At 43.7% G+C, this 57671-nt stretch carries 57 protein-coding genes (1 of these 57 running past the window's edge); 42 read left to right on the top strand and 15 right to left on the bottom strand.

The features are described 5' to 3' along the window. Positions 1–492, bottom strand: partial view of a type IX secretion system periplasmic lipoprotein PorW/SprE gene (gene porW, locus ACYVAA_RS00285; protein WP_460537986.1) — the 5' portion only. Its footprint begins 2145 nt before the window's first position; the window shows 492 of its 2637 coding nt (coding positions 1–492); its start codon is at positions 490–492; its stop codon lies beyond the left edge, outside the window. A 118-nt stretch (positions 493–610) separates the two neighbouring features. Here porW and ACYVAA_RS00280 point away from each other — a divergent pair, with 118 nt between their 5' ends. The 9 genes from ACYVAA_RS00280 to atpG all read left to right on the top strand — a co-directional run bounded on the left by ACYVAA_RS00280 (position 611) and on the right by atpG (position 7604). Beyond that, positions 611–1495 carry a M23 family metallopeptidase gene (locus tag ACYVAA_RS00280; RefSeq protein WP_460537985.1) on the top strand — a complete coding sequence of 295 codons (885 nt, stop codon included), beginning with the start codon at positions 611–613 and terminating at the stop codon, positions 1493–1495. A 2-nt stretch (positions 1496–1497) separates the two neighbouring features. Further along, a complete protein-coding gene (locus ACYVAA_RS00275; RefSeq protein WP_460537984.1) occupies positions 1498–1959 on the top strand; it encodes a bactofilin family protein in 462 nt (153 codons plus the stop codon). Next, entirely contained in the window at positions 1907–2149 is a 243-nt protein-coding gene (locus tag ACYVAA_RS00270) for an AtpZ/AtpI family protein (RefSeq protein WP_460537983.1), read from the top strand. The genes ACYVAA_RS00275 and ACYVAA_RS00270 overlap by 53 nt, the downstream gene beginning before the upstream one ends. Before the next feature lie 459 nt (positions 2150–2608). Further along, positions 2609–3631 (top strand): F0F1 ATP synthase subunit A, encoded by a 1023-nt coding sequence (gene atpB, locus ACYVAA_RS00265; RefSeq protein WP_460537982.1) that lies wholly within the window; start codon positions 2609–2611, stop codon positions 3629–3631. Between the two features lie 34 nt (positions 3632–3665). After that, a complete protein-coding gene (gene atpE / locus ACYVAA_RS00260) occupies positions 3666–3923 on the top strand; it encodes an ATP synthase F0 subunit C (RefSeq protein ID WP_015264455.1) in 258 nt (85 codons plus the stop codon). 81 nt (positions 3924–4004) lie between these two features. Next, on the top strand, positions 4005–4499 hold the full coding sequence (locus ACYVAA_RS00255; protein ID WP_460537981.1) for an ATP synthase subunit B family protein: 495 nt from the start codon (positions 4005–4007) through the stop codon (positions 4497–4499). Positions 4500–4508: 9 nt separating this feature from the next. Further along, positions 4509–5069: a F0F1 ATP synthase subunit delta gene (gene atpH, locus ACYVAA_RS00250; protein ID WP_460537980.1), complete on the top strand. Its 561-nt coding sequence runs from the start codon at positions 4509–4511 to the stop codon at positions 5067–5069. Positions 5070–5101: 32 nt separating this feature from the next. Further along, positions 5102–6679 carry a F0F1 ATP synthase subunit alpha gene (gene atpA, locus ACYVAA_RS00245; protein WP_460537979.1) on the top strand — a complete coding sequence of 526 codons (1578 nt, stop codon included), beginning with the start codon at positions 5102–5104 and terminating at the stop codon, positions 6677–6679. 49 nt (positions 6680–6728) lie between these two features. Continuing rightward, positions 6729–7604, top strand: coding sequence for a F0F1 ATP synthase subunit gamma (gene atpG, locus ACYVAA_RS00240; RefSeq protein WP_460537978.1), 876 nt, complete (start codon positions 6729–6731; stop codon positions 7602–7604). 64 nt (positions 7605–7668) lie between these two features. Here the strand turns inward: atpG and lipA are convergent, their stop codons facing one another. Both lipA and ACYVAA_RS00230 read right to left on the bottom strand, forming a co-directional pair. Continuing rightward, positions 7669–8547 carry a lipoyl synthase gene (gene lipA / locus ACYVAA_RS00235; RefSeq protein ID WP_460537977.1) on the bottom strand — a complete coding sequence of 293 codons (879 nt, stop codon included), beginning with the start codon at positions 8545–8547 and terminating at the stop codon, positions 7669–7671. A gap of 59 nt (positions 8548–8606) precedes the next feature. Then, a complete protein-coding gene (locus ACYVAA_RS00230; protein WP_460537976.1) occupies positions 8607–9338 on the bottom strand; it encodes a hypothetical protein in 732 nt (243 codons plus the stop codon). 68 nt (positions 9339–9406) lie between these two features. Here ACYVAA_RS00230 and ACYVAA_RS00225 point away from each other — a divergent pair, with 68 nt between their 5' ends. The 5 genes from ACYVAA_RS00225 (at position 9407) to sdaAA (ending at position 13827) form a co-directional block, all read left to right on the top strand. Then, positions 9407–9811 (top strand): OsmC family protein, encoded by a 405-nt coding sequence (locus ACYVAA_RS00225; RefSeq protein WP_460537975.1) that lies wholly within the window; start codon positions 9407–9409, stop codon positions 9809–9811. Positions 9812–9897: 86 nt separating this feature from the next. Next, positions 9898–10446 carry an RNA polymerase sigma factor gene (locus ACYVAA_RS00220; protein WP_460537974.1) on the top strand — a complete coding sequence of 183 codons (549 nt, stop codon included), beginning with the start codon at positions 9898–9900 and terminating at the stop codon, positions 10444–10446. Then, positions 10427–11791, top strand: coding sequence for a porin family protein (locus ACYVAA_RS00215; protein ID WP_460537973.1), 1365 nt, complete (start codon positions 10427–10429; stop codon positions 11789–11791). The genes ACYVAA_RS00220 and ACYVAA_RS00215 overlap by 20 nt, the downstream gene beginning before the upstream one ends. A gap of 19 nt (positions 11792–11810) precedes the next feature. Further along, the gene (locus ACYVAA_RS00210) at positions 11811–12770 is read left to right on the top strand and encodes an FKBP-type peptidyl-prolyl cis-trans isomerase (RefSeq protein ID WP_460537972.1); all 960 of its coding nucleotides are present in this window, start codon (positions 11811–11813) and stop codon (positions 12768–12770) included. 148 nt (positions 12771–12918) lie between these two features. Beyond that, positions 12919–13827: an L-serine ammonia-lyase, iron-sulfur-dependent, subunit alpha gene (gene sdaAA / locus ACYVAA_RS00205; protein ID WP_460537971.1), complete on the top strand. Its 909-nt coding sequence runs from the start codon at positions 12919–12921 to the stop codon at positions 13825–13827. Here the strand turns inward: sdaAA and ACYVAA_RS00200 are convergent. From ACYVAA_RS00200 to ACYVAA_RS00185, 4 genes are all read right to left on the bottom strand, one after another. Further along, a complete protein-coding gene (locus tag ACYVAA_RS00200; protein ID WP_460537970.1) occupies positions 13816–14277 on the bottom strand; it encodes a hypothetical protein in 462 nt (153 codons plus the stop codon). The genes sdaAA and ACYVAA_RS00200 overlap by 12 nt on opposite strands. Continuing rightward, positions 14277–15206 (bottom strand): sodium:calcium antiporter, encoded by a 930-nt coding sequence (locus ACYVAA_RS00195; protein WP_460537969.1) that lies wholly within the window; start codon positions 15204–15206, stop codon positions 14277–14279. Before ACYVAA_RS00195 ends, ACYVAA_RS00200 begins: the two co-directional genes overlap by 1 nt. Before the next feature lie 5 nt (positions 15207–15211). Next, positions 15212–15859, bottom strand: coding sequence for a uracil phosphoribosyltransferase (upp, locus tag ACYVAA_RS00190; RefSeq protein WP_460537968.1), 648 nt, complete (start codon positions 15857–15859; stop codon positions 15212–15214). 70 nt (positions 15860–15929) lie between these two features. Further along, positions 15930–17204 carry an OmpA family protein gene (locus ACYVAA_RS00185; protein ID WP_460537967.1) on the bottom strand — a complete coding sequence of 425 codons (1275 nt, stop codon included), beginning with the start codon at positions 17202–17204 and terminating at the stop codon, positions 15930–15932. A 182-nt stretch (positions 17205–17386) separates the two neighbouring features. Between ACYVAA_RS00185 and ACYVAA_RS00180 the strand changes: the two genes are divergently transcribed. From ACYVAA_RS00180 to ACYVAA_RS00140, 9 genes are all read left to right on the top strand, one after another. Then, positions 17387–18295, top strand: coding sequence for a M20/M25/M40 family metallo-hydrolase (locus ACYVAA_RS00180; protein ID WP_460537966.1), 909 nt, complete (start codon positions 17387–17389; stop codon positions 18293–18295). A gap of 82 nt (positions 18296–18377) precedes the next feature. Beyond that, a complete protein-coding gene (gene hpt, locus ACYVAA_RS00175) occupies positions 18378–18905 on the top strand; it encodes a phosphoribosyltransferase (protein ID WP_460537965.1) in 528 nt (175 codons plus the stop codon). Between the two features lie 42 nt (positions 18906–18947). Next, positions 18948–19520: an adenylate kinase family protein gene (locus tag ACYVAA_RS00170; RefSeq protein WP_460537964.1), complete on the top strand. Its 573-nt coding sequence runs from the start codon at positions 18948–18950 to the stop codon at positions 19518–19520. A gap of 92 nt (positions 19521–19612) precedes the next feature. Then, positions 19613–20605: an Obg family GTPase gene (gene obgE, locus ACYVAA_RS00165; RefSeq protein ID WP_460537963.1), complete on the top strand. Its 993-nt coding sequence runs from the start codon at positions 19613–19615 to the stop codon at positions 20603–20605. 77 nt (positions 20606–20682) lie between these two features. Then, positions 20683–21297: a nucleotide exchange factor GrpE gene (locus tag ACYVAA_RS00160; RefSeq protein ID WP_460537962.1), complete on the top strand. Its 615-nt coding sequence runs from the start codon at positions 20683–20685 to the stop codon at positions 21295–21297. Positions 21298–21303: 6 nt separating this feature from the next. Next, entirely contained in the window at positions 21304–22416 is a 1113-nt protein-coding gene (dnaJ, locus tag ACYVAA_RS00155; RefSeq protein ID WP_460537961.1) for a molecular chaperone DnaJ, read from the top strand. Positions 22417–22510: 94 nt separating this feature from the next. After that, positions 22511–23404 (top strand): DUF4097 family beta strand repeat-containing protein, encoded by an 894-nt coding sequence (locus ACYVAA_RS00150; protein WP_460537959.1) that lies wholly within the window; start codon positions 22511–22513, stop codon positions 23402–23404. A gap of 68 nt (positions 23405–23472) precedes the next feature. Beyond that, positions 23473–24375: an ABC transporter ATP-binding protein gene (locus ACYVAA_RS00145; RefSeq protein WP_460537958.1), complete on the top strand. Its 903-nt coding sequence runs from the start codon at positions 23473–23475 to the stop codon at positions 24373–24375. Then, a complete protein-coding gene (locus ACYVAA_RS00140; protein ID WP_460537957.1) occupies positions 24368–25678 on the top strand; it encodes an ABC transporter permease in 1311 nt (436 codons plus the stop codon). The genes ACYVAA_RS00145 and ACYVAA_RS00140 overlap by 8 nt, the downstream gene beginning before the upstream one ends. A 170-nt stretch (positions 25679–25848) precedes the next feature. On the opposite strand, the gene ACYVAA_RS00135 is transcribed toward ACYVAA_RS00140, so the two are convergent. Further along, positions 25849–26319 carry a Dps family protein gene (locus ACYVAA_RS00135; RefSeq protein ID WP_460537956.1) on the bottom strand — a complete coding sequence of 157 codons (471 nt, stop codon included), beginning with the start codon at positions 26317–26319 and terminating at the stop codon, positions 25849–25851. Between the two features lie 157 nt (positions 26320–26476). Here ACYVAA_RS00135 and ACYVAA_RS00130 point away from each other — a divergent pair, with 157 nt between their 5' ends. From ACYVAA_RS00130 to ACYVAA_RS00120, 3 genes are all read left to right on the top strand, one after another. Further along, complete coding sequence (locus ACYVAA_RS00130; protein ID WP_460537955.1) at positions 26477–27712, top strand: sensor histidine kinase; 1236 nt, start codon at positions 26477–26479, stop codon at positions 27710–27712. Between the two features lie 105 nt (positions 27713–27817). Further along, positions 27818–29398, top strand: coding sequence for a peptide chain release factor 3 (locus ACYVAA_RS00125; RefSeq protein ID WP_460537954.1), 1581 nt, complete (start codon positions 27818–27820; stop codon positions 29396–29398). An 81-nt stretch (positions 29399–29479) separates the two neighbouring features. Beyond that, on the top strand, positions 29480–30214 hold the full coding sequence (locus ACYVAA_RS00120) for an RluA family pseudouridine synthase (protein WP_460537953.1): 735 nt from the start codon (positions 29480–29482) through the stop codon (positions 30212–30214). A 49-nt stretch (positions 30215–30263) separates the two neighbouring features. On the opposite strand, the gene ACYVAA_RS00115 is transcribed toward ACYVAA_RS00120, so the two are convergent. The 5 genes from ACYVAA_RS00115 to rocD form a co-directional block, all read right to left on the bottom strand. Beyond that, entirely contained in the window at positions 30264–30569 is a 306-nt protein-coding gene (locus tag ACYVAA_RS00115; protein WP_460537952.1) for a hypothetical protein, read from the bottom strand. A gap of 314 nt (positions 30570–30883) precedes the next feature. Next, on the bottom strand, positions 30884–32068 hold the full coding sequence (locus ACYVAA_RS00110; protein ID WP_460537951.1) for a porin: 1185 nt from the start codon (positions 32066–32068) through the stop codon (positions 30884–30886). A 123-nt stretch (positions 32069–32191) separates the two neighbouring features. Further along, a complete protein-coding gene (locus tag ACYVAA_RS00105) occupies positions 32192–33502 on the bottom strand; it encodes an ammonium transporter (protein WP_460537950.1) in 1311 nt (436 codons plus the stop codon). 514 nt (positions 33503–34016) lie between these two features. Then, entirely contained in the window at positions 34017–34985 is a 969-nt protein-coding gene (hemB, locus tag ACYVAA_RS00100) for a porphobilinogen synthase (RefSeq protein WP_460537949.1), read from the bottom strand. Between the two features lie 150 nt (positions 34986–35135). Then, complete coding sequence (gene rocD / locus ACYVAA_RS00095) at positions 35136–36377, bottom strand: ornithine aminotransferase (RefSeq protein WP_460537947.1); 1242 nt, start codon at positions 36375–36377, stop codon at positions 35136–35138. A gap of 263 nt (positions 36378–36640) precedes the next feature. Between rocD and rpmB the strand changes: the two genes are divergently transcribed. The 12 genes from rpmB (at position 36641) to ACYVAA_RS00035 (ending at position 49052) form a co-directional block, all read left to right on the top strand. Beyond that, positions 36641–36883 (top strand): 50S ribosomal protein L28, encoded by a 243-nt coding sequence (gene rpmB, locus ACYVAA_RS00090; protein ID WP_015264420.1) that lies wholly within the window; start codon positions 36641–36643, stop codon positions 36881–36883. A 30-nt stretch (positions 36884–36913) separates the two neighbouring features. Beyond that, complete coding sequence (rpmG, locus tag ACYVAA_RS00085; protein WP_018471881.1) at positions 36914–37096, top strand: 50S ribosomal protein L33; 183 nt, start codon at positions 36914–36916, stop codon at positions 37094–37096. 52 nt (positions 37097–37148) lie between these two features. Continuing rightward, positions 37149–37301, top strand: a complete 153-nt coding sequence (locus ACYVAA_RS00080; RefSeq protein ID WP_015264418.1) for a DUF4295 domain-containing protein — start codon at positions 37149–37151, stop codon at positions 37299–37301. A gap of 97 nt (positions 37302–37398) precedes the next feature. Further along, positions 37399–38358 (top strand): signal recognition particle-docking protein FtsY, encoded by a 960-nt coding sequence (ftsY, locus tag ACYVAA_RS00075; protein WP_460537946.1) that lies wholly within the window; start codon positions 37399–37401, stop codon positions 38356–38358. A 655-nt stretch (positions 38359–39013) separates the two neighbouring features. Further along, positions 39014–40177, top strand: coding sequence for a 6-bladed beta-propeller (locus tag ACYVAA_RS00070; protein ID WP_460537945.1), 1164 nt, complete (start codon positions 39014–39016; stop codon positions 40175–40177). Beyond that, positions 40174–41391, top strand: coding sequence for an NHL repeat-containing protein (locus ACYVAA_RS00065; protein WP_460537944.1), 1218 nt, complete (start codon positions 40174–40176; stop codon positions 41389–41391). The genes ACYVAA_RS00070 and ACYVAA_RS00065 overlap by 4 nt, the downstream gene beginning before the upstream one ends. Then, positions 41378–42514, top strand: coding sequence for a hypothetical protein (locus ACYVAA_RS00060; protein WP_460537943.1), 1137 nt, complete (start codon positions 41378–41380; stop codon positions 42512–42514). Before ACYVAA_RS00065 ends, ACYVAA_RS00060 begins: the two co-directional genes overlap by 14 nt. Before the next feature lie 709 nt (positions 42515–43223). Beyond that, a complete protein-coding gene (locus tag ACYVAA_RS00055) occupies positions 43224–44687 on the top strand; it encodes a Gfo/Idh/MocA family protein (protein ID WP_460537942.1) in 1464 nt (487 codons plus the stop codon). 298 nt (positions 44688–44985) lie between these two features. Then, positions 44986–46299 (top strand): MiaB/RimO family radical SAM methylthiotransferase, encoded by a 1314-nt coding sequence (gene rimO, locus ACYVAA_RS00050; RefSeq protein ID WP_460537941.1) that lies wholly within the window; start codon positions 44986–44988, stop codon positions 46297–46299. 218 nt (positions 46300–46517) lie between these two features. Continuing rightward, entirely contained in the window at positions 46518–46766 is a 249-nt protein-coding gene (locus tag ACYVAA_RS00045; RefSeq protein ID WP_460537940.1) for a hypothetical protein, read from the top strand. An 84-nt stretch (positions 46767–46850) separates the two neighbouring features. Continuing rightward, entirely contained in the window at positions 46851–48014 is a 1164-nt protein-coding gene (locus tag ACYVAA_RS00040; RefSeq protein WP_460537939.1) for a hypothetical protein, read from the top strand. Positions 48015–48047: 33 nt separating this feature from the next. Further along, positions 48048–49052, top strand: a complete 1005-nt coding sequence (locus ACYVAA_RS00035; protein ID WP_460537938.1) for an adenosine kinase — start codon at positions 48048–48050, stop codon at positions 49050–49052. Positions 49053–49102: 50 nt separating this feature from the next. Here ACYVAA_RS00035 and ACYVAA_RS00030 read toward each other — a convergent pair whose 3' ends face one another. Then, on the bottom strand, positions 49103–49789 hold the full coding sequence (locus ACYVAA_RS00030) for a LuxR C-terminal-related transcriptional regulator (RefSeq protein ID WP_460537937.1): 687 nt from the start codon (positions 49787–49789) through the stop codon (positions 49103–49105). 187 nt (positions 49790–49976) lie between these two features. Between ACYVAA_RS00030 and ACYVAA_RS00025 the strand changes: the two genes are divergently transcribed. The 4 genes from ACYVAA_RS00025 to ACYVAA_RS00010 all read left to right on the top strand — a co-directional run bounded on the left by ACYVAA_RS00025 (position 49977) and on the right by ACYVAA_RS00010 (position 55734). Then, the gene (locus ACYVAA_RS00025; protein ID WP_460537936.1) at positions 49977–52379 is read left to right on the top strand and encodes a GH92 family glycosyl hydrolase; all 2403 of its coding nucleotides are present in this window, start codon (positions 49977–49979) and stop codon (positions 52377–52379) included. 15 nt (positions 52380–52394) lie between these two features. After that, entirely contained in the window at positions 52395–53702 is a 1308-nt protein-coding gene (locus tag ACYVAA_RS00020; RefSeq protein WP_460537935.1) for a glucosidase family protein, read from the top strand. 88 nt (positions 53703–53790) lie between these two features. Next, on the top strand, positions 53791–54528 hold the full coding sequence (locus ACYVAA_RS00015; protein ID WP_460537934.1) for a GntR family transcriptional regulator: 738 nt from the start codon (positions 53791–53793) through the stop codon (positions 54526–54528). A gap of 42 nt (positions 54529–54570) precedes the next feature. Then, on the top strand, positions 54571–55734 hold the full coding sequence (locus tag ACYVAA_RS00010; RefSeq protein ID WP_460537933.1) for an MFS transporter: 1164 nt from the start codon (positions 54571–54573) through the stop codon (positions 55732–55734). 116 nt (positions 55735–55850) lie between these two features. Here ACYVAA_RS00010 and ACYVAA_RS00005 read toward each other — a convergent pair whose 3' ends face one another. After that, positions 55851–57179, bottom strand: coding sequence for an ammonium transporter (locus ACYVAA_RS00005; RefSeq protein WP_460537932.1), 1329 nt, complete (start codon positions 57177–57179; stop codon positions 55851–55853). Positions 57180–57671: the final 492 nt, after the last annotated feature.

Below are 57671 nucleotides of genomic sequence, written 5' to 3'. Positions count from 1 at the left end.
ATAAACAGCCTCGTCGAATTTTCTTTGATCAATAAAAATCCGTAAAAGTTGTACGAGTGATTTGTGCCTTACTTCATTGTCCTTACTGTTTACATTGAGGTATTTAAAGGTATTGATGGCATCATCGGTGTTGCCTTCATAGTAGTCGATCAGCCCGATTAAATAGTAGCTGTCGTCTACCCAATTACTGATTTTATGCCAGTCAATGGCCTTGGCGGCTAATTCCCTCGCTTCTTCTAAGGTCTCCTGGTTTTTGTCCACAGTAGCCGAATCAATGGGCAAATAAACAGGAAGTACCCGGGAAAAATCTTCCCGGTAGCTATTGGCAAAGTCTGTTTCGGCCTCATTGATCTTTTCTTTGGCCAAAAAATAAGCGTTAAAATGGGCAGTTACATTATGGTACAATCGGTTGGTAAAAGTGTCCTTCTGAGATGAACACCCAACGACAGACAGGAAAAATACAATACCCAGTAGATAGCAAATCTTACTCACTTTTACATTTTTATATCCGTTATAGAACCCCAAATTAGTGCTTTTGATTCAATAATGTAAACGCTACGGATTAATATTATATTTTTGTATCTTATAGTTTGGTATAAACAACAAAAACTTGAATAGGCGACAAGGGATAAAAAGATGGATAGAAGACAAATACCTCTTTGTCATCAGGAGGGAGAAGGATTTTTCTGTCATTACCTCTTTATCCATTAGCAAAGTGAAAATAGGCTTGATCCTGGTTTTTGTCCTGCTTGTTTTTTTTGCGGTGGCCATGATCATGTCCAAGACGGTTTTGGCGAGCTGGTTTGACCCTGCTTATCAAGAGTCTGAAAACATGAAGAGGATTTATGCCCTATCCGAAACGGTCGACTCCCTTTTAGTGGAAGTACAGGCTAAGGACAGGTATCTGGAAAATATACAAAAAATCATTTCTGGTGAGTATGAGGCGGGAGCTGGTGTAGGAGTCAATGATTCTTTGGTTCAGGCCAATAATGGGGGCGTGTTCTCCCCGGGTGAAGTAGATCTTTATAAGAAAGGAGAGGCCACGAAAAGTGTGATAGATGAGTTTGAGTCCATGTCTCCGGATGAAAGGAGTTTTGAAAGGATTTCTACGGCCTCATTTACGGAAACCTACTTTTTCACCCCTTTGAAAGGGGTAGTGACCAGTGGTTTTGATTTGTCCACGGATCATTACGGGGTAGATCTGGTAACCGAAGAAAACGAACCGGTGAAGTCCGTGGCGGATGGTACGGTCATATGGGCAAGCTGGACCTTAGAGACAGGGAATGTGATTGCTGTGCAGCACTCCAATGAACTGATTTCAATTTACAAGCATAATTCGGTATTGTTAAAGTCGGTGGGGGAACCCGTAAGCGGAGGGGAAGTGCTTTCTGTAGTGGGGAATACAGGTGAGCAGACCACCGGGCAGCATCTTCATTTCGAATTGTGGTACAAAGGCAATCCGCTTAATCCCCAAGAATTTATAACCTTCGATTAATTATGTTTAGCAAAGGAGAAGAAAAAAAGTCTGTTGCCGAGATGGTGAATTCCAGCAACGTGATCGCTAGAGAAACCTTCATCAAAGGGGATATCACCACATCTGGTAATATCAGGATTGAAGGAAAGGTAGAGGGGACCTTAAGTTCCCAGAATAAAATTGTTATTGGGGATTCGGCTTCTTTGGAAGGAAATATTGAAGCCAGGGAAGCGGAGATAGCCGGGAACATTAAGGGAGTGGTGCGGTGCTCGGAAATTCTTTACCTTAAGGAAAGTGCGGTGATCGATGGTGACATTTACACCAAAAAGCTGGTCATAGAAAATGGTGCAGTGCTCAATGGATTGTGCAAAATGTCCCAAACAGAGGACAGCATTGGTTCAGGTAATGAAGAACAACTAAACGCGGAAATGAATGATGGAACAAGAGAGAAAACCCCTAAAGGAAAGGAAATCGTCTCAGAGTAGTTATCCTGAATACGTGAAGTATATGGGGCTGGCTTTCCAAATGTGTGCTATTATAGGTTTGGGAACATGGTTAGGCCTCAAAGTGCAAGAAAAAAGCCAGATGAAGTTTCCCGTTTGGCTTTTGCTTTTTTGCTTTCTCTCTATTGCCCTTGCTTTCTACAGTCTTTTTAAATCCTTAAAACAGGATTAACAGACCGGGGTAAGAATAAAAAAGTTATTTTTGTACCCAATAAATAACTTATAGAAATGAAAATCTTAAAATCGCATGTTGGGTCCTTGGTAATATTGACGGGGATAGTGGTGTTGTTGGTCTTTTTGATTCAGTATCTCATGCCGGACTGGGTGCATTCCCGGGTATGGCAGGTGATCATTTTTTACTTTGGTTTAATGTTGGTAAGCGGACAGCTTATTCAATTATTGTTAAAACAGTCGAAAGATAATTCTGTCAATATAGCGTTGGGCGCTACGGTATTCCGGTTTTTGGCCAGCTTGATTTTTATTGCTATTTGCTTATTTCTCAAAATAGACAATAAGATTTTGTTTTTTGCCAATTTTTTTGTGGTCTATTTGTTGTATTTGTTGTTTGATATATACAGCTTAATAACTAACTTGCGCCCTCATTCTAAGTAGGTCTATAATATTTGAGTTGATGTTTCGTAAGTTTCTGTGCATAAGCACCTTGTTGTCAGTGTTTTTAATGACGCTTTCAACTGCGACTTTTGCCTCATCCGAGGAAGGTGAAGAGAGTAAGACGGCTTTCATCATGCACCACATTAAGGATTCGCATGAATGGCATTTCGCAACTGTGGGGCATACCCATATCACTTTGCCTTTGCCGGTAATCATTTATTCTGCCGATAGGGGGCTGGAAGTCTATTCCTCTACGGATTTTCAGGATCATGAGACGCATAAATTTGGTGTTGAGCACAACGGGTATTACATCAACGAGCATGACAAGCTTCATGCGGTAGATGAGAGTAGGTCCTATGTGGATCTCTCGATCACTAAGAACGTAGCAATGCTTATAATTGTTTTCTTTGTGATTCTTTGGGTGATACTTTCCGCCGCCAAGAATTACAAGAAAAATCCAAGCGGTGCGCCAAAAGGGGTTGCTTCAATCATCGAGCCGATTGTGCTTTTTGTTCGTGACGAAGTGGCAAAGCCGAACATTGGTCCTAAATACAAGAAATTCACTCCTTATTTGTTGACCATATTTTTCTTTATCTGGATTGGTAACTTGCTAGGATTGGTTCCTGGTGCTGCCAACCTGACTGGAAACATTGCTGTAACGATGACGCTGGCTGTGTTTACCTTTTTTGCAACCAACCTAAATGGCAACAAGGATTACTGGAAGCACGTGGTGGCTACTCCTGGAGTTCCTTTACCGTTGTTGATAGTAATCGTTCCTGTTGAAATTATCGGTTTGTTTACCAAGCCATTTGCCTTGATGGTCCGGCTTTTTGTCGCGATCACTGCGGGGCACATTGTGATCCTTAGCTTTATTGGTTTGATCTTCGTGTTTGAATCTTATGCTGTAGGGGTGGCAAGTACGGTAATGGTAGTGTTTATCAATTTGATAGAACTATTGGTAGCAACCATTCAGGCGTATGTATTTACCTTGTTCTCTGCGATGTACATTGGTTCAGCGGTAGCAGAACATCATGATCATTAAATTTCTTTGTTCAATTTATAAATAAATAACACGTATGTTAACTTCATTATTGTTGTCTGCTGGCCTAGCACTTTTGGGTGCAGGTATCGGTGCTGGTATTGTAGCGATAGGCGCAGGACTTGGTATCGGTAGAATCGGTGGTCAGGCTATGGAAGGTATTGCAAGACAACCTGAAGCAGCTGGTAAAATCCAAACTGCCATGTTGATTATTGCAGCCCTTATTGAAGTGGTTTCCCTGTTTGCAGTGGTAGTTTGTCTACTTATTGCTCTTAACGAGAACATCACTTTCTAAGAAGTGCAAAGATCAGGGGATGGACGCTAGGTTCGTCCCCTCCTTTATCATTTGAACAAAACAGATTAAAACTTTATACAGATGGATCTTATTATACCGGGTTCTGGATTAATCATTTGGCAAATTATTGGTTTCGGGATATTGTTGATTATCCTGGGTAAATTTGCCTGGAAACCAATTCTTTCTGCTCTGGACGAGCGGGAGAATGCCATTGAGGGAGCTTTGAAAGCTGCCGAAAATGCAAGAAATGAAATGGCTAACCTTAAAGCTGAAAACGAAAAGTTACTTCAGGAAGCAAGGTTGGAAAGAGATCGTATTTTGAAATCAGCCAATGAAACTTCTGTCAAGCTTATCGAAGAGGCGAAAGCAGAGGCTTCAAAAGCAGGTTCAAAGATGATTGAAGATGCGAAAGCAGTAATTGAAACAGAGAAAAAGGCAGCTTTGACTGAGGTAAAAAACCAAGTGGCTTCGTTGGCACTGGACGTTACAGAGAAATTGTTGCGTAAGAGCCTCAATACAGAAAAAGAGCAGAAGGAGTTGGTAGCAGAGTTTGTAAAAGATCTTAAGTTAAATTAATCAAAGCAAATGTCAGTAAAAAGAGTTGCTTCTCGATATGCCAAGTCTTTGTTGGAATTGGCAGTGGAAAAAGGAATACTGCAGGAAGTGCATGAGGATATGCAGCAGTTGTCTTCAGTGGTAGCGGCCAACAGGGATTTTGCCTTATTGCTAAAAAGCCCGATTTTAAAATCCGAACTTAAAGCGAAGGTGATTAAAGAGGTCTTTGCAAAAAGTGCCCAAGAGCTTACCCTGTCCTTTTTTCAAATTGTTTCCAGAAAGAAAAGAGAGGATATTTTAGCTGATATCGCAAGAGAATTCCATGCGCTTTATAATGCACATGAGGATATCCAAGTGGCAGAGGTGACCACGACTTTTGAAATCGATGACAGTATGCGTCAGACCTTTGCTGAAGCAGTAAAGGAGATTTCAGGAAGGTCAAAAGTATCCTTGATCGAGAAGATTGACAAAAATATTATCGGTGGTTATATCCTGAAGGTCAATGACCGACAGTTGGACGAATCAATGAGCAGCAAGCTAAGGGCTCTAAGGGTTCAGTTCTCCACTAACCATTACGAGAAACAAATCTAAATTAAGCAGAAACTATATAACTATATCTAAGAATGGCAGAAGTAAGACCTGATGAAGTTTCGGCGATATTGAGAGAGCAGCTCTCAGGCGCTAAAACTGAAGCTGAACTGGAAGAAGTAGGGACTGTCCTACAAGTTGGTGACGGTGTGGCCCGTATTTATGGGCTGACCAAGGCTCAAGCTGGTGAGTTGCTGGAGTTTGAAAACGGACTCAAGGCAATGGTGCTTAACCTGGAAGAAGACAATGTAGGTGCGGTACTTTTCGGTGATTCCAAGGAAGTGAAAGAAGGGGATACCGTAAAAAGAACCAAGCAGATTGCTTCGATCAAAGTAGGTGAAAGTATGCTGGGCAGGGTAGTGGATACTTTGGGACAGCCAATTGATGGTAAAGGTCCTTTGGAAGGAAATCTTTACGATATGCCTTTGGAACGTAAAGCTCCAGGTGTAATCTACCGTCAGCCAGTAAATGAGCCGCTTCAGACAGGTATCAAATCTATCGATGCCATGATTCCAATCGGAAGAGGGCAAAGAGAATTGATCATTGGTGACCGTCAGACAGGTAAAACTGCCGTGGCCATTGATACCATTCTTAACCAAAAAGAATTTTATGACAGAGGAGAAGCTGTATTCTGTATCTATGTAGCCATCGGTCAGAAAGCTTCTACAGTAGCAGGTGTTGTAGCCGCTTTGGAAAAAGGTGGAGCGCTTCCATACACTGTAGTAGTTTCAGCTTCTGCAGCTGATCCTGCTCCAATGCAGTTCTTTGCTCCGTTTACCGGTGCTGCTATCGGTGAATTTTTCAGAGACACCGGCCGTCCTGCTTTGGTGGTTTATGATGACTTATCTAAGCAAGCAGTAGCCTACCGTGAAGTTTCTCTTCTTTTGAGAAGACCTCCGGGACGTGAAGCTTATCCGGGTGACGTATTCTATCTTCACTCAAGATTATTGGAAAGAGCTGCGAAAATCAACTCTTCTGACGCTATCGCCAAGGAGATGAACGACCTTCCAGAGTCTATCCGTCCGTTGGTGAAAGGGGGAGGATCATTGACTGCACTTCCTATCATCGAAACACAAGCAGGTGACGTTTCTGCATATATCCCAACCAACGTAATTTCAATTACGGATGGCCAGATTTTCTTGGAGACCAACCTGTTCAACGCAGGTATCCGTCCGGCCATTAACGTAGGTATTTCCGTATCTCGTGTAGGAGGTAATGCACAGATCAAATCAATGAAGAAAGTATCCGGTACCTTGAAACTGGATCAGGCTCAGTTCCGTGAATTGGAAGCTTTTGCCAAGTTTGGTTCTGATTTGGATGCTACTACTAAAAGAACCATCGAAAGAGGTCGTAGAAACCAGGAAATCCTAAAACAAAACCAATACTCTCCTGTAAGAGTAGAACTTCAGGCGGCTATCATTTACGCTTCTACCAAAGGTTTGATGGATAGCGTACCTGTAGAAAAGGCCAGAGAGTTTGAAAAAGAGTATTATACGCTGTTGACTACTCAGTACCAAGATGCCCTTACTGCACTTAAGAAAGGTGACTTGGACGGAGCCGGTAAATTGTTGGAAAAAGCAGCTAAAGAACTTACACCTAAGTACGCAAAATAAATCATACATCCTCCCTCCATAAATGAGGGAGGATCTACTACTAGTAAATATGGCTAACTTAAAGGAAGTAAAAGAAAGGATTAACTCCGTAGTTTCTACACAGCAAATCACCAAAGCAATGAAAATGGTGGCTGCGGCAAAACTTAGGAGAGCCCAGGACAAAATAATCCAAATGCGTCCTTATTCTCAGAAGCTAACTGCCATTCTTAATAATGTTTCTTCTGAAAATGAGGGTAGCAGCGATCTGGTATATGCAGAAAAACGCGAAGTGAAGAATGTACTGATTGTTCCTGTGACTTCTGATAAAGGACTTTGCGGTGCTTTTAATGCCAACGTTCTTAAGGCAACTTCTGCAGCTATCAGTACCGAATACGCGGATGCGAATGTCACTGTACTTCCTTTAGGAAAGAAAGCTTACGATACCTTTAAGAAGCGTGAGTTTGCTTTGGTAGGGGATTACTACCAAGTGTTTACCGATTTATCTTTTGAAAAGGTAAGAGAAGCCGCTGAATTTGCGATGGATAGCTTTGTGGAAGGTAAGTTTGATAAAGTCGTTTTGGTATACAATGAATTCAAGAATGTTGCTACCCAGATTTTGAGAAATGAGCAGTTCCTTCCTATGGAAAAGGATGCTTCTGATCAAGAAGTAAGCACGACGAATGTAGACTATATCATGGAGCCTTCCAGGGATTATATCATTCAAGAGTTGGTGCCTACTTCCCTTAAAATTCAATTTTATAAAGCGGTTCTTGAGAGTAATGCTTCAGAGCATGGTGCACGAATGACAGCGATGGATAAAGCCACTGAAAATGCGGGAGAGCTTTTGAAAGAATTGCGTTTGATGTACAACAGAACGCGGCAGGCTGCCATTACCAATGAAATCCTTGAGATTGTTGCTGGAGCGGAAGCTCTTGGAAGTAACTAATACAATATAAAGAGTATTAACAAAAAAAACTCTCTTGGTCTTGACCAAGAGAGTTTTTTTTGTTTTAGACGTTGACGTGTCTTTCGGCATGGTAAGATGATCTTACCAATGGGCCGGATTCTACATATTTCAAACCACGTTTTAGCCCTTCTTCCCTATACAGGTCAAATAGATCAGGATGGATGAATTCAGCTACTTCTATGTGCATTTTTGTAGGCTGTAAGTACTGCCCCAAGGTTAAAATGTCACACCCGTGTTCCGCCAGATCGTCCATGGCTTTGAAAACTTCTTCTTTCTTCTCCCCCAGTCCTAACATGATGCCGGTTTTGGTCCTTTTACCGTATTCCTTGGTAAGCTTGATTTGCTCCAAAGACCTTTTGTACTTGGCCTGTGGTCTCACCCTTCTATAGAGGCTTTCTACTGTTTCCATATTGTGAGAAACGACTTCCTGCCCGCCATCGATCATGCGGTAGAGTGCATCCCAACTTGATTTTACATCCGGGATAAGGGTTTCAATGGTGGTTTCTGGAGAAAGTTTCTTGGTCTCAACTACCGTTTGATACCAGATTTCCGCACCGCGGTCTTTCAGTTCATCCCTGTTTACCGAGGTGATAACCGCATGTTTTACGCCCATCAGTTTGATGGCCTCAGCCACCCTTCTTGGCTCATCTTGATCGTATTCTGGTGGCCTTCCGGTAGCTACTGCGCAAAAAGAGCATGATCGAGTACACACGTTGCCCAAGATCATAAAAGTAGCTGTGCCTGCTCCCCAACATTCCCCCATATTGGGACAATTGCCACTTTCACAAATGGTATGGAGCTTATGCTCATCTACAAGCTTTCTTACTTTGGCGTATTCTTTCCCTACGGGAAGTTTTACCCTCAACCAATCTGGTTTTTTACGCTTTTTAGACTCCTCGGAAATTACTGGTAGTTCAATCATCTCATTATCTTAACTTAATGCGAAATTACTGTTTTAGACTGGTAAAACCAATTTGTGGGTTATTTCCTAAACCCGTAAAACAGCGTGAAGTAAACGGATTGAAAAAATTGCCGGTTTTCAGTAGTGGGCATTAATTCAATTTCTTTAGTAAAACCCTCGAGCTGGTATCCTAGTTCCACTCCCGTTACATTTGATTTGAAAATCCCGAATTCAAAAGACAGTGCGGCCTTCGCATTAGCACCAATGGCAAGTTCAGACTCACCAATCCCCTCAAATAATCGGCCTGGACCCAGAAAGAAAGAGCGTGTGGTATGAAGTTCCGGATCGTATTGTTGCCTTGTGCTTTCTGAGCGACTAGTGGCATATTCGATGTAGTAAGGGGCGATCAGGCCAAAGGTGGGCCCGATAGCTGAAAGTACAGATACCTGAACCCCTTTTTGTGGGGCTTTTTTGAACAGGATCAGCTCTCTTCCATACTGGGGTCTTATGCTGTAAAGGTAGTTGGATTTGCCAAGTATATAGCTATTCCCGAAAGCAGTTGTTTCTCGGTATTCTTTTGGGTTTTTGACATTTGCCAGTTCCAAAGAAAAGAACTGGAAGTTGGTTTCGGTGATCCTGTTGCCTATTTTAAGGTATAGACCACCTATGAGGCCACCGTTTGTGTTTTTATTGACGCCGAAAAGCACTTCTTTGTCATAATCATAATCGCCCGCTTCGCGCCCCTGCGCCAACAAAAATTGCGGAACAGCCCACAGTAATAAAATGAATAGATATTTTGTTCCTTTTGTCATATTTCCTAAGGAATTTAACGCTAATTTTACCTTATAAGTTAATAAACTTCAGCTAAAAATAAAGGTTTATGCCAACTATAAAAAGCAGCTATATTGGAAATCTTCGTACCCGTTCTGAGCATGTTCAGTCTGGTAACCAAATTATTTCTGATGCCCCTGTGGACAATAACGGAAAAGGAGAGGCCTTTTCACCTACTGATCTGGTAGCTTCTGCATTGGGAAGCTGTATGGTCACCATTATGGGGATTGTGGCCGATCGTGATGGGCTGCAGTTGGAAGGATTGACTTGGGAAGTTACCAAGGTAATGGATAGTAACCCTAGAAGGATCAAAGAGATTATGGTGGATTTTACTTGGGAGAAGCCATTTGAAGATGAAAAACTCCGGCAGAAGTTGAAAAATGCGGCATTGACCTGTCCTGTAGCTTTAAGCCTTTCGAAGGATATCAAACAGACAGTGTCATTCAATTTTTAAAAATGTCAATTTTTTTTACCCAATTGTAGCATTTTTTCAACTGCTGTCGTCTTGGAAGTGAGCATAGCATATAAAAAACCATTCAATTGGATCAATACCTAATTCGAGAAGCAAAAGAGGGTAATCCCAAAGCTTTGGAGAGGCTGTATAAGCATTTCTATGGTTATGCTATGAGCATTTCTCTGCGCTATTCCAACTCCAGAGAGGAAGCCTGTGAAATCGTCAATGACAGTTTTATGAAGGCCTTCGATAAACTGGAACAGTACGCGGATAATAATTCATTCAAAGCATGGTTTAGAAGGATCGTGATCAACACTTCTATCGATTATTACAGAAAAAATGTAAAACACTATGCTGTAATGGACATTGAAAAGGCCAGTGCCGAGACCTATGATCCGAATATAGTGGATGAACTCTCCAAAGAGGACATCCTCGTAGTGCTTAGGGATCTTCCGGAAGTAATGAGGATGATCTTTAATATGTACGAAATTGAGGGGTATAGCCACAAGGAAATCGGGGAGAGGTTGGATATTCCTGCCAGTACCAGCAGGACTTATCTGGCAAGGGCGAAACAGCGATTAAGGGACCAGATTACTGAACTAAATAGGATAAAGGATGAAGGAGCAGTTCGATAAAAGACTTGTGGAGAAGATCAAGGACTCCTTCGATCGCCACGAAGAGGCCTTTGATCCTGTTCAGTGGGAGAAGTTTTCCCAAGCATATCTGAGCAAGCCAAGGAAGCAAAGAAAAATGGCTTATTGGCCTTTCTGGATATCCGGAGTCGCAGCCTCATTATTGTTGGTGTTTTTGTTCTTCCCTTTTGAAAAGGAGATTGAACAGGGTGTGTCAACATTGAAGGGGAATATTGCGACTAAAAGCAAGTCTCTTGACCATATATCAAAACCAAGTGAAGGACTTGCAGAAAGGTACAGACCTGATGAGGCTGGAAAAAATAAGGTTGTTAGACCACTTGATGACCTTGCTGTCGATCAAGCAGTGGTAAATACCGAGACGAAATCAAGTGAGCGAGAAATGTATGAGGCGATTCAGACGGGTAAGGATACAGGTTTTGACGGAATCATCGTACTTGATGATAGAGCCCCTTCTCTAGAGCTGCCTGCCCATAACATTGTGCCCTTGAATGGGGAGTCGGCTGCTTCTGAAGGCAATGGGTTTGTAGTGCAGCGACCTTCAGAAACCATGGATGAAAATGCTGCTAAAAATTGGGTGGAAGATTGGAAAAATGGTCAAGACCCGGGGAAGAGTACTGGATCATCCGAGACCGTCGTTAAGAATGAGCGGGCAAAAAATCCATTCCGTTTAGGGGTAATGGGAGGCCCCCAGGCAGCATCAAACCCGGTTTCAGGGATGCAATTCGGAGGAGGTTTGGTATCGGAGTTTTCTCTCAGTGATAAATTAAAACTGGATATAGGGCTTACCTATGCCCAACAACGTATGGAGCCTAATAGGGAATCGAAGCTGCCGGAGGCCATGACGCTGAGGTCTGCAAATGCCATGGAGACTGCCTCTTCTTTTACCAATAATTATCTGGGGTCAGAATATACCTTCAGTTATTCTGGCTTGGATATCCCTGTGAACTTAAAGTACAAGGTGATGGATAAGTCCAATGCCAACCTTTACCTGATCACAGGGCTGTCAAGTATGGTGTATTTTGATCAGGAAGGAAGGGAGACATTTTCTGTGGAATCCAGGTTCTCTTCAGATTTTACGGGGGCTTTGCAGTTCACTGAATCCATTCAACAATATACTGAGGAATACGCCCCAGGCGAAGGAGACTCCAATGTCGATTTGGGCAAGATGCTTAACCTTTCCTTTGGGTATGAATATAACCTAAAGAACGGGACATTTATTTCTATAGAGCCGTATTATAAGCTGCCGCTGGGCGATTTGACTTTTACCAACCAGCAGTTTTCCATTGGAGGGCTTAACTTGAGAATGAATTTTCAATTCAAAAAGTAATAAACTAAATAAACCAACTATGAAGCGATTTTTAATTGCAGGTGTGGCCCTATTGGCGGCCACGACGATGACTTCTTGTCTTCAGGACAAGGAAACAGACTTCGAAAAAAGGGTAAAGCAGGATGATCAGGCTTTGTCCAATTTTATCACAGAAAACGGCATTGAAGCAACAAAGACTACGGCCGGTTACTATTATACCAAAGATGTGGAAGTGGAAGAGGGTGCCAAACTCAATGACGGAGACATTATTGGGATTTATTACGAAATAGAAACCTTGGATGGAGCTTTTATAGCTGATCATACCGCGGAAGATGGAGAGCCTATTTTGTTTGAATACGATGTGCAGGCACAAACCTTGGCCCCGATCGCGATCAACTTGGCTGTTGCTTTGGCAAATGAAGGGGAGACGCTTACGCTGTATGTGCCTTCTTACCGTGGTTATGGCGAGTACGGATATGGGCAATTGTTTGGCCCTAATACCAATTTAATCATTAAAGTAACTTTTGAGAAAATCTATCCATCACAGGAAGTGGCAGCAATGGAAGAGGATCGCATATTGGCTTATATTGAGCAGAATGAATTGGAAGGATTTTCCATGAAGGATGAAGGCGTTTATGTTCGGACGGTGGAAGAAGGCGATACTTCTTCGGACAAAAGTAAAAACGGTACCCGGGTTTCCTTTACATATGAGCTTTTTAGGCTAGGTGAGAGCGAGGCTTTTTCCAAAGTGGAAGGCACTCCCATCAGCACCTCTTTGGGCAATGATCAAAACTTTGATTTTATCAATATCGGCCTGAATGATTTACATGATGGCGCAGAGGTGGAGGTGATTGCTCCTTCAACTGCGGGTTATGACCAAAGTGCACAGGTTCTTCCTGATTTCATACGTGAAGACTATTTCGAAAAAGGATACATCTCGAGCATTGTGCGTCCGTTTGATCAGGTATTGTTTAAAGCCAAAGTGGAAGGGATCCAGTAGGTTTTTAAGCAATAGCACGAGGTCTAATGGTAGAGTTTGAAAGTCTTATGGGGTGACCCATAAGACTTTTTATTTGTAGTTAATAATGGGCAGGGTTTGTTTTGTGCCTAGCAATTCTCAAATTTGCGGGGAATGTAAACCCAAGCTTATGAGTTATTTATTTGAAAATTTTGCCGGATGGAAGGATTACTGTGAGGAAAGGAACGTGCCTCTATATGCTCCTGTGCTGGAATACGAAATGGAGCAGCGGGGAAAAGGAGAGGAGGAGATTTGGGCCGGCTTGCAGCACGCTTTTTCTGTAATGAAGGAAGCTGTCAATACAGGCCTCAAAGAAGAGATGGTGTCTCGTTCGGGGATGATTAACAACGGCGCAAAGAAAGTATATCGTCACCCTGTTTCAGTGCTTTCCCCGGAATTCCAGAAGTTGATTTCAAGAGCATTGGCCGCCAAGGAGGTCAATAGCTGTATGGGGCGGGTGGTGGCTGCGCCAACTGCCGGAGCATCGGGTATACTGCCCGGTACGCTGTATACTTTACAGGAAATTCATCAGCTGGAAGACCGGAAAGTCCTGGAAGGACTGTTGGTGGGGGCAGGGATTGCGTTGGTGATCGAGCAAAAAGCCAGTTTGGCCGGAGCAGTAGGTGGCTGTCAGGCAGAAACGGGCTCTGCTGCAGCCATGGCTGCGGGAGGGATGGTGTATTGTCTCGGCGGTAGTATTGATCAGGTATTTAATGCGGTAGCGATCACTATTCAGTGCATGCTGGGATTGGTATGCGACCCAGTGGCAGGATTGGTGGAGGTTCCCTGTGTGGTCCGCAATGCCAGTGCAGCGGCCATCGCTAACAGCTCTGCACAGATCGCTTTAGCTGATGTAAGTGGAGTGATCCCGGTGGATGAGTGTGTCGCAGCGATGGGAGAAGTGGGGGCAAGCATGGAGAACAAATACAAAGAAACAGCCCTTGGGGGACTGGCTGCTACTTTATCCGGTAAGAATATTGCCAAAAAAGTCTTGATCCAGGATATAGAAATCCTGCCTGATGAAGATTCAAGCGAGTAGGTTTCTCAGGAAGGGGATTTCCAGGATTTGATTGATCGACAATCCCAATACAAAGGACCAACAAATGGCGCTTATAAACATATAGGAAAGTATGATCCTCCTCCGTACTCCAAAGGAAGTAAGGATGATGGTCCCCCCTATGGGTGTTAGAACCAGAGGGGTAATGGCGGCGACGCCCAATGCCCCGAACTTTTGCCAAATCTGAATGATTCTTCTGGTCTTGGGAGTGAACTTCTTTTTGTTCTTTTTGGTGTTTACGGACAGCCATTTTGCTTTTATCCATTCCCCGAGATAGGTGAAAACCACCACGCTGGTCATCATGCCGGATACCGTAACCGCTACGATTTCAAAAATACTGTAATCTGCAGCTGTGCCCAGCACCGGCCCTCCTATAAATTTGAATAGGCATACCACGTAGATGGCCAGAAACTGTAAAAGGTATTCAATCATCACAATAGAAATACTAGATAAGTGGCGTAAGAAGCAAGTAAGAATACTCCTTCAATTCGATTAATTCGATATCCTGAACGCATCAGGGGAAATAAAAGCAAGGTGAAGCCGATCATCCACAGAAAGTCGCTATTAAGGAAAAGCTGACTCACTTCAATGGGCTTTATAATAGCAGTAACACCGATTATTGATAGAATGTTCTGCATGTTGCTCCCTAAAATATTGCCCAGTGCAATGTCTGTTTCTTTTTTTAAGGCCGCCACAACCGAGGTAGCCAGTTCAGGTAGGCTGGTCCCTACAGCGATGATGGTGACCCCAATTATACGTTCACTTATACCGTATTGCTGGGCAAGTACAATAGCATTGTTGACCAAAAGTTCAGACCCGTAGTAGAGGCCAACAATCCCACCAACAATTAGGAATGCGGCTTTCAGGGCAGGTTCTTGTTTGATCTTTTCTGCATCTTGTTCGGTGAAATCATCGAGAGAGTGGTCCACCTTTTTGAAGAGAAACCAATTGAGCAGAATTAAAAGGGAAAACAAAAATATCCCCTCTGCCAGCGAAATGATTTGGTTCAGTGCCAGAAGATAAAACAACACCGTGGCCATTAAGGTGAAACTGAAGTCCCATTTGAGTGTAAGTGATTTCAGGACAATTGGGTATATGATGGCAGTGGTACCCAGGACTAGGGTAATATTCGAAATGTTGGATCCGACCACATTTCCTATAGCGATGTCATTGGTTCCCTTGAGTGCCGCAGTAATACTGACCAAAAGTTCCGGAGCGGAAGTGCCAAAAGCGACAATTGTCATGCCTATAAGGCTGGGGCTCAGTCCTGCCTTTGCGGCTATGGCTGAGGCTCCGTCCACAAGTATTTTTCCTCCTGTCAGCAAAATGACAAAGCCCAGGAGCAATAAGAAATATATCACAAAGTTTATAGTTTAGGTCCAAAACATAGATCTCCTGCATCTCCGAGGCCGGGCACAATATAGGCCTTTTTATTCAGCCTTTCATCCAAGGCGCAAAGCCAAAGCTGGAAAGGTATTTCCTTTAGATGTGACTTAATGTAATCGATGCCTTCTGGAGCGGCGATAACTGAGGCGATATGGATCTTTTTGGGAGTACCGTTTTTAAGTAATTGTTCAATGCTTGTTACCAAGGACTTCCCTGTTGCAAGCATGGGGTCAACTATGATGATTTCCTGATCCTGAATGGGGGGGGCTGCGAGGTAATTGAATTCAATTTCTACCTCATTGCCAGCTTCTTCTTTTCTAAAAGCACCAATGAAGCCACTATTCGCTTGGTCAAAGTAATCAAGAAAGCCCTGATAGAAAGGCATGGCTGCCCTTAGTACGGAGATGAGTACCGGTTGTTTTTCCAAGGACTTGACCTCTGTTTGGGTCAGGGGGGTGGCTATTTGTTTGGACCGGTAATCTAGCGATTTGGAAATTTCATAAGCCAGAATTTGTCCTAGACGTTCAAGGTTATACCTGAATCTGAGCCTATCAGTTTGAAGATTGATGTCTCTGATTTCTTCTAAAAAGTGGCTTGCAATTGAGTTTTGATGGTTTAGTATAAACATGATGCCTTAAAATTAAGCAAAAAAAAACCGACCTGAAAAGGTCGGTTTTCCAATTTATCTTTAAGAAAGATTATTTTACTTCGAAAGAAGCTCTTCTTGCCAACTGGCGAGCATCTGCAGATTGCTTATCTACGCTGGTGTCTTCACCATATCCTTTGTAAGAAAGTCTAGAAGCGTCGATGCCAGTAGCGATCAATAGATCGTAAACAGCTTTCGCTCTTCTTTCAGATAGCTTCATGTTGTAGTTTTCAGGGCCGATTTCGTCAGCATATCCTTTGATTTCAACAGAAACACCTGGGTTTCTCTTCAAGAAGTTAGATACGTAGTTAACTGAAGAAGCAGAGTAACCTAATGGTTTTGCGCTGTCAAAAGCATAGTAAACATTCACATAGCCTTCGTTGATAGCTTTCTTCAAGAAGTCAGTTTCTTCAACTTCTTCTACTGGACAGCCATTGTTAGAAGCTGGACCTGGAACGAAAGCACATTCATCAGAATGATCAGGAATACCGTCACCATCAGAATCCAAGGTTCTACCGTGAGAGTCTACTCTTGCTCCTGCAGGAGTGTTAGGCTCTTTGTCCAGGTAATCAGGTACGCCGTCACCATCAGAGTCTTTCAACATGTCTTTGATTTCTCCGATTTGGCTTTCCAATTCATCCTTGGTAGCATACTTGTCTTCTCTTACATACCAGTCAGCATGAGTAGTGTTGCCTCCTAGATAGAAAGAAAGTCCTAAAGTACCCGTCCAAGAAACTGCATTGGTACCGTAGTAACCATTCTGAGCACCTGGGGTGATGGCAGAAGCGCCATCAAATGCAACGTCCTGACGACCTGCAATAATTGTACTGATGTCTCCATTAAGGGCAACACGGTTACCAAGTTTTACTTGGCCAGTGAAACCAGCAATAAAGTTGTAAACGTTGTCCTCAAAATCAGCCCAAGCGTTTGATTGAGGGGTAACTCTACCAAGACCAGCTCCGAAGTGACCCAAAAGGTTCAATCTTCTGGTGAAAGTCTCAAAGTTCATAATTCTACCGAGGTTAGCAACACCTTGCAAGTTTGCTCTGAAATAATTAGTCTCAAAAGCAGGTGTTCCTTCAGCCTCTTGGAACTTACCCAAACCGTAATCAAGTTTGGCACCGAATTTTTCGTTGAACATGTACCTGACACCGATGTCAGCATGTCCGATGTTTAAGGTAGGAGAATGATAGCCTGGCGTAATAGGGGCCATAGACTTATTAAACCCACCATTAACGTCGATTGACCACTTGTTGAAGTCATCCTGTGCGTTAGCTCCAACTGCTAAGGCACCAGCCATTAATGTTGATAGTAATAATTTTTTCATGATTCAAAAAAAATTTTTTTTCAAAATTAAGTGTTTAATAAATTTAAATCCAAACTTAGTAGTTACAAACTGTTATGCAAATGTATATTTTTTTATCAATAACCATAAATTTTTGTCTATTTGTTTTGATAGAATAAGTTCGAAATTTGCGAAATATTACAACTCATAAACTGTGCCAAATAATGGAGTTTTTAAAAGAAATCCTTGGAAAAAGGGGAGTCTCAGGTGATGAACACGAATTTTCCTCATTTATCGTTCAATATGTGCTAAAACGGAAAAGCGAATGGAAGGTTACACCCGAAGTGTTTTACGGAGGAGAATTTCAAGATAATATTATACTGAAATTTGGGGAGCCCAGAACCGCGGTGTTTGCGCACATGGATACGATAGGTTTTACCTGCCGTTACCAAAATCAACTGGTGCCGGTAGGAGGTCCTGAGATAAAGGATGGCGACCGACTGGTGGGGCAAGATGCCATGGGGCCAATTGAATGTGCTGTGAAGATTACCGAAGGTGAAGTAAGCCATGATTTTCCGCGAGGGATTTTCCCCGGAACTGCCTTATCCTATAAGCAAGATATACAGATCAAAGACGGTTTTATCCAAGCAGCTTACCTGGATAACAGGCTTGGAGTTTACAATGCCTTGAAGCTATGTGAAGATTTGGAAGATGGGGTGATTGTTTTTAGTACCTATGAAGAACATGGAGGAGGCAGTGTCCCTTTTCTTATAAAGTATGTCTATGAAAATTGGAAGGTAAGGCAAGCCTTGGTGTCCGATATTACCTGGGTGACGGAGGGGGTAAGACATCATGAAGGAGTGGCCATTTCTTTGAGGGATAAATTCATACCGAGAAAAGTGTTTACGGACCGTATTGTTCAGCTGGCAGAAGAAAGCGGGATACCCTTTCAACTGGAAGTAGAAGGTGCTGGAGGGAGCGACGGTAGGGAGATCCAGATGAGTCCTTATCCTGTGGACTGGTGCTTTATAGGGGCCCCGGAAGATAATGTGCATACTCCTTATGAAAAAGTGTCCTTGAGGGATTTGGAGTCCATGATTGCCTTATATAAGTACCTGATGAAAAGCTTATAAGTCTTTGTTTATCAAATTAGGAAGGGCAAGTGAATTTTTTCTATATTTGTAAGGCCCTAAGTTAAGGGCTTTTTTATTGCTTATGCTAAAGATAAAAGACAAAGAATTTAAGCGCTATCTTTCCGAAGAAACTTTGCACAACCGGGTGAAGGAATTGGGAAAGCAAATCGCTGAAGATTATAAAGGGAAGTCTCCGGTAGTACTTGGTGTATTAAACGGGGCTTTTATGTTTTTGTCTGACTTGATGAAGGAAATAGAAGAGCCACTTCAGGTTTCTTTCGTTAAAATAGCATCTTATTCAGGAACCAGCTCTACGGGTAGGGTCAAGGAAGTGGTGGGGCTTGCAGAGTCTTTGAAGGGCAGGCATGTGCTTATAGTAGAAGATATAGTAGATACTGGTTTGAGCATGGCGCATTTGATGGGTATGGTAAAAGCCCAAGAACCCATGAGTGTGTCAGTAGCCAGTCTGTTGGTGAAGCCTGAGGCACTGCAAGAAACCATAACTGTTGCTTACACGGGGTTTGAGATTCCCGATAAGTTTGTGGTAGGCTATGGCTTGGATTATGATGGTTTTGGTAGGAATTTAAAAGAAATATATCAACTTAAATGACCCGAAAATGCATTGGTTCGGGGAACAAACAAATTTCAAATCATGCTAAATATAGTTTTATTTGGGCCTCCGGGTGCAGGCAAAGGTACACAAAGTGAAAAGTTAATCGAAAAATACAGCCTTGATCACATCTCTACCGGAGACCTATTTAGGAAACATCTTGGCGAGGGGACGGAGTTAGGTCAACTTGCCAGAAAGTACATGGATGAAGGTAGGCTGGTACCTGATGAGGTGGTTATTGGCATGGTTGACGATAAAATCAAAAATAGCGCCGGCGCTAAGGGCTTTATTTTAGATGGTTTTCCAAGAACAGTTGCCCAGGCGGAGGCGTTGGATGGCCTTTTGGAAGAGCAGGGTTTGGGGATAGCAGGCATGATTGCCTTGGATGTTCCGGAAGATGAGCTTAAGGAGCGAATCCGTCACAGAGGAAAAACTTCCGGTCGAGTGGATGATCAGGATGAAGAAAAAATCAATACCAGAATAAAAGTGTACAAAGACGAGACTTTGCCGGTAGCAACTTATTATGAAAACCAGGGAAAGCTCTCTACCATACATGGTGTGGGAGGGATAGAAGAGATATTCGGTAAGATATGTGCGGTGATTGACCAGTACTAATCCGGGAAATAAATCGTACATTTGCAGATAGTTTGATGATTGGCTAAGAGTTTTCTTAGCCAATTTTATTTAAGGAGATAATATTAATTGTTGTGGCAGATTCGAATTTTATAGACTATGTGAAGTTTTGTTCCCGTTCAGGTGCCGGAGGTGCAGGTTCAGCGCATTTCAGGAGGGAGAAGCACGTGCCAAAAGGAGGCCCGGATGGAGGCGATGGCGGAAGAGGGGGGCATATTATCTTGCGGGGCAATTCCCAACTATGGACATTGCTGCACCTTAAATATAGAAAGCATGTGATTGCCGAAAATGGAAAAGGAGGGGAAGGCGGCCGTAGAAAAGGCAAGGACGGTAATGATGTTATTTTGGAAGTTCCCTTAGGTACGGTTGCCAAGGATTCCGAGACAGGAGAGCAACGATTCGAAATCACCGAGGATGGACAAGAAGTAGTTTTGACCAAAGGAGGTCGAGGAGGTTTGGGGAACGATCATTTTAAGACATCGACCAACCAAGCGCCACATTATGCCCAGCCTGGGGAGTCTGGGATTGAAGAGTGGATAATATTGGAATTAAAGCTTTTGGCTGATGTGGGCCTGGTAGGGTTTCCCAATGCAGGAAAGTCGACTTTGTTGTCCAGTATATCTGCAGCCAAACCTGAAATTGGTGATTATCCCTTTACCACCTTGGTGCCTAATCTTGGGGTAGTGAGTTATCGGGGGGACCGATCATTTGTAATGGCCGATATTCCTGGTATCATTGAGGGGGCGGCAGAAGGAAAGGGGCTTGGACTTCGGTTTTTGAGGCATATAGAAAGAAACTCTATTTTGCTGTTTATGGTCCCAGCTGATGCTGACAGTATTCGCGAACAATACCATATATTGCTCCATGAGTTAAGTGAGTACAACCCTGAGTTATTGGACAAGAAAAGGATTTTGGCCATTTCCAAGGCGGATATGCTGGATGAAGAGCTCATAGAGGAAATGAAGGCAGATGTTCCGGATGAACTTCCAAGCATTTTTATTTCTTCCGTGAGTCAGCAGAATTTGGATCAGCTCAAAGACCTTATCTATAAGGCGATCGTGGAATAGTGTCAGTTTGTCAGGGATTTAAGTGTGGCAAACTAATTGTTGTGCGATGAGGTAATATTTTAAGTATTGGGTTTCCTATGGCAAATAAAGAAAATACAGTAAACGAAGATATGAACAAGGAAAAAATTGCTGCAGAAGAGCCGGTAGAGGCAAAGGAAAAGGAAATTAAGCGTGAAGAGGGAGCAGAAAGCCAGGATGTGAACAAAGATAATGTCACAGAAGAGGGTGAAAGCGCTGCAGAATTGTCAGTTGAAGATAAGCTAAAGGCAGAAAATCAGGAATTGAAGGAGAAGTATTTGAGGTTGTACTCAGAGTTCGAGAACTACAGGAGAAGAACTTCCAAAGAGCGTCTGGAGCTTATCAAAACAGCTTCTGAGGATGTGCTGAAAGATCTTATAGCAGTAGTGGATGATTTTGAGCGGGCCATTAAGGCTGAGGAAAAGGAAGGTAGCAAGTCTTTGGAAGGCAGCTTGTTAATCTATAATAAGCTGAACAAGGTGCTCGAGTCCAAGGGATTGGTAGCCATGGAAGATGCTATCGGAAAGGATTTTGACGCGGAGACCCAAGAGGCTATTACCCAAATCCCAGCTCCTTCCGAAGATCTCAAAGGAAAAGTAATCGATGTGGTGGAAAAAGGCTATAAGCTTGGCGACAAGGTAGTAAGGTATGCCAAGGTAGTCATTGGATCTTAAGATATTATGGCAAAGAGAGACTATTACGAAATATTAGGGGTAGCGAAAGAAGCAAGCGAGAGTGAAATCAAAAAGGCCTATCGTAAGATGGCCTTGAAATATCATCCCGACAAAAATCCCGATGATCATACCGCGGAGGAAAAGTTCAAAGAAGCTGCCGAGGCTTACGAGGTACTGAGCAATCCTGAAAAGCGGGAACGATATGACCGTTTTGGACATCAAGGCGTCAGCGGAAATGGCGGCTTTGGTGGTGGAGGTATGAACATGGAGGACATATTTTCACAGTTCGGTGATATTTTCGGAGGCGGAGGTTTCGAGTCCTTTTTTGGCGGCGGAGGCGGCCGCGGCGGTAGAAGGGTAAGAAAAGGTACAAACCTACGCGTGAAATTGAAGGTAAACCTCAAAGAGGTTGCCCATGGAGTAGAAAAGAAAATTAAGGTAAAACGCCATATCGTTGCTGACGGTGTTAGTTTTAAGACCTGCTCTACTTGTCAGGGTTCCGGCCAGGTGAAAAAGGTGGTCAATACGATGCTGGGCCAGATGGTTTCAGCCAGTGCTTGCCCGACCTGTGGAGGTACCGGTCAGATAATCGATAAGAAGCCGGACCATGCAGATGCCAGAGGTTTGGTGCTAAAAGAAGAGGTGATCCCTATTAATATCCCCGGTGGTGTAGCGGATGGAATGCAATTGAGTCTTTCTGGAAAAGGAAATGAAATTCCAGGAGGAGTTGCCGGTGATCTACTAATCGTAATTGAGGAGATTGAAGATGAAATCCTTCAAAGGGATGGCAATAATGTGGTGTACGATCTTTATGTAAGCTTTATAGATGCTGCATTGGGAGCCCAAATTGAAGTGCCTACCATTGATGGAAAAGTGAAGATCAAGCTGGATCCTGGTACGCAGAGCGGGAAAGTGTTGAGGTTAAAAGGGAAAGGCGTAAAGGACCTCAATGGATACGGAAGGGGGGATCAGTTGATCCACGTCAATGTATGGACGCCCAAGCAGTTGAGCAAAGATGAAAGAGATAAATTGGAGTCATTAAGGGCTTCAGAGAACTTTATTCCCGATCCAGGGAAATCAGAAAAGAGCTTTTTTGATAAAATGAAGGAGTTTTTTTAAGATCACATAAAAAGATACAGTTAAGGCCGGAAAAAATTCCGGCTTTTTTCATTTATGGGCGAACCTTTTAAGTAGGGAGTCGTAATTTATTCGTATGTTGAATAGATTGTGCTTATTTGTATTTCTTGTCTATGGGTGTGCCGCAACAGTTCAGGCCCAGATGATAAAGGAGTTTACGGTAGAAGAGCGAAAGGGGTATGATTTGGTGCAATTGGATTTTTCATCCTACAAAGGGGTGTCAAAAGTATCCAGAATGCATTTAGAAGGTCCCATCCTGATTCATACACATCTCTCCAAGGTCAATATTTTGCCCGATTTTAACTACGGGATAAAGGACAGGGTGCTCAAAGCCAGTCTAAACCATAACGACGTAGAAAGCCAGGGTTTAGGTAAAAACCTCTCTTCAAAACTTTTTTCAAGTAGTGAAGGAGATTTTGATCATTTGTGGGAAGTGGGTTTGAGTGAAAAATATATCTATGATTTAGACCTTCATTTTGGCATAGGGAAAGCTGATCTGGATTTGTCAGGCCTTAAAATCAAGCGGTGCAAAATCAAGACTGCCACCGCAGATGTTACGTTAAATTATGCCCGAAAAGCCATCAATGCCATTGATATGGATACCATCATGGTAGAGGTCAATATGGGGACGGTGAACGGGGTAAATGTGGCCCATTCCAAAGCAGATAAGTTGATTTTTGATGTGAATTACGGAAAGGTCAACCTGAGTTTTAAAGATCATTTTGAAGGTAAGAAGCCCTGCGCTATTTCAGCTACTGTGGGAGCAGGGTCTGTCTATATTGAGTTGCCCGAACCCCAATACCCTTATTTGGTGAAGATCAAATCAACGGCCATGTGCAGGACCCAGCTGCCAAACTATCTGTCCAGTCTTGGAGGAAAGACCTATATCAGCAAAGGTTATGATAAAAATGCGGACAATCTGATGACCTTTGAGATAGATGTATCTGTAGGTTCACTGACACTTAAGTAGCCAAGTTTTTTATTCGGTACTCGGCAGATTTTTTCTTAATATTAATCTCGCTTAAAATTTTAACAGTCTTGGATATTCTTACTATTGAAGGGCTTCACAAAAGCTACGGGAACCATCCTGCATTGACCGATATTGGCCTTACCATCCCCAAAGGGTGTGTGTTTGGGCTATTGGGACCAAATGGGGCAGGTAAGACCTCTCTGATCCGAATAGTCAACCAAATTATCGATGCGGATGATGGAAGGATTTTTGTAAATGGGCAGCTACTTTCTCCCCGACACATCAAAAACATAGGTTATCTGCCTGAAGAAAGAGGTCTTTATAAACGGATGAAGGTGGGCGAGCAGCTTCTTTATTTTGCACAACTCAAGGGCCTAGGGGCAAATGAGGCAAAAGAGAAGGTGAAATATTGGTTGGAAAAACTTGATATTGAAGCCTGGAGGGAAAAGAAGGTGGAAGATTTGTCCAAAGGAATGGCCCAAAAAGTGCAGTTTGTAGCAACGGTCATTCACGAACCGGAACTGCTGATTTTGGATGAGCCTTTTTCGGGCTTCGATCCGGTAAACGCTGAGGTTATCAAAAATGAAATCATCTCCCTAAAGGAAGGAGGGACGACGGTCATGCTTTCTACGCATAGAATGGATTCGGTGGAGCTGCTTTGTGATCATATTGCGATGATCAATAAGTCCTTTAAAGTGCTGGACGGACCCGTTCAGGAGATTAAGAACCAGGCGAGATCCAATGTTTTTATAGTGACCCTTCAGCATGTCAACGGTGAAATTCCGGCCGGAGCCTTCGATGTCATAGAGCGGCCGGGTACCAAACAGTTTAAGATGAATCTTGAAGAAATGGCGCCTAATCAGCTTTTAAGAGAGTTGATGGGATATGGAGAGGTGGTAGGGTTCAAAGAAGAAATACCTTCCATTGAAGAAATTTTTATCCAAAAGGTAAAAGAAAACGAGCATGAATAAAGTTTTTTTGGTCATCAAGAGGGAATATCTGGCAAGAGTTAGGAAAAAGTCGTTTCTCTTGGCTACCCTGATCACTCCTTTGGTTTTTCCCGCCATTCTTGGAGTATTTCTTTGGATATCCCTCAGTGATGAAGGAGGAGAAGCCCTGAAGATCATAGAAGTGGTGGATGACAGTGGGAAGTTCTTTTTGGAAAGCAATGGGCAATATGCTTTTTCCTATTCTGATGCGGCGGCCGAAGATGCCAAATCTCTGGTAAAAGAGGGGAAGCGGTTCGGTTATTTATATATCCCTTCATTTGAGCTTTCTGACCCCAAGGGGATAGTATATTATTCTATGAAAAACCCGAGTATGGGCTTTGTGGAGCATCTGGAAAGGGAATTGAAAAGAAAGATTGAAGAAATAAGGCTTTATGATTCTGGAATTGACCCCAAAGTAATCAGTTCTTTAAGGACCAATGTGTCCATACAGTCCATTACCATGGAAGAGAGTGGGGAGGAAAAAGTTTCTGTCGCAGGGATTAATTATGGGATTGGTTTTGTGCTAGGAATATTGATTTACACCTTCATTTTCGTATATGGAACCCAGATCATGCAAGGGGTAATAGAGGAGAAGTCAAGTAGGATTATTGAAATCCTGGTTTCCTCCATTAAGCCTTTTCAGTTAATGCTGGGCAAGATAATCGGTATTGGAGCCGTTGGGCTGACCCAGTTTTTGATTTGGATTCTTTTGATTGCCACAGTGTCTTCGGTGGTGATGGGGTATTTTGGTATGCAGATGCCGCAGCAGCAGGCATTGGAACTGGCCAATCCAGAGGCCATGCAGGCAATGGAACAGTCAGGAGATATTGCCAGGATCCTGCAAGTGATGCAGGGGATTGATTTCTTCCAATTGGTGCTTACTTTTCTGTTCTATTTTTTGGGGGGTTATCTGCTCTATGGGGCCTTTTTTGCGGCTATTGGAGCAGCGGTGGATTCCCCTTCTGATGCACAGCAATTTATGTTTCCTGTGACCATCCCTTTGATGGCCAGTTACTTTGGGCTGTTTATCTTTATTTTGGATGATCCTACCAGTAATATTTCTTTCTGGTTGTCGGTCATTCCCTTTACTTCCCCCATTGCTATGGTAGGCAGGGCAAGTTTTGGCATACCTGCTTTTGAACTGCTGTTGTCCATGGTGATGTTGATAGCGGGATTTTTATTCACCACTTGGGTGGCAGCAAAGATTTATCGCATTGGGATATTGGTACATGGGGCCAAAGTGAATTACCGGACGCTTTGGAAATGGATAAAGCAAAGCAACTGATATTAAATTTAGGGCCTAATACTTGGGCACCGTGGCTAGGTTTTTTAAAGCCTATTTTGTGTTAAAAACAAAGCGGGGAGTTCAGTTCTTTGCTTATATGGGCTAATAGCTTGATGAAAAGTAGGGCTAAAACGGGCCGGCTGTCTCAGTCGGCCCGTTTTCAGTTGGTTTTATCTCAAGTAAGCGGAAAGCATCCAGATCACTTTTTCCTTTGAGGTGATGTATTCACTCATAAGTGCTACTGTACCCTCGTCTCCTTGGGAGGAGGCCGCCTCCAACGTCTCTCTTTCCAGTTGCAACAGGGTGTTGAGATTGTCCCTTACCGTTTCCACCATTTGCTTTGGCTCTGTAATTACCGCAGCCTCCTGAATGCTGGAATGGGCAATGTACTCGGTGAATGAGCTGAGAGGCCTTTCCCCCAGGGTCAATATCCTTTCGGCTGTTTCATCGATAGCATCGTTGGCTTCATTATAAAGCTCCTCAAACTTGGCGTGGAGTTCAAAGAAATTAGGGCCGGAGACGTTCCAGTGAAAGTTCCTCAGATTCTGATAGTATATTTCATAGTTGGCCAAGAGCTTGTTCAATTGTCCTACTAAAACTTTGCTGTCTTGTACTTTTAATCCGATTTCGTTAGTTGCCATCGTTTTTGTTTTGTTTATTTTAAAATATATTCGAATTTACGGGATTGTTAAGCTGGTGTCAAACACTTAATTTCTATGTTTGATAGATAATATCTATGGTAAAAAACAGTTATAGGATGTGACAGTTTTTTGCTGTGGAGGGATTGAAAAAATAAGAATGAAGAACCGTTTTCAGGATCTGGCAGGGCTGGATCTATATCATAATAGAGGCAAGGTAAAGTGGATTATTTTTATTGCATCACTGGTTATAAGTGTTGGATCCATTTATTATACAGACACCTTGGTCAGTGAGCTCAAGGAAAGGGAGATGAAGCAGATCACGCTCTATGCCAATGCTATGGAGTATGTGGCCAACAATTCCGATAACCTCACTTTTATCCATAAGGGGATCATACAGGAGAACAATAATATCCCTGTGATTGTTGCGGATGCATTTGGGAATCCCACAAACCAATACCGTAATATCAAGTTTAAGAAAAACGCTACGGAGGAAGATATTGATAAAAAGCTTCGGGCAGAGGTGCAAAGGATGAAGATCGACTACGAGCCTATCCAGATTGTAGACAACCAGTTTCTTTATTATACCAATTCCGAACTGCTTACCCGTCTAAAATACTATCCCTATATACAGTTATCGGTGATTTTGGTTTTTGGGGTACTGGCTTTTGCCGTCTTTAATCAGTCCAAGATAGCGGAGCAAAACAGGGTTTGGGCTGGGCTTACCAAGGAAACTGCCCATCAGCTTGGTACCCCTATAGCTTCTTTGATGGCCTGGATAGATTACCTGAAAAACTCACCGGTCTGGGAGGAAAATAAGGAGGTGATCGTGGAGCTGGACAAGGATGTGACCAAGCTCAGGATGGTGACTGAGCGGTTCAGCAATATTGGTAGTGCACCGGTGATCAAGGAGGAAAATGTATATAATATTGTCGATGAGGCGGTGAATTACCTTCGGCCAAGGATATCCAGCAAGGTAAGCATTACCCTTAATTCCCATGCTGAAGATGTGGAGGCAATGATGAACAAGTCGCTTTTCGAATGGGTGGTGGAGAATATCTGTAAAAATGCCGTGGACGCCATGAAAGGGGAAGGAAAGATAGAGATCAACATCGTAAAGGATAGTGAGAAGTTTGTCCATATCGATATCGCCGATACCGGAAAGGGGATTGATAAAAGCATGTTCAAAAAGGTCTTCAATCCCGGCTTTACGACCCGGCAAAGGGGCTGGGGCCTTGGTTTGACATTGGCCAAACGGATTATAGAAGGCTACCACCGGGGTCGGATTTTTGTGTACCACTCCGAAGTGGGTAAGGGGACTACATTTAGGATTGTCCTTCGAGGCACTCATGAAAACTCTTCTGAATTTAAAGTGGAGGATCCTTTTGTGAGCTAGCCTGCTGTCCATCGGGCAATCCTCTGGGACTAATGGCGATACTTTTCCATCTTTCGATCAAAAGAGCTACCTTTGCATCTTGCAAATAATGAAGCCTCAATAAAGATGAGTTTGACCAAGGAGATTGATAAAAGAAGGACTTTTGGGATCATATCCCACCCGGATGCCGGAAAGACAACACTTACCGAAAAACTGTTGCTGTTTGGTGGTGCGATCAAGACCGCAGGGGCGGTAAAATCCAATAAAATTGATGCCCACGCCAAGTCTGATTGGATGGAAATAGAGAAGCAGAGGGGGATCTCCGTGGCTACCTCGGTAATGGGCTTTGAGTACAGGGGGATAAAGATTAACCTCTTGGATACTCCCGGTCACCAGGATTTTGCGGAGGATACTTACCGGACGCTTACCGCAGTGGATAGTGTGATCATGGTTATTGACTGTGTGAAGGGGGTGGAGATTCAGACCGAAAAGCTGATGGAAGTGTGTAGGATGCGGAATACTCCGGTTATTTGTTTTATCAACAAGCTCGACCGTGAAGGAAGGGATCCTTACGATCTGTTGGATGAAGTGGAGGCGAAACTGAACATTAAGGTCCGGCCACTGTCTTGGCCTATTTCAATGGGGAAAACCTTCAGAGGGGTCTATAACCTGTACAACAAGTCCCTTAATTTATTTACTCCGTCGCAGCGTAAGCTGTCCGACGAGATCCTGGCCATTGACGATCTGTCAGACAGCAAACTGGAAAACTTGGTAGGGGAAGGCAATGCCAATCAGCTCAGGGAAGACGTGGAGTTGATTGAAGGGGTGTATCCTGATTTTAGCAAAGAGGAGTACCTTTCAGGCGAAGTTGCACCGGTTTTCTTTGGCTCTGCGGTCAATAATTTTGGTGTTCAGGAAATGTTGGACACTTTTATCGATATCGCTCCTAAGCCAAAAAGCAGAATTACTGAAGAAAGGGAAGTTATGCCGGAAGAATCAAAATTCAGTGGTTTTGTATTTAAGATCCATGCCAATATGGATCCGAATCACCGTAACAGGATTGCCTTTTTGAGAATATGTTCGGGTAAATTTGAGCGGAATAAGCCATACAAGCACATGAGGGGGACCAAGCCTTTAAGGTTTTCCAATGTGACTTCTTTTATGGCCCAGGATAAGGAAATCATTGATGAGGCGTTTCCGGGGGATATTGTGGGGCTTTACGATACCGGAAACCTGAAAATTGGAGACAGTCTTTCTGAGGGAGAAAACCTTACTTTTAAGGGGATTCCAAGTTTCTCTCCTGAGATTTTTAGGGAGGTGATCAATAAGGACGCCATGAAGACCAAGCAGCTTGAGAAAGGGCTGAAGCAGCTAATGGAAGAAGGGGTTGCTCAGTTGTTTACCTTTGATATGGGGTCAAGAAAGGTGGTTGGCACGGTTGGTCAGCTGCAGTTTGAGGTGATTCAGTTCCGTTTGAAAAATGAATATAATGCGACCGTAGAGTTTGCTCCCATGAACCTGTACAAGGCCTGTTGGATAAGCAGTTCCGATAAGAAGCAATTGGATGAATTTGTCCGTTCAAAGAACAGGCATATTGCGCGGGACAAGGAAGGGAAGTTGGTGTTTATGGCCGAGTCACGGGCCTGGCTACAGATGGTCCAGGATAATTATCCGGATATCGAGTTTCATTTTACCTCAGAATATTGACAGGATCGTATACGGTGGCGGTGGTTTGCAAATCCATAGCCGTTTCCTTCTTTTAATTTTATGCACAAACAGTAATTAGATATGGCAAAAGTACCTTTTTCAGTTGTATATGAGGATAACCATTTGTTGGTCGTCAATAAAAGGGCAGGAGTGCTGGTGCAGGGTGACCGTACGGGAGATAAAACCCTGACGGATTATTGCAAGGACTACATTGCAGAAAAATATAATAAACCCGGTGCGGTTTTTTTGCATCCAGTCCACCGTTTGGACAGACCAGTGAGCGGCTTGGTGGTCTTTGCAAGGACCTCTAAGGCCCTAGAGAGGATGATGGTGCTTTTCAAGAAGCGGGATGTGCATAAAGTGTACTGGGCTGTGGTCAAGAAAAGGCCAAAAGAAGAAATGGACAAGCTCGTTCATTATTTGGTGAAAGATGAAAACAGGAATGTGACGGAGGCTTTTGATCACGAGGTTCCTGGAAGCAAAAGGGCGGAACTGTCATACAAGCGATTGGGCAAGCTGAATGACCACTGGTTGCTGGAAGTGAGACCGGTGACGGGAAGGCCACATCAGATCAGGGTGCAGCTCGCTTCAATGGGCTGTCCTATCCGTGGAGATTTGCGGTATGGATTCTCCAAGGCCAATTCTGATGCGAGCATTAATTTACATGCTTTCCATTTGGTTTTTGTTCATCCGGTTAAAAAAGAGAAGCTGTATCTTCGGGCGGGCTTGCCAGAAGAGGCTTTCTGGGAGCAATACCTGGAATTTGAAACCATCAAAGCCAAGGATCAACATATTGATAATTCCTACAGTGGATGATAAAAAAAGGGGAGCCGATCGGCACCCCTTTTTTTTAAAAGTGATTTTCTTAATCGTTTTTCCAGACTTTTTTGTTTTTAGCCTTAGGGCCCTTTGGTCTGTCAATTGCCTGCAATTCAGTGTTGACGGTGGCTTTTGCGTTCCTTCTTTCCCAAACTTTTTCGTTCTTGAAGGTCGGTCCTTGAGCAACTGATCCATCGATATTGACGACTAAGGTGCCTTTACGTGCCTTTTCTTTCCAAGGCTTGTAGTTTTTGGCTTTAGGGCCTTTAAGTTCGTGGTATTCCTGTCCCTTTGCTTCAAAAGTTTCCATACCGAAAAAACCGGCTGCAACCATTACTGCTAACTTTACCATAGTCTTATATATTTTATGTTTTATTATTGCGCTTATTCGTCATAGCGTAAAATAACATAAAATGTTTCATTGAAATCAGGTTTTTATCAATGTTTTTTATGAATGGGTAAAATTATCTGCTGGTTATTTCCGGTTATTAGTATATAAGTTGGTTTTTATTTATAGGGAGAAATGTGGGATTGCTGCAGTGGAGGTCTAGTTGGGTGTTTTTTTGAAGCTGCTTTAGCTGGGTTTTATGTAAAAAAGTAAAAACCACGGCCTTTTTCAAGGACCGTGGTTTCCGTTAAAAATTTTTAGTTTGTCAGTGGAAAAAATTAGAAAGAGAATACGGCTGCTAGTAAGAATGATGACAAGCTTTTAGATGCTGCCAAGTCGTTGTTGAAGAAGAAATCTTCTTCAGACATTGAATCCAGTCTTACTTCTGGAATCAGGGTAAGGTTGTTAGTGATTTTGGCATTGCCAGATAAGGTCACTGCAAAGACATTTCCGTCGCCGGCATTGTCCAGTCCAACAACGCCCTCAAGGCCGCTGTTGAATACGTTGAAATACTCGCCTCTCAGTCCGACAGAGAATTTTTCAGAAGTGGCTGCCTGTGCGTAACCGGCAATACCGTAAAAACCGGAACCGTCTCCATCAATATCGGAGATGCTGCTTCCGTTATAGGTTTCTCCGGCTGCAGTAGTATTGTAGGTGGCGTTCAGGCCAAGATAGACAGCTTCGGTTACATTGTATCCAGTAGTAAGGTCTACTTGGAAAGTGCTTCCCATAGAAGAGGTACCTGCCATCATCACATTTTCCGAATCAAGCTTTCCGTCTTGATCACCGTAAAGGAAGTTTAACCAAGTTCCTCCGTTATCATTTTCGTATCCAAGTTGTAAACCGGCGGTATAGGTTCCGGCAAGGTTGAATTCTGTCATGTCGGTAGGGTTCATTACGGCAGCCATCAATGACCAGTTGTCTGAAAGGGCAATGTCTGCTTTCAGGCCTGTGTGTGAGAAGGGGCCGTAAGAGAACATGTAGGAAGTGGAGTAGTTGAAGTTCCCGGTAGGGGAGATTACCTCGTAGCCTAGGTAAGTGTTGAAGTTACCGATGGTGAAGGTAACGGCATCATTTACGTTCCAGTACATGTAAAGTTGGTTCACGATTTGAGAACTACCTGCTACGCCTCCGGTGTAAAGAGGTGATCCGAAGACGGCATCCTCTCCTCTAGGTCCGAAGACCAGATCGGCAACGAAACCTACTTTTTCGCCTTCATAGGCGGCTATGATGTTCGCCATCCCAAGGGAGAAGCCAGGTAGGTTCGCAAAAGAAGTTGCTGGAGCCTGAATTCCCATAGATTGTCCTTCCGCGTTGGTCATGTCCTTGTTAGGGGCACTTAAGTTAGCGCGATAATAGGCGTCTACTGAGCCTGAGATGGATACTTTAGAATCGTCCTGGGCCATTGCCGCAGTGAAAGAACCTAAAAATGCTAGTACAATTAATAGTCGAAGTTTTTTCATTTTACTTTAGATTAAAGTTGATTGTTAGGATTGACCGACAAAAGATTTCCTGCCCAACCTCAAAGGGTTGGTTTGTCGGTTGGACAGGAAAAGGGGGGTGTTGTGGTAAATGTTGTTTGGAGACTATTCGTCGTAAACGATAGTGTAGCCTCTGATTCCGTGTTCGTGAGAATCCAGTCCGGATTTTTCATGTTCTTCAGATACCCTGATCCCTACCGTTACTTTAAGTAGGTAGAAGATTGCGAAGGCGCAAGTGAAGGCGGTAATTCCGCAGATGATCACACCGGTAAGCTGCGTCATAAAGGAGTGGTCAGGGTTGGTAGAGAATAGGCCAACAGCAAGTGTTCCCCAGATACCGCAAGTAAGGTGTACTGAAACGGCTCCTACTACATCATCCAGTTTCATTCTGTCAAGAAGTACGGCTGAGAACACAACGAGTAGTCCGGCGATAAAGCCTACAAGGATGGCTGGTCCCGGGTTGATAACGTCTGCGCCAGCAGTGATGCCTACAAGTCCGGCCAAAATTCCGTTCAATACCATTCCTAAGTCAAGTCTTTTGAAAACAAAGTATCCAGCCAAGAATCCGCCAAGTCCGCCGGCACATGCAGCCAGAGAAGTGGTTACCAATACAAAGGATACCAAGGCAGGGTCTGCAGAAAGTACGGAGCCTCCGTTGAAGCCGAACCATCCTAACCAAAGAAGGAATACACCGATTACAGCCAAAGGAACACTGGCGCCTGGTTTGTCAACGGTTTTTCCGTTTACGTATTTACCAAGGCGTGGACCTACTAGGATTACACCTGCAAGGGCTCCCCATCCACCAACGGAATGGACAAGCGTTGAGCCTGCAAAATCGTAGAATCCCCAATCGTCAAGGACTCCTCCGCCCCATTTCCAGCTACCGATGATAGGATAAACAATGCCTACATAAATGAGGGTGAAAAGTAGGTAAGCGCCTAATTTAACCCTTTCGGCGATCGCTCCGGATACAATGGTTGCGGCAGTGGCGGCAAACATGGCCTGGAACAAGAAGTCAGTCCAGTAAGTGTAGCCACCATCAGCGTAGCCTGCAGAAACGTCGGCAGTTTCTGGAGCGAACCAGAACATGCTCCAACCTGATCCGTCAAATCCAAACCAGCCTGGAACATCAAAGCCTGGGTACATTAAGAAGAACCCACAGATGGCGTAAGTGACAATCCCAAGAATGGGGGTTACTGTGTTTTTGAACAAAATGTTCACTGTGTTTTTGGCCTGGCCAAAGCCGGCTTCCACCCCGGCAAAGCCAAGGTGCATAATGAATACTAATGCTGTGGATAGCATCATCCACACGTTGTTAGTGGTGAGTAAGTTTTGGGTGATGTTTGCTGAAAGGTCTGCCCCTTGGGACAGCACTTCGGTACTTACTTCTGCTAGTTCGTTAAAACTCCATTTCATACAGTTGAATGTTTAGATAGACTTATTTTTCAATTTTTTTTATTGGGTCATCAATTAACAGTGATATAAAGGTAAATATTTTTTTCGTAAAAAAACAAACTGATTTTTATAGATTCAGCACAAAAAGAAATAAAATAGGGTTTGAAAATATCCTAAAAACTCCAAAAACTTGAAAAAAATGAAAATTAAGGGGTTTTTTGGAGTCTGTAATTTTTTTAAAATTTTATTTCATGTTGTTGAAAAAAGTTGTGGTGTTCGTGTGATAAGTGATGGTATTTGGTTTTTATGTTTCGTTTTAATGGGTTTTTTGGAAATATTTTAAAATAATCATGTGATTTGTTCGAGGTTTAAAAATAGATCTCTGTTTTTTAGAGGTTTTTGTTGGGGAGGAGGTAGGTTGAAAAATGAACCGGTTTATTTAGGTTTTGCAAAAATAGTGTGAAGGTTGGGTGGTATAAAACAAAAAAAAGCCATCCGGTTTGTCGGATGGCTTTTGAGTGGCTGTTGCTGTGTGTTATTTTTGTGTGAGGGCAAATTCTTTGGCAAAGTAGCTGAGGATGATTTTTGCTCCGGCCCTTTTGATGCTGAGCAAAGACTCCAACATTATGCGTTCCCCGTCAAGCCATCCTTTTTGATGCGCGGCTTTTACCATAGCGTATTCTCCGCTGACGTTATACGCCGCGATGGGAAGCTGGGTGTTTTCATTGAGCAGCCGGATAACATCCAGGTAGGCTAAGGCAGGCTTGACCATGAGAAAGTCAGCCCCTTCTTCTTCGTCGAGTTGGGCTTCGATTAAAGCTTCATGAAGATTGGCGGGGTCCATTTGGTAGGTTTTTTTGTCTCCTGCTTTTGGGGCGGAATCCAGGGCGTCCCTGAATGGGTTGTAAAAAGCACTGGCGTATTTGGCGGTGTAGGACATGATGGAGACGTCTTTGTAGCCTGCGCTGTCCAGGGATTTTCTAAGGTAAGCGACCCTGCCGTCCATCATGTCGGAGGGGCCGATGATGTCGGCGCCTGCCTGTGCTTGTGCCACGGCCATTTTGGCGAGGATTTCCAGGGTTTCATCGTTGAGGATTTTTCCGTCTTCCACCAGGCCATCGTGTCCGTCACTGCTGTAGGGGTCCATGGCAACGTCCGTCATGATGCAGGCTTCGGGAAAGGAGGATTTGACCTTATCGATGGCTTTTAGGTAAAAGGTGTCCGGGTTGTGGCTTTCGGTAGCGTACTTGTCCTTCTTGTCCTCAGGATATGCTGGGAAAATGTCAAAAGCATTAATGCCAAGGTTCATGCATTCTTCTATTTCCTTTAGAAGTAAGTCCGTGCTAAAGCGGTATATGCCCGGCATGGATGCAACTTCCTCTTTTTTATTGTTCCCCTCAATGACGAAAATGGGGAATATGAAATCTTTGACAGAAAGCCTGGTTTCTTCCACCATGGCCCTGATGGCAGAAGATTTACGGTTTCTTCTTGGTCTTTTGTACATGCTTTATCTATAGTTATAGTGTGCTCAGTAGGCAAAGTTAGTGAAAAAGGTCTTTGTTTTTGTTTTGGGAGGTTTACGATGAGGGGCTTGTGAAGGTTGGCCTGTCCTAAAAAATAAAAGCCGGCCCAATGTAGGGGCCGGCGTTTTCATTTATTTGACAAAGTCTGAGATGGTTTTCTCAATGATGTCACAGCATTCGTGGAGTTGTTCCTCGGTAATCACCAGTGGCGGTGCAAACCGGATGATGTTTCCGTGGGTGGGTTTGGCCAAGAGGCCGTTCTCCTTAAGTTTCACACAAATATTCCAAGCGGTGTCGCTGTCCTCGCTGTCGTTGATCACAATGGCGTTGAGCAGTCCTTTGCCTCTGACTAAAGTGACCAGGTCTGATTTTTCCACCAGTTTTTGCATTCTGTCCCGGAATAGGTTGCCCAGTTCGTGGGCGTTTTCTGCCAGTTTCTCATCTTTTACCACACTGAGGGCTGTCATGGCAACTTTGGCTCCCAGGGGATTTCCCCCAAAGGTAGAACCGTGCTGGCCAGGTTTGATGACTTCCATGATGTGATCGTCGGTAAGTACTGCTGAAACAGGGTAAAAGCCTCCTGAGATGGCTTTGCCAAGGATGAGCATGTCAGGTTTGACGTTTTCGTGGTCACAGGCAAGGATTTTTCCCGTACGGGCAATGCCCGTTTGGATCTCGTCCGCTATAAATAAGACATTGTGCTTTTTGCATAGAGAGGCAACCTCTCTAAGGTATCCCTCTTTGGGTACGAATACTCCGGCTTCTCCCTGTATGGGTTCGACTAAAAATGCTGCAATGTTCTTATTGGATTCAAGAGCTTCTTCCAAGGCTTTGGTGTCATTATAAGGTATGGTGGTGAATCCAGGAGTATAAGGCCCGTAGTTTTTTCTGGCGTTTTCATCATTGGAAAAGGAGATGATGGTAATGGTTCTGCCGTGAAAATTGTTCTCAGCTACCAAGATGGTGCTTTTGTTTTCGGGAATGCCTTTTTTTTCATAGGCCCATTTTCGGGCGATTTTAATGGCGGTTTCCGCTCCTTCGGCACCGGTGTTCATCGGGAGCACCTTGTCAAAGCCGAAGTACTCGCTCAAAAACTTTTCAAATGGTCCCAAGGTGTCGTTATGAAAGGCCCTTGAGGTTAGGGTGAGCGTTCCTGCCTGTTCTATCAAGGCTTCTTTGATGCGGGGGTGGCAGTGGCCTTGGTTTACTGCGGAATAAGAGGAGAGGAAGTCATAATATTTTTTTCCTTCGACGTCCCATACAAAGACGCCTTCTCCTTTGGTGAGGACTACCGGTAGTGGGTGGTAGTTGTGGGCGCCGTACTTGTTTTCCAATTCAATGGCTTGTTGGCTGGATGTGATTGATTCCATCATAAGCTATGTATTTTTATTTTTTGTATATTTGGGTCGACTGTTTAAAACAAATATAAGAAATGCCCTGAGGATACAAGGGGGAGCGGCCGGAAATTGGCTGAAGGAAGTGTTTGCTGTGCTGTCGGAAGGGTGTTTGAAGATAAGTTGGATGAATTACAATCATTTAGCTAATAATTTTTGGAGGCTCTTTTGGTTATTCCCGAAAACTTCCGATATTTGCAAACTCAATTAGAAAAACGTCTTAAAAATTACGATCATATATCATGGCAAAAGTTTGTGACATCACCGGTAAAAGACCTCGAGTAGGTAATAATGTATCGCACGCGAACAACAAGACCAAGCGTAAGTTTTATCCTAACCTGCACAAGAAAAGCTTCTATGTGCCTGAGGAGGATGCTTGGATCACGTTGAAGGTTTCTTCCAAAGCATTGAGGACTATCAACAAAAAAGGCATCAGTGCTGTTTTGAAGGAAGCTCAAGCAGAAGGACACATTATCATTAAGTAATCATTTCCAAATCAATAAATAGATAGAGCGATGGCTAAGAAAGGAAACAGAGTTCAAGTGATTTTGGAATGTACAGAGCACAAAAACAGTGGTGTTCCAGGCACTTCAAGATATATCACAACCAAAAACCGTAAAAATACTACTGAGCGATTGGAGCTGAAAAAATTCAACCCAATCCTTAAGAAAGTAACGGTTCATAAAGAAATTAAATAATTTTAAGGAGCAGACAGGTCCGTTTTGGAAGCTGTCATAAAACCTAAAGGATATGGCTAAGAAAGTAGTAGCAACCCTGAAAAAAGAAGGTGGTGTAACTTACGCAAAGGTAATCAAGGCGGTTAAGTCTGAGAAAACCGGTGCATACACTTTCAGAGAAGAAATGGTACCTACCACTGAGGTGAAGGATACCCTTGCAAAATAATTGCCTTGCTTAAATCGTAATGCAAAAAGGATAATCCCTCTCGATTGGTTTCGGGAGGGATTTTATGATTATATTCGGGGCAAACAAGTGAATGACTATGGGAATTTTTGGTTTTTTTTCTAAGGATAAAAAAGAGAGCCTGGACAAGGGGCTCCAAAAAACCAGTGAAAATCTTTTTACCAAGCTGGGAAAGGCAGTTATCGGTAAGTCCAAGGTGGATGATGAGGTGTTGGATGAGCTGGAGGAGGTGTTGATTACCTCCGATGTAGGGGTGGACACCACGATAAAAGTGATTCAGCGAATAGAGGAACGTGTAGCGAAGGATAAGTATGTGAATACGGCCGAGCTGGACAAAATCCTGCGCGAAGAAATTGTGGGGCTGCTGGAGGAAAACAACGCTGAAGATCTTTCCAATTTTGAATTGCCCAAGGATAAAAAGCCCTATGTCATTATGGTGGTTGGGGTCAATGGTGTTGGGAAAACAACCACTATCGGCAAACTGGCCCATCAGTTCAAATCTGCCGGCAAGTCGGTGGTTTTAGGAGCTGCAGATACTTTTAGGGCAGCGGCAGTGGACCAGTTGATCCTTTGGGGAGAGCGTGTGGGAGTGCCGGTGGTTTCGCATGGGATGAATGCTGATCCGGCTTCGGTGGCTTTTGATACGGTGAAGAAGGGGGTGGATATGGGTGCAGATGTGGTGATCGTGGATACTGCGGGGAGGCTTCATACCAAGGTAAACCTGATGAATGAGCTGAGCAAGATCAAGCGGGTGATGCAGAAGTTTATCGATGATGCGCCACATGAGATTTTGCTGGTGCTGGATGGTTCCACGGGACAAAATGCATTTATTCAGGCCAAGGAATTCACCAAGGCCACAGAGATCAATGCTTTGGCCATTACCAAATTGGATGGCACGGCCAAAGGTGGTGTGGTCATTGGGATTTCTGATCAGTTTAAGATTCCGGTAAAATACATCGGTGTAGGTGAGAAAATGACGGATCTGCAGATTTTTAACCGTACAGAGTTTGTGGATTCGCTGTTTAAGCAGAAGTCGTAGTCCAAGAATCTGCTAGTTTGTTAGGCCGGCAGGTTAAAAGTTAATAAAGATTTAAACAAATTGCTTGGGGGATAGAAATCCCCCTTTTTTTTGAGGTAGGATTGTAAGTCTGTACGAGTGGAGCGTCAGGTTTTGTTTTACAGGGAGTCGGGATTTCAAATCCCTAAGAATTGTAAAGTCCGGATTGCAAATCCGGACTAGCAGAGAATCGTGATTTCAATTCCCTAAGAATTGTAAAATCCTGACTAGAGGATTAAAAGTTAGTAAAGATTGTTGGGGAGCCTTTCTCATAAGTAGATTTTTTTGAGTCTTACACAAACAAATTTCTTTGTAGGGTGGCGATCAGTGGAGAAAGGGGCCGCCCTAAAGGGGCGAACTTATATTAGCCTGGGGTGACAGCCCCAGGCAAAAGTACTAGCGGAGTATATGTTTAGATGTAAAACCTTCCAGGTTTTATGGGTGCAAATCTCCAATCTGAGTGGGCTTCACTTTTAAACCTGGAAGGTTTGCGGACTTTCATTTGAATCTAAGAAAGTAAGACTAGACTCAGTTTTATTGTCGGGCTCTCTTGGTGATTCAAGAGAGCTTTTTATTAACTAACCTTTTCTTTGATGTGTTGTAATGTTTTTTGATATTGGGGCTAAAATTTTTGTGTATGTTTTTAAGAGAATGTTTTTGGCTGCTTTTTTTGTGGCTGTTTTTGGAGTCATGTACCTCTTCAGAAAGACGCTCTGAAGCGCTTCTGGAGGACGTTTGGAAGGTAGAGCTGGTGGATTCACTGGTACTGGATTATTTGGGGCAAGTGTATCTTCAGGATATATCACCGGATGGCAGTACATTTCTGGGCTATGATCAGTCAAATGAAGTTTTTTTGGTGTTCAGCAAGGAAGGGGAGCTGATAAGAAAACTGGATCTGAATGGAGAAGGGCCAGGGGAATATGGTTCTTATCATACGGGAAAGACTGTTTTTATGGGGAATAATAGTTTCTTGTTGATCTCTGAGAGGGGGCAATTTCAGTATGATCTCCAAGGAAGACTGGTTAGGGAGTTTAAGCCTGATTTTCCGCCAATGTTTAGGTTTATTGTTCCTTATGCCAAGAATACCGTCCCCTTAGGGGGAGATTTTGTTTCTTTTTATCAAGGCCGGTATGCTGATCTTGGGTTTACCATGAAGCATCAATCCCTGTCCAGGCAGTTGGAACGCTTAGATCCTGTCAAAGGTGTTTTTGAGCCGCTTGTGCCTTTCCCAAAAGAAAGCCGGTTTTCCTCTGAAACTCATCTTTTTCATGATGTGTATATTAAGCCTGTTTTGACTAGCTCAGGTGATACGCTTTTTGTTTCATTTAGCAATGAGCCCAAGATATTTGCTTATACAGGGGATTTTTCTAAGGGGCCAGTTAGTGAGCAGTCTTTGCCATTTGAAGTGTTTTATCAAGCTGTGGGTGTGGAAGAGGAGTCAGGTGATGGAGCATTTGGTATTGTTGACTTTTATTATGGAAAGGTCAAAACATTGGATTATTTATCGTCCAATCGCTTCTTGATAGGTTATTCTGAAGGTGCGCCTCCTGGTGTGGTGAAAGAATTGTATGCAGCACACCAAGATGATATTATGAAATGCTTTGAAGAGGTAGGTAAAATCAATAAGGAGCATTTAAGAGTTTGGGATGGGAAGGTTTTAAGTGCTGATATAGTAATGCCGGAATATTTTGGTTTGTTGGCCAAGGTTAGAGGGGATGAGGAGGTTTGGTTTGATGTGGATTTTCAAGAAAGAGAGAATGATTATACCGTTTTTTATAAAACTAGATTGGTTAAGGAATGAAATCGAATAGCTTGTTTTTAATAGGTTTGTTGGTTGTATGTGCTTGTGGGGAAAAGAAAATAAATGGTTCCAAAAAGGAATACCCTGCAAGGATATCGGTAATAGATTCACTGAATTTTAAAGGGATAATTGCCCAGTTGCCTTTTTTTCAGACTGTTTCTGACGATTATATTTTTTTTAGGGATGCAGGTAGGCCAAGAGTGATGGCATTCGATAAATCAGGTAACCTTGTCCACGATTGGGAAAGAAAGGGGGATGACCCAGGGGCATTTATGATGGTGACGGATAACTTGGTCTGTACGCCGGATGGGGATGTTGTGACCCATGATGCCATGATGGGAATTAAGGCGTTTAGTCCAGATGGAACTTTGGTATTTTCAAAAAGATCATTGACCATGCCCAGATCTTTTCATAAACTGATCAATCTTTTCAGGACGAGTCAAGTGATAGAGAAGGATGGTAAGGTTTATCTTTTGCACCATAGAGACCTGATGGGGGATCAGGGGTGGGACAGTGACTTCTTTAGACGTCGTAAAAATCTCTTGATGACGGATTTAGAAAGTGGGGAGGAAAAACAGCTGCTTCCTTTTCCAGAGGGTAGTAAGTTTTTGAATGGAAAGGCTTTTGTGTTTGAGGATTTTCGTCCCGTATTTTTTTATGAGAAGGAAGGGGAGAAGCTGTATTTGGCCTTCCAGAATGAAGATGTGTTGTATGAATATGATTTTTCAGGTAAGGAGCCTATACTGTTGGAAGCTTATGATCTGGATATTCCTGGTTTTGAAGGAGGTGTTGGGGATGATTTTCAAAAGGTGGCCTATGGAACCTTAAAGGAAAGTAATTATACGGCTCGGATTTTAGGGCTGGACAAAGTCGGTGATAATATTCTGATCAGTTATACCCGATCTGCGACCCAAGAGGAGTTGAGGGATTTGGAAGGAGTAAAAGATAAAGAAGTACTTGAACGAAAGCGGCAGGAGTTAAGAGAAAAGTTAAGACCGGATTTACTCTTGATTAATGATGGGAAGGTCTTAACCTATCATGTTGATCTGCCGGATATGGCTTATGATAGTTTTAGGGTGTTTAATGATGAACTTTGGTTTATGAAACCAGCAAGGAAAGATTTGGAGGAAGAAGACTTTACGGTCTATCGAGGGAAGTTGGAATTGGTTAACAAGTATACAAATTTTAAATATGAAAAAGATGAATTTTTTTAAAGGATTTTTAGCCTTTTCAGGTGTGATGACTGTCTTCTTGTCTTGTGAAAACAAGTCTGAAAGGCAACAAGTGAATGAAGATGTGAAAAGTAAGTCCTTCCATTTGGAAATAGTGGATTCCATAAGGCTGGATTATCTCGGAGATCTGGAAATTACGGATGTTCATCCTACTTCAGGGGAAATTGTAGGGTTTAATTTTAAGACCAATGATTTAATTATTTTTGACCAAAGGGGAAAGATTCATCAGCAATATTCCAGGGGAGGAGACCGGCCCAATCCCATCAACAGTATGGTTTCATTAGGCTTTTATAAAGAAGATAAACTTTTGGTGGCCAATAATTATGGGGATCTGGCCGTATTTGAGAAAAACGGAAGTCATGTGGAAGATATTCCCCTTCCTTTTAAAATAGAGTTCTACAATTGGACACAAAGAAAGAAAATTTACAGCATTTCAGAAGATATGCTTTTGGGGCAGATTTCAGGAGGACGAAGTGAGGGGTATAGGGAGTATTATTTGGACTTTATTGATCTAAAGGATGGTAGTTTGACCCCGGTTCTTCCAATTCCTGAGATCAGTAAGTATAAGGATGGCCAATATTATAGTAGCGTTTATCCTTTTATTACCAAGATAGGCGATCTGATTTACATGTTGCTGAAGAATGAGCCGTCATTGCATGTGTATAAAATTAATGGAATGGCCATTGATTATCTTCGATCCGTCAACTTTGGTGGAGAAGAGTTTGTGGATATCATTCCATCTGAAAATCAGGCTTCTTTTCAGTTTGACAGAAATTTTAAAGAAATGAGACCGGGAGAGGTTGAGTCTATTTTCGATATAGGAGGTTATCTAATTGCAGTTTATAAAAATGGAATAGATGCCGATAGGTACACGGAGGAATTGGCAGATGATCCGTTGCGTAAAGCAGAGATGAATCCATTTTATCTGTCAGTTTTTGATAAAAAGCAGCAGCTGGTGAACAGAAGTGTAAAGGTGCCCTCCAAGGTGAGGTTTATTCAAGCGGTTATGCCGGACGGCAAGATGTTGGCGTCGAAGAATAAAGACCTACTAGGGGAAGAGCAGGATTTTGAGACCTTTTACCTGATGGAGTTGGTGGAGGATTGAATTCAGGGAATGAGTTTTGCTGTGGATTTCCACTCTCTTTTAATAGGAAAGTCAGGATTGCAAATCCGGACTAGCAGAGAATCGTGATTTCAATTCCCTAAGAATTGTAAAATCCAGACTAGCGGACAGAATTATTTTTAAAGGGATTTTAAATCCCCGATAATTGGAAAGCCCGGATTGCAAATCCGGACCAGCTGATATACATTTTACTTAATACTCAATACTAGCTACTCAATACTCACAACTATACATACAGCAAATAAAAAGGCGCCGATTCGCACCAGCGCCTCTTTAAAAAGTAAAGCATGGAGTTTAAAAAGTTATCGTTTGCTGTACGAGTACCAAAAGTAGATATTTTCATTTCGAACAGGGAAAATGTGTCGTTATGAATAGTTTAAATCAAAAGTGCTTAGTTAATAATTAATTAATATAGAATAAGGGGTCGGGAAAGGCCCAAAAAGTTTTATCATGAAGCTGTCCTCGTGATTTTCAGTTGTTTTTATTCCCTGTATGCCCAAATTTTAGCTTTTTATGTTTTGGTAGTTTAGGAAAGATGGCCCGAGGAGAAGGTCCTGGCGTTATGAACAGGAGGGAGGGCTGGGAGTCTTTCTTTTATGGAAACATTATATGGATTTTTCATGAATAAGGAATAAAATGTCTATATTGAGGCTGCTAATTCGATTAAACAAAACCTATGTAATAATAGCCTATGAAAGAGCCCAAAAAGACAAGTGACAATTCACGAAGAAATTTTATTAAAAATGCAGCATTAGCCTCCTCTGTACTTATCGTTCCACGACATGTTTTGGGCGGAGTAGGTTATACTGCCCCAAGTGATCAGTTGAATCTGGCGGCTATTGGAGCAGGAGGTAAAGGGGCAAGTGATATCAAACACGCCTCTGTGAACGGTAGGGAGAGGGTAGTGGCCTTGTGTGATGTGGATTTTTCAGGTTCGGCTTCCCAGTCAGTTAAAAACTTCCCTAATGCCAAGTTGTATGCTGATTACAGGGAAATGCTTGAAAAAGAGAAGGACATCGATGCGGTGACGATTTCCACTCCGGACCACGTACACGGTCCTGCGGCGGCTTATGCCATGGAAAGAGGGGTGCATGTGTATGTCCAAAAGCCGATGACCCATAATATCCGCGAGGCCCGGATGCTTACACAAATGGCCAGAGACAAGAAAATCGTGACCCAGATGGGTAACCAAGGGGGATCCAATCCCTTGCTGGGGATGGTGCAGAAATGGATCGATTCCGGAAAGCTCGGAAAGATCTCCAAAGTACAGATCTGGACAAATCGGCCGGTATGGCCTCAGGGGAATGCCTTCCCAAAACCCGCTTCCGGTCAGAAGCCTGACGATCTTGCCTGGGATCTATGGTTAGGTCCTGCCAAAAAGATCCCTTACACGCCTAATTTGCATCCGTTCAACTGGAGAGGCTGGTGGGATTATGGAACTGGAGCTCTAGGAGATGTAGGGTGCCATTTGGTGGACATTCCTTTCAGAACTTTAGGCCTGCATTACCCTAAGGATGCAGAATGCAGCGTTGGGGCGGTGTACAGTCAGATGTGGACGCCGGATTATCATCCCGAAGGCTGTCCGGCATCTTCCTTCATTACCTTGCATTTCGATGCGACGGATAAGAGCAAGTCTCCCATTGAGATGACCTGGATGGATGGAGGCATACGTCCTGCACATCCAGACATCATTCCAGCCGATCATGACATCGGAGGCCAGGATAGTGCCAACGGCGTGCTGATCATCGGTGAAAAAGGAATCATTTCCACCAATATCAACGATAGTTCTCCGCTAATGCCGAAACTTTACCTCAATGACGGGACCACTGAGTTTGGTCCGGAAACAGAGGACTTCCCTGAACCTGAGTATGGTCACCAACGCAAATGGGTGGACGCCTGTAAGGCAGGTTTTGGCAGTAATGAACATAAGGGGCTGACCTCTTCTTTTGACTATGCCGGGCCAATGACCGAGACCGTATTGATGGGTAATTTGGCTATCCGAAGTTATATGTTGAGAAGGGAGAATTCCCGAGGACAAATGGAATTCTATGGCAGAAAGAAACTGCTGTGGGATGGGGATAAGATGTTGATCACCAACCTTGAGGCTGCCAATCAGTATGTGGGCAGAGAATATAGACCAGGTTGGGAAGTGTGATTTTTATGCTTCCATTCCCATTAGGTAAGTAAATTATGCAGTCATGCCATGACCCAAGGTCATGGCATGACTATTTTTAGCCCAGTCCCTATAGAAGGAGGCTTGAAAGAAAATATTTAGTCAGAGGTGGTTACAGATATACGGATAAGAAAGTTTTCTGACTATTGGCCTATGAAGCCAGAAGGCAAGTCTAGACAGCGTGAAGTAGAGAAAAGAGTGGGGATGAGGTTCTTGAATGATTGTTCTTTACTCTTGCCTAACTTTTCGTACTTTTGCATGCAGCAAATAAAGAAAAGATTTGAAGGCGAGAACATTAAAAAAGGATAAGGTAAACATCATCACGATGGGATGCTCCAAAAATTTGGTGGATTCAGAGGTGATGTTGACGCAGTTGAAGGGGAATGGTGTGGAGGTATCCCATGAATCCCAGCAAGAGGATAATAATATTGTGATTATCAATACCTGTGGTTTTATAGATAATGCCAAGCAGGAGTCTATTGATACGATTTTACAGTATGTGGATGCCAAAGAAAGAGGCTTGGTAGAAAAGGTTTATGTGACGGGCTGTCTTTCCCAGCGTTATAAGGACGATCTTGAAAAAGAAATCCCCCAAGTGGATGCCTTCTTCGGTACCCGTGATTTGCCGGCTCTCCTTAAGAAGTTCAAAGCCGATTATAAACACGAACTGGTCGGGGAGAGATTGTTGACGCATCCTTCCCATTATGCCTACATGAAGATCTCTGAGGGCTGTGACCGGCCATGCTCTTTTTGCGCGATTCCTTTGATGCGTGGAGGGCATGTTTCCAAGCCTATAGAGGAACTGGTTAGAGAAGCCGAGCATAAGGCTGCCAATGGAACCAGAGAGCTGCTGTTGATTGCCCAAGATTCCACTTATTACGGTTTGGACCTGTATAAGGAGAGAAGGCTTGCCCAGCTGATGGAAGCCTTGGCCGATGTGAACGGAATAGATTGGGTGAGACTGCATTATGCCTATCCAACAGGGTTCCCAATGGATGTGATTGACGTGATGGCAGCCCATCCCAATATCTGTAACTATCTGGATATTCCTCTTCAACACGGTTCCAGTGAAGTGCTGAAAATCATGAGACGGGGCACCAGCAGGGAAAAGCAGGAAGAGCTTATCCATCGCATACGGGAAAAAATACCCGGCATTGCCATAAGAACCACCTTGATCGCCGGCCATCCTGGAGAAGGGGAAAAAGAGTTTCAGGAGATGGTGGATTTCGTGGAGAGAATGAAATTTGAGCGTTTAGGTGTGTTTACCTATTCGCATGAAGAGGATACCCATGCCTATTCCATGGAGGATAATCTCCCTGAAGAAGAAAAGCAGGCCAGGGCCAACCACCTTATGGAGGTTCAGGAGCAGGTTTCTTTTGACCTCAACCAGGAGAAAATCGGCAAAACCTTTAAGGTCTTGGTAGACAAAAAGGAAAACGGATACTTTGTGGGAAGGACAGAGTTCGATTCTGTAGAAGTGGATAATGAGGTGTTGATTGATGCTTCGAAGCATTACTGCAGGATAGGGGACTTTGTGGAGGTGAAAGTGAAAGAAGCGACAGAGTTTGACCTTTATGGAGAAGTGGTCGATTAAAAGGAAAAGTAGATAAAACTGGTAAAAAAGGCTGGCTTTCGGGCTGGCCTTTTTGTGTTTTTATAGGGTTTGTTAGTGTTTTTTTGAGATATTTTTATAAATTACAATAATGCAGGTGCTGTTGCCGAGGGGGAGCTAGTAAAATAATCCCGCAATGTGCTTCCGTTCCTATGAGGAGTGTGGTGCGTGAAAAGTAGTTTTTACCAATCTCAGGGGAAATGAAAAAACTCATAGCCTATCATCTAGCCACTATTTTGCCCATCATGATCGTGATGCAGCTCTTTATATTTGATTATATCGGCAGGATGAACTTTGCCGCGCTGTTTTTTTCTTATTTTGTGGTTTATCGGCCTTTTATAGACTACCGCAGACTCAAAGCCAAAGGGTTGGTGAGTAAGAAAGAGTTTTTGAAGTCCTGGGGCTTTGTGCGTTTTAAGTATTACCAGGAGTTGTTGTTTAAGAAATAACTTACAGGATGCGCTTATCCATCGGGCATCTTTTATATTCCCCCTAAAACTCCCTATTTTTAGCCTTTCAAAAAAACGGGGAAAATGAAATTACTGGAGGTGACCAGTTCCGCGGATTCGCGGGAGTTTTTGGAGATGGCCGTGCACCTGTACAAACAGGAGAAAAATTGGATCAGGCCTTTGGATGCGGATATCAATGGCTTATTTGATCCCAAGGTGAACAAGCTTTTCAGAAGAGGTGCAGAAGCAAAGCGATGGCTTCTTAAAGATGACCATGGCCACACCATTGGCAGGATTGCCGCTTTTACCAACCCGAAGTGGAAGGATAAGCAGCCTACGGGCGGAATGGGCTTTTTTGAATGTGTGGATGATCAGAAGGCAGCCTTTTTGCTGTTTGATACCGCCAAGGCCTGGCTGAAGGAGAAGGGAATGGAGGCAATGGATGGTCCGGTAAATTTTGGTGAGAGAGACAAATGGTGGGGATTGCTGGTGGACGGTTTTTCTCCAGCCAATTATAACATGCCGTGGAATTTTCCTTATTACCAAAAGTTTTTTGAGGATTACGGCTTTAAGATCTATTTCAAGCAATACACCTATATGCGGCAGGTGAAAGGAGTGGATTTCGATCCGAAATTTCACAAAAGGGCAGCAATCACCATCGATGATCCCGATTATGATTACCGGTACCTCAAGGGGAAGGAGCTTTCAGAAAAGTTTCCAGAATATTTCACAACGGTGTATAATAAGGCCTGGGCAAGGCATATGGGCAAAAGCATGTCCATCAAGGAAGCTCAGGTCATGCTCAAAAAGCTCAAGCCGGTGGTGGATGAGAAATTGATCTATTTTGGGTTTTTCAAAGGGGAGCCTGTCAGCTTCTTTATTTCGATTCCGGAATTGAATCAGATTTTCAAATATGTAAACGGGAAGTTAGACTGGATTGGCAAAATGAAATTTTTATACCATAAACTGTTCAACCCCCCAGAAAAGATGCTCGGCTTGGTATTTGGAGTGGTGCCGGAGCACCAGGGCAAGGGAGTGGAAAGTGCCATGGTGAAGAAATACAATGAAATGTCCAACCAGAAATCCTTTCCTTATGAGACCATTGAGATGAACTGGATTGGGGATTTCAGCCCTAAGATGATGCGGGTATGTGAACAGCTCAATGCGATCATTTATAAGACTCATCATACTTATCGTTACCTCTTTGACAGGGAAAAACCTTTTGAAAGACATAAAATTTTCGAATAAATAAGGAGGGCCGGATCGGTCCATTGAATAGCTATGAAGAAAAAATATGACGTAGTGGGCATGGGCAATGCCTTGGTGGATATGGAATTTAAAGTTACCGACCAATTTCTAGCCGAAAATGGCATAGAGAAGGGGTTGATGACCTTGGTGGATGAAGAGCGCCAGAATGAATTGATGCAGGTGATCGATGCCGTTGAGGCTAAAAAGCAGTGTGGGGGATCTGCCGCTAACTCCGTGATTGCCGTAAGCCAGTTTGGAGGAAGTGCTTATTACAATTGCCGCGTCGCCAATGACCCTTTGGGGAAGTTTTTTGTGGAAGACCTCAAGGCTTCCGGGGTAGACCATAATCTTAATGTGCAACAGCTGGAAGAAGGGATTACAGGAAAATGCCTGGTGATGGTCACCGATGATGCTGAGCGGACCATGAATACTTTTCTGGGGATAACCCAAGACTTCTCTGCTGCTGACATCAATGAAGCCATCATCAATGATGCCGACTATCTGTATATTGAAGGTTACCTGATTACCTCACCCAATGGTAAGGAGGCGATGAAGCGTGCAAAAAAGTTGGCAGAGCGTTCAGGGACCAAGGTGGCCTTGACTTTTTCTGACCCGGCCATGGTGAAGTACTTCAGAGAAGGGTTTGTCGAGGTGATAGGTGCCAGCGTGGACATGCTTTTCTGTAATGAGGAAGAGGCAAGGCTCTACACCGGAAAGGAAGATCTTGGCGAGGCCAGGGAGGAGCTTAAAAAAGTGGCCAAGCATTTTGTGATCACCCAGGGGAAAAACGGTGCCATGATTTTTGATGGAGATACCTTTATTGATATAGAACCTTATGCCACGGATGCAGTGGATAGCAACGGGGCAGGGGATATGTTTGCCGGGGCCTTCCTTTATGGGATTACCAATGGACATAGCTATGCTTCCAGTGGAAAACTGGCCAGTTTGGCTTCTTCACGTATAGTGAGTCAATTTGGTCCAAGGCTGGCTTGGCATGAAGCCAAGGAGGTTTTGGAAAGGCTGAAGCCTGAGTTGTAACGGAGAAAATGATGATAATACCGGCCATAATGTTTATTCAGTGGCCGGTATTAAAACTTTATTCCGTTTTCAAAGACCAGTTTTACCAGTTCGCTGGTTTTGTTACAGTTGAGTTTTTTGAAGATATTTTTCTTGTGTTTTTTTACCGTCTCTTCTGCTATGAAGAGATCCTGAGCGATGAGCCTTACCTTTTTCCCTTCCGCTAATTTTAACAATACTTCTGTCTCTCTTTTTGTGAGCCGTTCCATTAATAGCAAGGTCGAGTTGTTGGTTGGGGCAATGGTACTTTCTGGGAGCAAGAGGGAAAGGGCTTGCATTGGCTTGCCATCGGGTGTTCTGCTGACTGTTTTGGTGGTGCCCACAAAGATGTGCCAAGAGCCGTCAGCAGCTTTTAGCTTATAGGTCAGGTCAAGGAATTCCTCTTGGTTGTCATTGAAGAAAGTAAGAGATCTGAAGAGGGTGGGGTAGTAAGAAGGATGAATGGTTTTGATATAGTAGATATAATCCATTCCCTTCAGGAAATTGTTTTTAAAACCGTAGAAGTCCTTGCAGACATCATTGATATGGGTGGGGCGGTAGTTGGCGATATCATGCAGGGTGACCATGTGTTCAAAGCCGTTGATGAATCGGTCATAGGCTTCGAGGTCAATGAAATTTTTGGCAATAATTTTTTTCGCCTTAAGTTCTTTAATTAAAAGCTCCAGCTGTTGATGGATCATAAGCTCTAAAATGAACACAAAATATAAGCGTTTGTGTTCTTAAAAACTAAAATTTATGGAATAGCTTGCGCCGTCAAATGCTAAATATCATGGTTGTCCTTTGTAGGAAATGACCCTATGTTTAAACATAATATTGTTTTTCTTTTTTATCTTTGGGACATAAGTCAATGTGAAGACAGCACGAAATACTAATAAGCCTGAGTCTATGTTAAGAAAAGTACACACAATATCCGTTTTATCAGCGATTTGCTTTGTCTTTCTTCTGTCCTGTCAAGCGCCTAGGGAGGTTGAACAGAAAGAAGCACCAAAGCTCATCGATTATGTTGATCCCCAAATAGGGTCGGTTCACGGGAGGTGGTTTTTTTATACCCCTGCAGCAATGCCCTTTGGGATGGCAAAACTTGCCCCTCATACCAACGCCTATAACAGTGCCGGAGGCTGGGGCCCCACAGGTTATGATGATCGCCACGGATCGATTGAAGGCTTTGGGCATTTTCATGAATTCCAGATAGGAGGACTGGTTTATATGCCCACTGTGGGGGAATTGCAGACTGTACCGGGAACTTTGGAGTCACCTGAGAGTGGTTACCGCTCAAGATTTGATAAAAGTGAGGAAGAGGCAGAGCCTGGGTATTACCGTGTTTTTCTCAAGGATTACGGGGTGAAAACCGAGCTTACGGCCACAGAGAGGGTAGGTTATCAGCGATACACTTTTCCAGAAACCAAGGAGGCAAACCTGATCATGGATTTGGGACATCGGCAGGGAGAAAGCGGCGATGTGATCCAGACAGAAGCAAGATGGGTGAATGAAAAGGAAATCGAAGGGTATATAGAAACCTATTCGGAATATGCCAAATTTTGCGACCCAGGAAAGTACATCAGGATGTACTTCGTGGCGCAGGTCAGCAAGGAGCCATCGAAGGTCGGTTCCTTCGTAGATGCAGCGCTAGCACCGGAAGAGAAAAGCACAAAAGGGGTTAACAATGGCCTTTATCTTTCCTTTGAAATGGAAGAGGGAGAAGTGCTTGAAGTTCGGACGGGACTTAGCTATACCTCGACTGAAAATGCGCGGTTGAACCTCGAAACGGAGTCAAAGGGAAAACCGTTTGAGCAGGTGCTTGCCGATGCCAAAGAAGCTTGGAACAAAAAGTTGAATGTCATCCAGGTGGAAGGAGGAAAAGAAGAAGATCGTGTCAAGTTTTACACCGGTCTGTATCATATGCTGTTGGGCAGGGGGATTTCTAGCGATGTGAATGGCCAGTATCCGCAGGTGGACAACAAAATCGGTCAAATTCCTCTTGATGAAAATGGGGTGCCCAAGTACCACCACTACAATACAGACGGCATGTGGGGCGGTTTTTGGAACCTGAGCCAGCTTTGGGCGCTTGCCTATCCGGATTATTTCAGTGAATATGTCCAGTCCAATGTGGACTTTTATAAGGACCGCGGCTGGTTGCATGACGGGGAAGCCAATGGGGTATATACCAATGGGGTACAGACCAACTTCCAGGGCTTATTATTGGCTTCCGCCTATCATGCTGGAATTCGGGATTTTGATGTGAAAACAGGGTATGAGGCGGCGCTCAAAAATGAAATGGAATACCATGGAAGGGATTTGGGCAATGGAAAGTATGACCTCAGTTATTTTATCAAGGATCATTATGTGCCCTATAAGGATACAGTGATCTCCAATGGCTGGGTGTTTAATTTTGGGGGCTCCCATACGCTTGAGTACAGCTATAGCTCTTACGCCGTGGCCCAGATGTCCAAAGCACTTGGAGATACGGCCAATTACCGCAAGCTGATGGATCAGGCAGGATACTACGAAAACCTCTTCGATGCATCGACCGGATTTATCCGCCCCAAACTGGAAAACGGGGAATTCATAGCCGATTTTGATCCTATGAAGGGATGGGATGGATTTCAGGAAGGCAATGCCTTCCAATATACCTGGTATGTCCCCCATGATCCAGCAGGTCTTATCCGGTTGATGGGTCAGGAAAGGTTTGATGAGAGGCTGGAGAAGATGTTTGAAGAAGCCGGGGAAGGCCAGTTTGGAGGAGCCAGTGAAGATATTGACAGTTTTTCAGGCATAGAAAAAGGCTACAACCACGGCAACCAGCCATCATTGCACAATGCCTGGCTGTTTAACTATTCTGGCAAGCCTTGGATGACCCAAAAATGGGTGAGGGAAATCTTAAACGGTTTTTACGGTACCACCCCGCTTCACGGCTATGGGGTAGGTCAGGATGAAGACCAAGGCCAATTGGGTTCATGGTTTGTGATGGCTTCCATGGGGCTTTTTGATGTGCAGGGGCATGCGGCCGAAAACCCCACCTTCCAATTTTCAAGTCCTTTGTTTGAACGAATTAGGATCAAGTTGGATGAGAATTATTATACGGGCAAAGAGCTGGTCATCGAAACCGTCAGCCAAGATCCCGGGAATGTATATATCCAATCCCTGACTTGGAATGGGGAGGAAATAAAAGACAGTTGGATAGAAAGAAACAAGTTGATGGAAGGGGGGCATTTGGTATTTACACTGGGGGCCGCTCCAAACAAGAACTGGGGTACGCAAAATCCTCCTCCCTCAATGCACAATCAATAAACCCTCAATAAAGTTATGAAAAGTAGATTTCTTATCTGGATCATTTTATTGGCAGTAGCCTGCGGAGCGCCCACATCAGAAGAAGCGCATACTGAAGATCAGGAACTGGCCAATGCAATACTGACCAATAAACAATTTCAATATGTTATAGATAAAGCATTGGAGGTTGCCAAAACCGGTTTCAATGCGGGTGACGGTTACAGAGAGGTCTGGATCCGTGATTACAATACCTTTATAGAACTGGCAGCGGAAGTTTATCCTCAAGAAGAGCTTAAGGAAAATTTATTGGTCTTTTTTAGGATGCAGGGAGATGATGGGAACATCATAGACGGCTTTACTCCAGCGGAATCCATCGGGGAGGGAGAGACCGATTTTAGCTATTCTGAGCTAGAGCCCCGGTACGCGGGTCACAAAAACACGGTGGAAACAGATCAGGAGACTTCATTGGTGCAGACAGTGTATAAGTACATTCAGGTGACGGGGGACCAATCTATTCTTGAGGAACAGGTAGGAGACAAAACAGTGGCGGAGCGACTGGAGTGGGCGATGGATTTCCTGCTACAGCACCGGTATGCCGATGAGTACGGTTTGATCTGGGGAGCCACGACTGCAGACTGGGGAGACGTGCAGCCAGAGCATGGTTGGGGAGTGGATTTGGATGAAAACACCCATCGGGCTATAGATATCTATGACAATGCCATGTTGGTAATTGCTTTGGACAATTTGATGGAGATGTTGCCTTCCGGTAAAACCAAATGGCAGCCGATCCGTGATCAGATTGCTGAAAATAGCAGGAAGTACCTTTGGGATGAGGCCCAGAAAAAGTTTATCCCCCATATTTATTTGGAGGGATCCCCATTTCCAGAAGATTTTGACGAAAACCAAATTTACTATTTTGGCGGAACGGCCATTGCGATAGAAGCTGGTTTGCTTTCAAGGGAAGAGGTCAAGTTATCCTTGGATGAAATGGTCAGAAGGGTAAAAGAGGCCGGTGCTCCGTCTATAGGGCTTACGGTATATCCTCCGTATCCGGAGGGTTATTTTGAGAATAAGATCATGAACCCGGAATACAGCTATCAAAACGGAGGGGACTGGACTTGGTTTGGAGGAAGGATGATACAGCAGTTGGTCAAATACGGCTTTGTAGAGGAGGCCAATGAACAGATCCAGCCCATGGTCGATAGAGTGGTGAAAAATGAAGGGTTTTACGAATGGTATACGGTGGACAACCAACCCGAAGGCTCGGGTACATTCCGTGGATCTGCGGGCGTGTTGTACATTGCCATCAACCAGTTGAGGGCTTGGGCAAAGGCTGAAAAGTAAAAAAACAGCTTTTCGATAGTTATCAACTCGCTATCCAAGTTTAATGATTATCTTAGCTTTTAGTTAAATTGTGGAAAATACGTTTTATATGGATTTTAAGCTGGATCATAGTAGTCCTGTTCCTTTTCATGCTCAGATAGAGAAATATCTCAGGGAGTTAGTACAGAAGGAAGAATATCTTACCGGAGAACAATTTTTGCCCAAGGAGACGGCTTTGTCCAAGAGTTTGGGGGTATCGAGAAATACCATCAGGCAAGCAATCAATAAGCTGGTCCATGAGGGCATTGTGGAAAGGAAAAAAGGGGTAGGGACCAAAGTGATCCAGCAAAAGATCTCCACCCGTCTTGACAACTGGATTTCCTTTACCAAGGAAATGCGGAACAAGGGAATCGATGTGGTGGATTACATGGTGGCCGTGGATTGTGTGCCGGCTGATGTTGCTGTCTGCAAGGCACTGTCCATAGAACAGGGGCGGGAAGTTTGGCGACTGCAGAAGGTCAGAGGGGCCAAGGACGCCAAGTACCTTTATTCGGTTTCTTATTTTCACCCGAGGGTAGGAATTACAGGAAAGGAAAACTTTAATCAGCCGCTATATGAACTGCTGGAGAATGATCATCATGTCGTGGTCACGGTATCCAAAGAAAAGCTAAAAGCAGTGATGCCGGGTGAAAAGGTTGCCCAGCTTTTGGACATGGAGGAAAGTATACCTGTTCTTAAAAGGGAGCGCATGGTATGTGACCGAGGAGACAGGCCTGTGGAGTACAACCTGGTTTATTACCATACCAACTATTTCTCCTACGATATTGATATCAAGAGGGAACTTTAGGCTGTTCAAATTGCCGATTTTGGATTTTTAAAGTAAGCAGTTATGCCATCAAGGCCCATCAGCAAGATTCTGCCGGTATTTTCTACTTTTATTGTGATGGGCTTTGTGGATATAGTGGGGGTGTCAACAGGATATGTTCAAAAGGATTTTGGCCTAACGGATACCCTTGCCCAGTTTCTTCCTACCATGGTTTTTGTCTGGTTTTTTGCTCTATCAGTGCCTTTTGGTGTGTTACAGGATAAGGTGGGCAAGAAGCAGATGATGATCGCCGGGGTGAGCCTGACTTTTCTGGCAACGGCGATTCTTCCTTTAATGGAATACACCTACTGGTCGGTGATCGCGGCTTTTGTGCTCCTGGGGATAGGCAACACCATTATTCAGGTGGCCGCTAATCCATTGTTGCAAGAGGTGAGTGCAAGAAGGCGTTTGCCCAGTTTTTTGAGTCTTTCCCAGTTTATGAAATCAGTGACGGCACTGTTTGGGCCGCTAATGGTTACCTTTATGGCCGTACAATATGGGGACTGGAAACTTGCTTTTTGGATTTATGCCTTGATATCTGTGGTGTCCTTGGCATGGCTTAGGAACACCCCGATCGAGGAAAAGATAAAGGCAAAAAAAACGGCCTCCTTTCGTTCCTGTTTTTCATTGATGAAGAACGCCTTTGTCATCAAAGTTGTCTTGGCCATATTTTTAGTTGTGGGGGCGGATGTAGGGATGTACGCCAATATTCAGGCTTTCCTGATGCGCCTGCACCATGTCAGCCTGGAAAATGCCTCATACGGGATCAGTGTTTATTTCACCGCCCAGATGATCGGCAGGTTTTCCGGGGCTGTGTTATTGCGTTTTCTTAAGCCTTTTGGCTTTCTGATTGCCTCCTGCGTTTTTTCTGTTCTGGGTATCGCAGTACTCTATTGGTCTATGCGGGTATTGTGGGCTTACACCGCGATTGCCATGATTGGTTTTGGCGCCGCCAACCTGTTTCCCCTTTTATTTTCCCTGGCCATCGGCAAAATGCGCCGGAGGTCAAATGAAATTTCAGGCTTACTGGTGATGGCCATTGTGGGCGGGGCGGTCATCCCTCCCGTTTTGGGCCTGATAAGTACTTTTGGGGGAGTGAGGCTCAGTATTTTGATGGTGGGGGTGGTGTTTGTCAGTATTTTTGTTTTATCCCTATTGTTTAGGCCAAAGAGTAAGGGGCGTAAGTGAAAGTCGATAACAAGTAAGATAAGGCTCAATGGGATCGGTAACATGCCTATCACGATTCCAATAAAAAAGGCCGCCCATATGAATAGGCCGCCTTTTCTAATGTCGTTTTTTGGGGATTATGCTGATTCCCCATGCTGGGAAATGTCCAGGCCGATTTCTTCGTATTCGTCTCTTACCCTTAAGGTGACAAACTTGTTGAGGACAAAGAAAATCGCATAGGCCATTACAAAGGAGAATACCGAAACGCCGAGCAGCACGACCATATGGGAACCGAAAACTGCCCATCCTCCGTGCATTAAACTGGAGCCTTCTGGGCTGGCAAAAATGGCCGTGAGGATCATGCCCATAATACCGCCTACACCGTGGCAGGCAAAGACATCCAAGGTGTCGTCCATGCTTTTGAGGGATTTGATCGAAAGGGCCAAATTAGAGACGATGGCACCTATAAATCCGAAGAACATGCTCTGAGGGATCGTAATGTATCCCGCTGCCGGGGTAATGACCACCAAGCCAACAACTGCTCCGATACAGGCTCCCATAGCAGAGATTTTTCTTCCCTGCATGCGGTCGAAAAACACCCAAGTCATCATGGCGGTAGCGGAACTGATGGTGGTTGTGGCAAAAGCAATTGCAGCAGTGCCATTTGCCGCCAGAGAGGAGCCAGCATTAAAGCCAAACCAGCCAAACCAAAGCATGCCTGTTCCCAGCATGATATAGGTAATATTGGAAGGGGCGTGATGTTGGTTTTTTCGCTTGCCAATAAACAGTGCTCCTGCTAGGGAAGCCAGGCCGGCGCTGATATGGACTACGGTTCCCCCTGCAAAATCCAATACGCCAAAATAGGCGCCGATCAGGCCGTCTGGGTGCCATACCATATGACAAAGCGGGGCATATACCAATACAACAAAGATCCCTATAAAAAACACGTAGCCAATGAACCGCACCCTTTCTGCGAAAGAGCCTGTGATGATGGCCGGGGTGATGACAGCAAACTTCATTTGGAATAAGGCAAATAATACAAAAGGAATGCTGCTGGCAATGGCGGCATGGGGTAATTGGCCCACCTGATCAAAAAACATGTACTGGAAGGGATTGCCGATCAGTCCGTAAAGGTTTCCGTCGATGGTAATACCGATGGGGTCTCCAAAGGCTAGGCTAAATCCGACTACAGTCCAGACCATGGTCACCACACCAAGGGAGATAAAGCTTTGGAGCATGGTGGAAATAAGGTTTTTCTTGCCTACCATTCCTCCGTAGAATAGTGATAAGCCAGGCGTCATTAAGAGGACCAAGCATGAGGCTGTCAAAAGCCAGGCAATGTCTGCAAATACCAACTGGTCTGTCGTGCCGAAGTTTTCAGCGATCGGTTCGGCAGACTTCCAAAATAACCCTGCCAAAGAAGCCAATATGATGGTAATAAAGGCTACTTTCCACTTTTTCTTCATAGTTTTATTCAAATTTGGCTCCAAAAATACGTCATATTTTCATTTTTTCAGAATTTTTGGATGAAACTCCTGAAAAGTGACCGATGAAAGATCAATTAGAGACGTTTTTCAATAAAATTTGATGCCAGGGCGGATCGAATCTGATGAATATCTGCAAATATGCCAGTAAAAAAATATCAAGAAGGTGTCCATGAATTAATTTTAATAGCTTCAAAGAAATTCAGTGAATTATCAGATTGAATTTTCTGACTATCCGGGATTTTGCACGTATCATTAGGAGAACCAAATACTTAAAAGAAATCCTTTTGAAGGCCTTTGGAGCATTCGGTTTTGGGACAGTTGATGGAGGCGTTAAGAAAATGAGTTAGCTCGCGAAGTGGACGAGCGAGATCCACTCATTTTTAGCCTGCAGCAAATGGCACAAAATCAAATTGAGGCAAACTGTTTGTAATCGAAAACCAATTCACTCAATTTGAAGAAGGCTCCATGGCC

This window comes from Echinicola sediminis (genome assembly GCF_054777495.1).
This window is presented reverse-complemented; position numbering and strand designations above follow the sequence as displayed.

Excerpts from the sequence above, each read along its gene's own strand:
- rpmG (WP_018471881.1), top strand. The coding sequence starts at position 36,914 with ATGGCTAAGAAAGGAAACAGAGTTCAAGTGATTTTGGAATGTACAGAG.
- ACYVAA_RS00210 (WP_460537972.1), top strand. The coding sequence starts at position 11,811 with ATGAAGCGATTTTTAATTGCAGGTGTGGCCCTATTGGCGGCCACGACG.
- ACYVAA_RS00010 (WP_460537933.1), top strand. The coding sequence starts at position 54,571 with ATGCCATCAAGGCCCATCAGCAAGATTCTGCCGGTATTTTCTACTTTT.
- rocD (WP_460537947.1), bottom strand. The coding sequence starts at position 36,377 with ATGATGGAATCAATCACATCCAGCCAACAAGCCATTGAATTGGAAAAC.
- ACYVAA_RS00140 (WP_460537957.1), top strand. The coding sequence starts at position 24,368 with ATGAATAAAGTTTTTTTGGTCATCAAGAGGGAATATCTGGCAAGAGTT.
- ACYVAA_RS00150 (WP_460537959.1), top strand. The coding sequence starts at position 22,511 with ATGTTGAATAGATTGTGCTTATTTGTATTTCTTGTCTATGGGTGTGCC.
- ACYVAA_RS00180 (WP_460537966.1), top strand. The coding sequence starts at position 17,387 with ATGGAGTTTTTAAAAGAAATCCTTGGAAAAAGGGGAGTCTCAGGTGAT.
- atpG (WP_460537978.1), top strand. The coding sequence starts at position 6,729 with ATGGCTAACTTAAAGGAAGTAAAAGAAAGGATTAACTCCGTAGTTTCT.
- ACYVAA_RS00015 (WP_460537934.1), top strand. The coding sequence starts at position 53,791 with ATGGATTTTAAGCTGGATCATAGTAGTCCTGTTCCTTTTCATGCTCAG.
- ACYVAA_RS00170 (WP_460537964.1), top strand. The coding sequence starts at position 18,948 with ATGCTAAATATAGTTTTATTTGGGCCTCCGGGTGCAGGCAAAGGTACA.
- ACYVAA_RS00120 (WP_460537953.1), top strand. The coding sequence starts at position 29,480 with ATGGCAAAAGTACCTTTTTCAGTTGTATATGAGGATAACCATTTGTTG.
- upp (WP_460537968.1), bottom strand. The coding sequence starts at position 15,859 with ATGTTTATACTAAACCATCAAAACTCAATTGCAAGCCACTTTTTAGAA.
- ACYVAA_RS00060 (WP_460537943.1), top strand. The coding sequence starts at position 41,378 with ATGAATTTTTTTAAAGGATTTTTAGCCTTTTCAGGTGTGATGACTGTC.
- ACYVAA_RS00275 (WP_460537984.1), top strand. The coding sequence starts at position 1,498 with ATGTTTAGCAAAGGAGAAGAAAAAAAGTCTGTTGCCGAGATGGTGAAT.
- ACYVAA_RS00065 (WP_460537944.1), top strand. The coding sequence starts at position 40,174 with ATGAAATCGAATAGCTTGTTTTTAATAGGTTTGTTGGTTGTATGTGCT.
- rpmB (WP_015264420.1), top strand. The coding sequence starts at position 36,641 with ATGGCAAAAGTTTGTGACATCACCGGTAAAAGACCTCGAGTAGGTAAT.
- ACYVAA_RS00055 (WP_460537942.1), top strand. The coding sequence starts at position 43,224 with ATGAAAGAGCCCAAAAAGACAAGTGACAATTCACGAAGAAATTTTATT.
- ACYVAA_RS00200 (WP_460537970.1), bottom strand. The coding sequence starts at position 14,277 with ATGATTGAATACCTTTTACAGTTTCTGGCCATCTACGTGGTATGCCTA.
- ACYVAA_RS00070 (WP_460537945.1), top strand. The coding sequence starts at position 39,014 with ATGTTTTTAAGAGAATGTTTTTGGCTGCTTTTTTTGTGGCTGTTTTTG.
- ftsY (WP_460537946.1), top strand. The coding sequence starts at position 37,399 with ATGGGAATTTTTGGTTTTTTTTCTAAGGATAAAAAAGAGAGCCTGGAC.
- ACYVAA_RS00135 (WP_460537956.1), bottom strand. The coding sequence starts at position 26,319 with ATGGCAACTAACGAAATCGGATTAAAAGTACAAGACAGCAAAGTTTTA.
- ACYVAA_RS00185 (WP_460537967.1), bottom strand. The coding sequence starts at position 17,204 with ATGAAAAAATTATTACTATCAACATTAATGGCTGGTGCCTTAGCAGTT.
- ACYVAA_RS00230 (WP_460537976.1), bottom strand. The coding sequence starts at position 9,338 with ATGACAAAAGGAACAAAATATCTATTCATTTTATTACTGTGGGCTGTT.
- hpt (WP_460537965.1), top strand. The coding sequence starts at position 18,378 with ATGCTAAAGATAAAAGACAAAGAATTTAAGCGCTATCTTTCCGAAGAA.
- sdaAA (WP_460537971.1), top strand. The coding sequence starts at position 12,919 with ATGAGTTATTTATTTGAAAATTTTGCCGGATGGAAGGATTACTGTGAG.
- hemB (WP_460537949.1), bottom strand. The coding sequence starts at position 34,985 with ATGTACAAAAGACCAAGAAGAAACCGTAAATCTTCTGCCATCAGGGCC.
- ACYVAA_RS00215 (WP_460537973.1), top strand. The coding sequence starts at position 10,427 with ATGAAGGAGCAGTTCGATAAAAGACTTGTGGAGAAGATCAAGGACTCC.
- ACYVAA_RS00040 (WP_460537939.1), top strand. The coding sequence starts at position 46,851 with ATGAAATTACTGGAGGTGACCAGTTCCGCGGATTCGCGGGAGTTTTTG.
- ACYVAA_RS00225 (WP_460537975.1), top strand. The coding sequence starts at position 9,407 with ATGCCAACTATAAAAAGCAGCTATATTGGAAATCTTCGTACCCGTTCT.
- atpA (WP_460537979.1), top strand. The coding sequence starts at position 5,102 with ATGGCAGAAGTAAGACCTGATGAAGTTTCGGCGATATTGAGAGAGCAG.
- ACYVAA_RS00105 (WP_460537950.1), bottom strand. The coding sequence starts at position 33,502 with ATGAAATGGAGTTTTAACGAACTAGCAGAAGTAAGTACCGAAGTGCTG.
- atpH (WP_460537980.1), top strand. The coding sequence starts at position 4,509 with ATGTCAGTAAAAAGAGTTGCTTCTCGATATGCCAAGTCTTTGTTGGAA.
- ACYVAA_RS00110 (WP_460537951.1), bottom strand. The coding sequence starts at position 32,068 with ATGAAAAAACTTCGACTATTAATTGTACTAGCATTTTTAGGTTCTTTC.
- ACYVAA_RS00270 (WP_460537983.1), top strand. The coding sequence starts at position 1,907 with ATGATGGAACAAGAGAGAAAACCCCTAAAGGAAAGGAAATCGTCTCAG.
- ACYVAA_RS00160 (WP_460537962.1), top strand. The coding sequence starts at position 20,683 with ATGGCAAATAAAGAAAATACAGTAAACGAAGATATGAACAAGGAAAAA.
- ACYVAA_RS00045 (WP_460537940.1), top strand. The coding sequence starts at position 46,518 with ATGAAAAAACTCATAGCCTATCATCTAGCCACTATTTTGCCCATCATG.
- ACYVAA_RS00005 (WP_460537932.1), bottom strand. The coding sequence starts at position 57,179 with ATGAAGAAAAAGTGGAAAGTAGCCTTTATTACCATCATATTGGCTTCT.
- lipA (WP_460537977.1), bottom strand. The coding sequence starts at position 8,547 with ATGATTGAACTACCAGTAATTTCCGAGGAGTCTAAAAAGCGTAAAAAA.
- ACYVAA_RS00125 (WP_460537954.1), top strand. The coding sequence starts at position 27,818 with ATGAGTTTGACCAAGGAGATTGATAAAAGAAGGACTTTTGGGATCATA.
- ACYVAA_RS00115 (WP_460537952.1), bottom strand. The coding sequence starts at position 30,569 with ATGGTAAAGTTAGCAGTAATGGTTGCAGCCGGTTTTTTCGGTATGGAA.
- dnaJ (WP_460537961.1), top strand. The coding sequence starts at position 21,304 with ATGGCAAAGAGAGACTATTACGAAATATTAGGGGTAGCGAAAGAAGCA.
- ACYVAA_RS00080 (WP_015264418.1), top strand. The coding sequence starts at position 37,149 with ATGGCTAAGAAAGTAGTAGCAACCCTGAAAAAAGAAGGTGGTGTAACT.
- atpB (WP_460537982.1), top strand. The coding sequence starts at position 2,609 with ATGTTTCGTAAGTTTCTGTGCATAAGCACCTTGTTGTCAGTGTTTTTA.
- ACYVAA_RS00025 (WP_460537936.1), top strand. The coding sequence starts at position 49,977 with ATGTTAAGAAAAGTACACACAATATCCGTTTTATCAGCGATTTGCTTT.
- ACYVAA_RS00035 (WP_460537938.1), top strand. The coding sequence starts at position 48,048 with ATGAAGAAAAAATATGACGTAGTGGGCATGGGCAATGCCTTGGTGGAT.
- atpE (WP_015264455.1), top strand. The coding sequence starts at position 3,666 with ATGTTAACTTCATTATTGTTGTCTGCTGGCCTAGCACTTTTGGGTGCA.
- ACYVAA_RS00020 (WP_460537935.1), top strand. The coding sequence starts at position 52,395 with ATGAAAAGTAGATTTCTTATCTGGATCATTTTATTGGCAGTAGCCTGC.
- ACYVAA_RS00130 (WP_460537955.1), top strand. The coding sequence starts at position 26,477 with ATGAAGAACCGTTTTCAGGATCTGGCAGGGCTGGATCTATATCATAAT.
- ACYVAA_RS00255 (WP_460537981.1), top strand. The coding sequence starts at position 4,005 with ATGGATCTTATTATACCGGGTTCTGGATTAATCATTTGGCAAATTATT.